At 68.1% G+C, this 54,172-nt stretch carries 59 protein-coding genes (2 of these 59 cut by a window edge); 28 read left to right on the top strand and 31 right to left on the bottom strand.

The window, feature by feature from the left end; genetic code table 11:
- Both ACFOMD_RS00825 and ACFOMD_RS00820 read right to left on the bottom strand, forming a co-directional pair.
- Positions 1 to 210, bottom strand: partial view of a nitroreductase gene (locus ACFOMD_RS00825; protein WP_380855340.1) — the 5' end (the start) only. Its footprint begins 468 nt before the window's first position; the window shows 210 of its 678 coding nt (coding positions 1-210); its start codon is at positions 208 to 210; its stop codon lies off the left edge, out of view.
- Between the two features lie 83 nt (positions 211 to 293).
- Positions 294 to 947: a glutathione S-transferase family protein gene (locus ACFOMD_RS00820; protein ID WP_380855338.1), complete on the bottom strand. Its 654-nt coding sequence runs from the start codon at positions 945 to 947 to the stop codon at positions 294 to 296.
- A 108-nt stretch (positions 948 to 1,055) separates the two neighbouring features.
- Between ACFOMD_RS00820 and ACFOMD_RS00815 the strand changes: the two genes are divergently transcribed.
- On the top strand, positions 1,056 to 1,616 hold the full coding sequence (locus tag ACFOMD_RS00815) for a peptidase S14 (protein WP_380855336.1): 561 nt from the start codon (positions 1,056 to 1,058) through the stop codon (positions 1,614 to 1,616).
- 388 nt (positions 1,617 to 2,004) lie between these two features.
- Here ACFOMD_RS00815 and ACFOMD_RS00810 read toward each other — a convergent pair whose 3' ends face one another.
- Both ACFOMD_RS00810 and ACFOMD_RS00805 read right to left on the bottom strand, forming a co-directional pair.
- Positions 2,005 to 2,154, bottom strand: coding sequence for a hypothetical protein (locus tag ACFOMD_RS00810; protein ID WP_380855334.1), 150 nt, complete (start codon positions 2,152 to 2,154; stop codon positions 2,005 to 2,007).
- Positions 2,151 to 2,324, bottom strand: a complete 174-nt coding sequence (locus ACFOMD_RS00805; protein ID WP_380855331.1) for a hypothetical protein — start codon at positions 2,322 to 2,324, stop codon at positions 2,151 to 2,153. Before ACFOMD_RS00805 ends, ACFOMD_RS00810 begins: the two co-directional genes overlap by 4 nt.
- A gap of 255 nt (positions 2,325 to 2,579) precedes the next feature.
- Between ACFOMD_RS00805 and ACFOMD_RS00800 the strand changes: the two genes are divergently transcribed.
- The 7 genes from ACFOMD_RS00800 (at position 2,580) to ACFOMD_RS00770 (ending at position 7,417) form a co-directional block, all read left to right on the top strand.
- Complete coding sequence (locus ACFOMD_RS00800) at positions 2,580 to 2,786, top strand: hypothetical protein (protein WP_380855328.1); 207 nt, start codon at positions 2,580 to 2,582, stop codon at positions 2,784 to 2,786.
- 164 nt (positions 2,787 to 2,950) lie between these two features.
- Positions 2,951 to 4,114 (top strand): PepSY-associated TM helix domain-containing protein, encoded by a 1,164-nt coding sequence (locus tag ACFOMD_RS00795; protein ID WP_380855325.1) that lies wholly within the window; start codon positions 2,951 to 2,953, stop codon positions 4,112 to 4,114.
- Complete coding sequence (locus tag ACFOMD_RS00790; protein WP_380855322.1) at positions 4,111 to 4,293, top strand: hypothetical protein; 183 nt, start codon at positions 4,111 to 4,113, stop codon at positions 4,291 to 4,293. The genes ACFOMD_RS00795 and ACFOMD_RS00790 overlap by 4 nt, the downstream gene beginning before the upstream one ends.
- A gap of 35 nt (positions 4,294 to 4,328) precedes the next feature.
- Entirely contained in the window at positions 4,329 to 6,527 is a 2,199-nt protein-coding gene (locus ACFOMD_RS00785; protein WP_380855319.1) for a TonB-dependent receptor, read from the top strand.
- A gap of 196 nt (positions 6,528 to 6,723) precedes the next feature.
- Complete coding sequence (locus ACFOMD_RS00780; RefSeq protein WP_380855317.1) at positions 6,724 to 6,930, top strand: cold-shock protein; 207 nt, start codon at positions 6,724 to 6,726, stop codon at positions 6,928 to 6,930.
- Between the two features lie 109 nt (positions 6,931 to 7,039).
- Positions 7,040 to 7,171 carry a DUF6481 family protein gene (locus ACFOMD_RS00775; RefSeq protein ID WP_380855314.1) on the top strand — a complete coding sequence of 44 codons (132 nt, stop codon included), beginning with the start codon at positions 7,040 to 7,042 and terminating at the stop codon, positions 7,169 to 7,171.
- 48 nt (positions 7,172 to 7,219) lie between these two features.
- The gene (locus ACFOMD_RS00770) at positions 7,220 to 7,417 is read left to right on the top strand and encodes a hypothetical protein (RefSeq protein ID WP_380855311.1); all 198 of its coding nucleotides are present in this window, start codon (positions 7,220 to 7,222) and stop codon (positions 7,415 to 7,417) included.
- Between the two features lie 9 nt (positions 7,418 to 7,426).
- On the opposite strand, the gene ACFOMD_RS00765 is transcribed toward ACFOMD_RS00770, so the two are convergent.
- Entirely contained in the window at positions 7,427 to 8,149 is a 723-nt protein-coding gene (locus ACFOMD_RS00765; protein ID WP_380855308.1) for an isocitrate lyase/PEP mutase family protein, read from the bottom strand.
- Positions 8,150 to 8,298: 149 nt separating this feature from the next.
- On the opposite strand from ACFOMD_RS00765, the gene ACFOMD_RS00760 reads away from it, so the two are divergent.
- Together ACFOMD_RS00760 and ACFOMD_RS00755 are read left to right on the top strand one after the other, a co-directional pair.
- Positions 8,299 to 8,961: a dihydrofolate reductase family protein gene (locus ACFOMD_RS00760; RefSeq protein ID WP_380855305.1), complete on the top strand. Its 663-nt coding sequence runs from the start codon at positions 8,299 to 8,301 to the stop codon at positions 8,959 to 8,961.
- A complete protein-coding gene (locus ACFOMD_RS00755) occupies positions 8,958 to 9,695 on the top strand; it encodes a hypothetical protein (protein WP_380855302.1) in 738 nt (245 codons plus the stop codon). The genes ACFOMD_RS00760 and ACFOMD_RS00755 overlap by 4 nt, the downstream gene beginning before the upstream one ends.
- Here ACFOMD_RS00755 and ACFOMD_RS00750 read toward each other — a convergent pair.
- The 7 genes from ACFOMD_RS00750 to ACFOMD_RS00720 form a co-directional block, all read right to left on the bottom strand.
- Positions 9,685 to 10,788: a calcium:proton antiporter gene (locus tag ACFOMD_RS00750; protein WP_380855299.1), complete on the bottom strand. Its 1,104-nt coding sequence runs from the start codon at positions 10,786 to 10,788 to the stop codon at positions 9,685 to 9,687. The two genes, ACFOMD_RS00755 and ACFOMD_RS00750, sit on opposite strands and share 11 nt — an antisense overlap.
- Before the next feature lie 58 nt (positions 10,789 to 10,846).
- Entirely contained in the window at positions 10,847 to 11,062 is a 216-nt protein-coding gene (locus ACFOMD_RS00745; RefSeq protein ID WP_380855296.1) for a hypothetical protein, read from the bottom strand.
- Between the two features lie 92 nt (positions 11,063 to 11,154).
- Positions 11,155 to 11,568 (bottom strand): globin family protein, encoded by a 414-nt coding sequence (locus tag ACFOMD_RS00740; protein ID WP_380855293.1) that lies wholly within the window; start codon positions 11,566 to 11,568, stop codon positions 11,155 to 11,157.
- 28 nt (positions 11,569 to 11,596) lie between these two features.
- On the bottom strand, positions 11,597 to 13,105 hold the full coding sequence (locus ACFOMD_RS00735) for a methyl-accepting chemotaxis protein (RefSeq protein ID WP_380855290.1): 1,509 nt from the start codon (positions 13,103 to 13,105) through the stop codon (positions 11,597 to 11,599).
- Positions 13,102 to 13,407, bottom strand: a complete 306-nt coding sequence (locus ACFOMD_RS00730) for a hypothetical protein (protein ID WP_380855287.1) — start codon at positions 13,405 to 13,407, stop codon at positions 13,102 to 13,104. Before ACFOMD_RS00730 ends, ACFOMD_RS00735 begins: the two co-directional genes overlap by 4 nt.
- 108 nt (positions 13,408 to 13,515) lie before the next feature.
- A complete protein-coding gene (locus ACFOMD_RS00725) occupies positions 13,516 to 14,448 on the bottom strand; it encodes a LamG domain-containing protein (protein ID WP_380855284.1) in 933 nt (310 codons plus the stop codon).
- Positions 14,445 to 16,430 carry an amidohydrolase family protein gene (locus tag ACFOMD_RS00720; RefSeq protein ID WP_380855281.1) on the bottom strand — a complete coding sequence of 662 codons (1,986 nt, stop codon included), beginning with the start codon at positions 16,428 to 16,430 and terminating at the stop codon, positions 14,445 to 14,447. Before ACFOMD_RS00720 ends, ACFOMD_RS00725 begins: the two co-directional genes overlap by 4 nt.
- Positions 16,431 to 16,550: 120 nt before the next feature.
- On the opposite strand from ACFOMD_RS00720, the gene ACFOMD_RS00715 reads away from it, so the two are divergent.
- From ACFOMD_RS00715 to ACFOMD_RS00695, 5 genes are all read left to right on the top strand, one after another.
- Positions 16,551 to 17,396, top strand: coding sequence for a LytTR family DNA-binding domain-containing protein (locus ACFOMD_RS00715; protein WP_380855278.1), 846 nt, complete (start codon positions 16,551 to 16,553; stop codon positions 17,394 to 17,396).
- Between the two features lie 15 nt (positions 17,397 to 17,411).
- A complete protein-coding gene (locus tag ACFOMD_RS00710) occupies positions 17,412 to 17,972 on the top strand; it encodes a peroxiredoxin (protein WP_380855275.1) in 561 nt (186 codons plus the stop codon).
- A gap of 76 nt (positions 17,973 to 18,048) precedes the next feature.
- Entirely contained in the window at positions 18,049 to 19,527 is a 1,479-nt protein-coding gene (locus ACFOMD_RS00705) for a hypothetical protein (RefSeq protein WP_380855272.1), read from the top strand.
- 74 nt (positions 19,528 to 19,601) lie between these two features.
- Entirely contained in the window at positions 19,602 to 21,122 is a 1,521-nt protein-coding gene (locus tag ACFOMD_RS00700; RefSeq protein WP_380855269.1) for a hypothetical protein, read from the top strand.
- Positions 21,123 to 21,201: 79 nt separating this feature from the next.
- Positions 21,202 to 23,208, top strand: a complete 2,007-nt coding sequence (locus tag ACFOMD_RS00695) for a hypothetical protein (protein WP_380855266.1) — start codon at positions 21,202 to 21,204, stop codon at positions 23,206 to 23,208.
- On the opposite strand, the gene wrbA is transcribed toward ACFOMD_RS00695, so the two are convergent.
- Both wrbA and ACFOMD_RS00685 read right to left on the bottom strand, forming a co-directional pair.
- Entirely contained in the window at positions 23,205 to 23,816 is a 612-nt protein-coding gene (gene wrbA, locus ACFOMD_RS00690) for an NAD(P)H:quinone oxidoreductase (protein ID WP_380855263.1), read from the bottom strand. The two genes, ACFOMD_RS00695 and wrbA, sit on opposite strands and share 4 nt — an antisense overlap.
- 101 nt (positions 23,817 to 23,917) lie before the next feature.
- Complete coding sequence (locus ACFOMD_RS00685; RefSeq protein WP_380855260.1) at positions 23,918 to 24,082, bottom strand: hypothetical protein; 165 nt, start codon at positions 24,080 to 24,082, stop codon at positions 23,918 to 23,920.
- Between the two features lie 281 nt (positions 24,083 to 24,363).
- On the opposite strand from ACFOMD_RS00685, the gene mscL reads away from it, so the two are divergent.
- The 3 genes from mscL to ACFOMD_RS00670 all read left to right on the top strand — a co-directional run bounded on the left by mscL (position 24,364) and on the right by ACFOMD_RS00670 (position 25,725).
- Entirely contained in the window at positions 24,364 to 24,801 is a 438-nt protein-coding gene (gene mscL, locus ACFOMD_RS00680; RefSeq protein ID WP_380855257.1) for a large conductance mechanosensitive channel protein MscL, read from the top strand.
- A 22-nt stretch (positions 24,802 to 24,823) separates the two neighbouring features.
- A complete protein-coding gene (gene arfB, locus ACFOMD_RS00675) occupies positions 24,824 to 25,243 on the top strand; it encodes an alternative ribosome rescue aminoacyl-tRNA hydrolase ArfB (protein WP_380855254.1) in 420 nt (139 codons plus the stop codon).
- Positions 25,244 to 25,308: 65 nt separating this feature from the next.
- Positions 25,309 to 25,725 carry a hypothetical protein gene (locus tag ACFOMD_RS00670; protein ID WP_380855251.1) on the top strand — a complete coding sequence of 139 codons (417 nt, stop codon included), beginning with the start codon at positions 25,309 to 25,311 and terminating at the stop codon, positions 25,723 to 25,725.
- Positions 25,726 to 25,969: 244 nt separating this feature from the next.
- On the opposite strand, the gene ACFOMD_RS00665 is transcribed toward ACFOMD_RS00670, so the two are convergent.
- Positions 25,970 to 26,470: a GNAT family N-acetyltransferase gene (locus ACFOMD_RS00665; RefSeq protein WP_380855248.1), complete on the bottom strand. Its 501-nt coding sequence runs from the start codon at positions 26,468 to 26,470 to the stop codon at positions 25,970 to 25,972.
- Between the two features lie 73 nt (positions 26,471 to 26,543).
- On the opposite strand from ACFOMD_RS00665, the gene ACFOMD_RS00660 reads away from it, so the two are divergent.
- Positions 26,544 to 28,001 (top strand): serine hydrolase domain-containing protein, encoded by a 1,458-nt coding sequence (locus ACFOMD_RS00660; protein WP_380855245.1) that lies wholly within the window; start codon positions 26,544 to 26,546, stop codon positions 27,999 to 28,001.
- Here ACFOMD_RS00660 and ACFOMD_RS00655 read toward each other — a convergent pair.
- Positions 27,998 to 28,633: a glutathione S-transferase family protein gene (locus tag ACFOMD_RS00655; RefSeq protein ID WP_380855242.1), complete on the bottom strand. Its 636-nt coding sequence runs from the start codon at positions 28,631 to 28,633 to the stop codon at positions 27,998 to 28,000. The two genes, ACFOMD_RS00660 and ACFOMD_RS00655, sit on opposite strands and share 4 nt — an antisense overlap.
- 118 nt (positions 28,634 to 28,751) lie before the next feature.
- Between ACFOMD_RS00655 and ACFOMD_RS00650 the strand changes: the two genes are divergently transcribed.
- The 4 genes from ACFOMD_RS00650 (at position 28,752) to ACFOMD_RS00635 (ending at position 32,070) form a co-directional block, all read left to right on the top strand.
- Positions 28,752 to 29,219 (top strand): DUF1203 domain-containing protein, encoded by a 468-nt coding sequence (locus ACFOMD_RS00650; RefSeq protein WP_380855239.1) that lies wholly within the window; start codon positions 28,752 to 28,754, stop codon positions 29,217 to 29,219.
- A 79-nt stretch (positions 29,220 to 29,298) separates the two neighbouring features.
- Positions 29,299 to 29,694 (top strand): NIPSNAP family protein, encoded by a 396-nt coding sequence (locus ACFOMD_RS00645; protein ID WP_380855236.1) that lies wholly within the window; start codon positions 29,299 to 29,301, stop codon positions 29,692 to 29,694.
- Between the two features lie 95 nt (positions 29,695 to 29,789).
- The gene (locus tag ACFOMD_RS00640; protein ID WP_380855233.1) at positions 29,790 to 31,136 is read left to right on the top strand and encodes a M20/M25/M40 family metallo-hydrolase; all 1,347 of its coding nucleotides are present in this window, start codon (positions 29,790 to 29,792) and stop codon (positions 31,134 to 31,136) included.
- 37 nt (positions 31,137 to 31,173) lie between these two features.
- Positions 31,174 to 32,070, top strand: a complete 897-nt coding sequence (locus tag ACFOMD_RS00635; RefSeq protein WP_380855230.1) for a diacylglycerol/lipid kinase family protein — start codon at positions 31,174 to 31,176, stop codon at positions 32,068 to 32,070.
- Here ACFOMD_RS00635 and ACFOMD_RS00630 read toward each other — a convergent pair.
- The 10 genes from ACFOMD_RS00630 to ACFOMD_RS00585 all read right to left on the bottom strand — a co-directional run bounded on the left by ACFOMD_RS00630 (position 32,067) and on the right by ACFOMD_RS00585 (position 44,695).
- Positions 32,067 to 33,077: a DUF4402 domain-containing protein gene (locus ACFOMD_RS00630; RefSeq protein WP_380855227.1), complete on the bottom strand. Its 1,011-nt coding sequence runs from the start codon at positions 33,075 to 33,077 to the stop codon at positions 32,067 to 32,069. The genes ACFOMD_RS00635 and ACFOMD_RS00630 overlap by 4 nt on opposite strands.
- Positions 33,078 to 33,185: 108 nt before the next feature.
- Positions 33,186 to 33,998, bottom strand: a complete 813-nt coding sequence (locus tag ACFOMD_RS00625) for a LytR/AlgR family response regulator transcription factor (RefSeq protein WP_380855224.1) — start codon at positions 33,996 to 33,998, stop codon at positions 33,186 to 33,188.
- A 33-nt stretch (positions 33,999 to 34,031) separates the two neighbouring features.
- Positions 34,032 to 34,325 carry a hypothetical protein gene (locus tag ACFOMD_RS00620; RefSeq protein WP_380855221.1) on the bottom strand — a complete coding sequence of 98 codons (294 nt, stop codon included), beginning with the start codon at positions 34,323 to 34,325 and terminating at the stop codon, positions 34,032 to 34,034.
- 226 nt (positions 34,326 to 34,551) lie between these two features.
- Positions 34,552 to 36,555, bottom strand: coding sequence for an ATP-binding protein (locus tag ACFOMD_RS00615; RefSeq protein WP_380855218.1), 2,004 nt, complete (start codon positions 36,553 to 36,555; stop codon positions 34,552 to 34,554).
- Entirely contained in the window at positions 36,552 to 38,006 is a 1,455-nt protein-coding gene (locus tag ACFOMD_RS00610) for an ATPase domain-containing protein (protein ID WP_380856684.1), read from the bottom strand. Before ACFOMD_RS00610 ends, ACFOMD_RS00615 begins: the two co-directional genes overlap by 4 nt.
- A 235-nt stretch (positions 38,007 to 38,241) precedes the next feature.
- On the bottom strand, positions 38,242 to 38,721 hold the full coding sequence (locus ACFOMD_RS00605) for a glutathione peroxidase (RefSeq protein WP_380855215.1): 480 nt from the start codon (positions 38,719 to 38,721) through the stop codon (positions 38,242 to 38,244).
- Between the two features lie 203 nt (positions 38,722 to 38,924).
- Entirely contained in the window at positions 38,925 to 40,529 is a 1,605-nt protein-coding gene (locus ACFOMD_RS00600) for a L,D-transpeptidase family protein (protein ID WP_380855212.1), read from the bottom strand.
- Positions 40,530 to 40,566: 37 nt separating this feature from the next.
- Entirely contained in the window at positions 40,567 to 40,845 is a 279-nt protein-coding gene (locus tag ACFOMD_RS00595; protein WP_380855209.1) for a hypothetical protein, read from the bottom strand.
- Between the two features lie 159 nt (positions 40,846 to 41,004).
- On the bottom strand, positions 41,005 to 42,231 hold the full coding sequence (locus ACFOMD_RS00590) for an FAD-dependent oxidoreductase (RefSeq protein WP_380855206.1): 1,227 nt from the start codon (positions 42,229 to 42,231) through the stop codon (positions 41,005 to 41,007).
- Between the two features lie 64 nt (positions 42,232 to 42,295).
- A complete protein-coding gene (locus tag ACFOMD_RS00585; protein WP_380855203.1) occupies positions 42,296 to 44,695 on the bottom strand; it encodes a TonB-dependent receptor in 2,400 nt (799 codons plus the stop codon).
- 227 nt (positions 44,696 to 44,922) lie between these two features.
- Between ACFOMD_RS00585 and ACFOMD_RS00580 the strand changes: the two genes are divergently transcribed.
- The 4 genes from ACFOMD_RS00580 (at position 44,923) to ACFOMD_RS00565 (ending at position 48,078) form a co-directional block, all read left to right on the top strand.
- Positions 44,923 to 45,600, top strand: a complete 678-nt coding sequence (locus ACFOMD_RS00580) for a GNAT family N-acetyltransferase (protein ID WP_380855200.1) — start codon at positions 44,923 to 44,925, stop codon at positions 45,598 to 45,600.
- Positions 45,601 to 45,670: 70 nt separating this feature from the next.
- Complete coding sequence (locus tag ACFOMD_RS00575; RefSeq protein WP_380855197.1) at positions 45,671 to 47,005, top strand: sensor histidine kinase; 1,335 nt, start codon at positions 45,671 to 45,673, stop codon at positions 47,003 to 47,005.
- Positions 47,002 to 47,628 (top strand): LuxR C-terminal-related transcriptional regulator, encoded by a 627-nt coding sequence (locus ACFOMD_RS00570; protein ID WP_380855194.1) that lies wholly within the window; start codon positions 47,002 to 47,004, stop codon positions 47,626 to 47,628. The genes ACFOMD_RS00575 and ACFOMD_RS00570 overlap by 4 nt, the downstream gene beginning before the upstream one ends.
- A gap of 18 nt (positions 47,629 to 47,646) precedes the next feature.
- Positions 47,647 to 48,078, top strand: a complete 432-nt coding sequence (locus tag ACFOMD_RS00565; protein WP_380855191.1) for an abscisic acid-deficient protein Aba4 family protein — start codon at positions 47,647 to 47,649, stop codon at positions 48,076 to 48,078.
- A gap of 123 nt (positions 48,079 to 48,201) precedes the next feature.
- Here ACFOMD_RS00565 and ACFOMD_RS00560 read toward each other — a convergent pair whose 3' ends face one another.
- The 5 genes from ACFOMD_RS00560 to ACFOMD_RS00540 form a co-directional block, all read right to left on the bottom strand.
- The gene (locus ACFOMD_RS00560; protein ID WP_380855188.1) at positions 48,202 to 49,137 is read right to left on the bottom strand and encodes an iron-containing redox enzyme family protein; all 936 of its coding nucleotides are present in this window, start codon (positions 49,135 to 49,137) and stop codon (positions 48,202 to 48,204) included.
- Positions 49,138 to 49,358: 221 nt separating this feature from the next.
- Positions 49,359 to 50,033, bottom strand: coding sequence for a TPM domain-containing protein (locus tag ACFOMD_RS00555; protein ID WP_380855185.1), 675 nt, complete (start codon positions 50,031 to 50,033; stop codon positions 49,359 to 49,361).
- Between the two features lies 1 nt (position 50,034).
- Positions 50,035 to 50,796: a TPM domain-containing protein gene (locus ACFOMD_RS00550; RefSeq protein WP_380855182.1), complete on the bottom strand. Its 762-nt coding sequence runs from the start codon at positions 50,794 to 50,796 to the stop codon at positions 50,035 to 50,037.
- A 173-nt stretch (positions 50,797 to 50,969) separates the two neighbouring features.
- Positions 50,970 to 51,554, bottom strand: a complete 585-nt coding sequence (locus tag ACFOMD_RS00545; protein WP_380855179.1) for a LemA family protein — start codon at positions 51,552 to 51,554, stop codon at positions 50,970 to 50,972.
- A 288-nt stretch (positions 51,555 to 51,842) separates the two neighbouring features.
- Positions 51,843 to 53,582 (bottom strand): N-acyl-D-amino-acid deacylase family protein, encoded by a 1,740-nt coding sequence (locus tag ACFOMD_RS00540; protein ID WP_380855176.1) that lies wholly within the window; start codon positions 53,580 to 53,582, stop codon positions 51,843 to 51,845.
- Positions 53,583 to 53,686: 104 nt separating this feature from the next.
- Between ACFOMD_RS00540 and ACFOMD_RS00535 the strand changes: the two genes are divergently transcribed.
- Positions 53,687 to 54,172, top strand: partial view of a parallel beta-helix domain-containing protein gene (locus ACFOMD_RS00535; protein ID WP_380855173.1) — the beginning only. The gene runs 735 nt beyond the window's last position; only the first 486 of its 1,221 coding nucleotides appear in the window; the start codon lies at positions 53,687 to 53,689; its stop codon lies off the right edge, out of view.

The following is a 54,172-nucleotide window of genomic DNA, read 5'->3' as shown; positions in this document are numbered from 1 at the left end:
CACGCCGGCGAGGTTGCGCTCGGTGTTGCCCGCGCGGATGCGGTCGAGCACCTCGCCGGTGACCACGGTGAAATTCCACGGCTGCGTGTTCATCGAGGAGGGCGCGCGCGTCGCCAGCGCCAGGATTTCCTCGATCAGCGCGCGCGGCACGGGCTTTTGCTGATAGCCCCGGATGCTGCGCCGCCCGAGCACCACGTCGTCATAGTCCATCCGGAACCCCTCTCGATTGTCGAGGAGGACTGGACAGGCTGCGCGCCCCGCGGCCAACAGCGAAATTCGGGAGGGTCGGGTGGTCAGGCCTCCGCCTGCGCCGCCTCGAACACCGCATATTGCGCGGCGAACGCCCGCCGGTACGCCGGCCGCGCCTCGGCGCGCGCCACATAGGCCGCGAGGTTGGGGAATTCCTCGACGAGATTGTCGCCGTCCAATCGCCGGAGCACCATCACCAGCATGATGTCGCCGGCGCTGAAGTCGCCGTCGATCCAGTCGGCGTCGCCGAGCCGCCGCGACAGCTCGCCCAGCCGCTTGCGGATCGGCGGCACCAACGACGCCCGCCGCTCCGCCGCCCACGGCTTGCCCTGATCGGTGAACTGCGCCTGCTCATACTCGACGATCGGCGGTTCGACCGTGTTCACCGCCGCGAACATCCACATGATCGCCCGCGCGCGGGCATTGGGCTCCGCCGGCAACAGTCCGTCCCGCGTTTCGGCGATGTGCAGGATAATCGCGCCGGATTCGAACAGCGTCAGGTCGCCCTCCTCATAGGTGGGGATCTGCCCGAACGGATGAAGCACCAGATGCGCCGGCTCCTTCATCTCGGCGAAGGTAACGAGCCGCACGTCATAGGCCTGCCCCGCCTCCTCCAGCGCCCAGCGCACCCGCATGTCGCGGGCAAGGCCCTGGCCCTGATCGGGGGACGCCTTGAAGGCAGTGATGGTGGGCTTCATCGGGGGCTTTCCTAAATCCATGTAAGTGCCCTGTTTCGCCGAATGCAAAACGCCGCACAACTACGCCGAAGGTAGGAACCATCGGGGGCCTTCGGCGTCCTGTGAGCCATGACCCTGCCCGCCAGCGCCTTCCGCTTCCCGCCGATCCTGCTCGCCGGCGCGGTCGACTATGCCATGTATGTGAATTTCCGCGGCCAGTTGATCAACGCGCCGAAGGAGGGACTTGTCGTCGTAGAATTGTCGACCCTCGGCGGCGATCCGGAAGTTGCGCGGATGATGGGCGAGGACATCCGCTTCCACAGCGAGCATTCGCCCGAGCGCCGCTTCGTCTTCCTCGGCAAGGCAGCGATCTATTCGGCGGGTACCACCTTCATGTCGTTCTTCGCGAAGGAGAACCGCTACTTGACGCGTGGCACCCGCCTGATGATCCACGAGCGGCGGCTGACCAGGACCGTCCACATCGACGGCCCGCTTACCAGCTGCACCGCCGGGCTGCAGGCGACGATCAACGAGATCGAAAGCTCGATCGCGATCCAGAACGAGGGCTTCGCCAATCTTATCGCCGGTTCGCGCGTGACGATGGACGAGGTGCTGATGCGCGCCCCGACCAACTGGTATCTCGAGGCGAGCGAGGCGCGGGCAAGGGGGCTGATCGAGGGGATTATCTGAAGCGGGGCGGCGATCGGACTGCGCCACCTCCAGTCCCGCCATATCGTCTCCGCCATATCGTCGCGTCACCTCCGGTCCCGGATGCCGGCGCGTAACCTTCAATACCCGTCATACCGGCGAAAGCCGGTATGACGATGGTGAGGAAGCGAGGGGGAGGGCGCCTTAGGCACCACGGGTTCATCCGGCGCCGCGTCCCCGGCCGCCGCTACCCGATCCCACAGCACGTCACCACCGATCGCCCACCCACGCGCGAACCACCCGATCGCCGTCTCCAGATGATCGGCCCGCAGCCCGTCGCTCGGCGCATCGAATGCCTTGCGCAGCTCTTCCTGCCCCGATGCGCGCAATGGTCGCTCGAGAGCCCGGTGGACGCCAGCATGGCGGCCTCCTAGCTGTGCGTATCTTGCTCGCGGTCGCCGGCAGCGTCTTTCGATCCGCCCGGCGTGTCGGACTTCACTTTGCTTGCCGCCGGATCGGTCTCGGTCGACCCCGGCTTCAGCCGATCGTTCTCGCTCGGCCCGGTGCCCTTGCCGGTCACCGCCCGTACCCCTGATCCAGATACTGCTCGACCCGCTCGCGGCTGTAGCCGGCGGCAAGCAGTGCCTTCGCCATCCGGTCACGCGTTACCGCCGCGCTCCGCTCCGTCTGCCGCTCGTCAAAGCTGCCGAAGGAGGTTGCGGCCGATGGCCGGACGGTTTCGTCTCGCATGTGAACGCTCCACCAAGGCTAGCCCGGCGCTCACGTCCGAGGCGTTGCGAGAGCATGCAACGCGCCCGGTTGGCGCCTTGCCTGAACAACCGTTCATGAAAGGCGGAGTTCCGGGCCGCCCACTCGGTTCGGCGCAACTAACCTACTTTAGTCGCAAGGCTTTCGGACTAAGCCACCGCTGCGCCGGGCACGCCGCCAGAGGAACCGCTCCCACCCCCGCTCGTTGGCCAAGTCCCCGCAGAATGGGAGCCGATCATGCGCGACCAGACCCGCGAAAAGCCGACCTCGGCCGACAAGAACGAAACTCCGCACCGCGACCCCGCCGGCCGCGCCCGCCCCAACTTCGACGGCCCGGACCCGCGGGCGGAGGGGGTGGAGAAGCCACGCGATGTGGAGGAGCGGCCGTTTGTGGGGAGCGTTAGGCCCGGGGATTATCCGGAGGGGGAGCGGGCGAAGGGGTAGGGCGCGGCTCTTCACAGGTTGCTCTTGCTTGCTAAACGCAAGAGGGCGCAGCCCTGCTGGCCCCGCCCACTCCGCAAACTGGACACCCAGCCGCACTTGCGTAACGACCGGCCCGGCTCTATCCGCTTCTGATAATCAGTCGCAGCTAGAGTCCCGCCCGCGTCATGACCCAGCCTTCCGTCCGTGCCTGGTATCTCGTCCACAAATGGACGAGCCTCATCTGCACAGCGTTCCTGCTGATGCTGTGCCTCACCGGGCTGCCGCTGATCTTCCATGACGAGATCGACCAGCTGACCGGCGACGCGGGACAGGCGCCGAACGGGATTGCCTCGTCGGGGACCGATCCGCGGCTGCTGCCGCTCGATACCATTCTCGGCAAGGCGCTCGCCGCGCGGCCGGGCGAGGTGCCGGTGTTCATGGCGTTCGACAATGATCGCTCGCAGATGACGGTCACGACCGCGCCGGCGCCGGACTCGCCCGGCAATTTGATGACCATTCAGCTGTGGGACCGGCTGACCGGCGAGCCGACCGGGCAGGTCGACGAGAGCGGGGTGATGCATTTCATCCTCGAAATGCACATCGACATGTTCCTCGGGCTGCCGGGGATGCTGTTCCTCGGGGCGATGGGCTTTCTGTTCGTCATCGCGATCGTCTCGGGCGTGGTTCTCTACGCGCCGTTCATGCGCAAGCTTGCCTTCGGCACGTTGCGCGTTTCGCGCAGCACGCGGCTGAAGTGGCTCGACTATCACAACCTCCTCGGCATCGTGGCGGTGGCATGGATGGCGGTGGTCGGCCTGACCGGCGTGATCAACGCGCTGGCGACGCCGATCATGCAGCTGTGGCAGCAGACCGAGCTCGCCGAGATGACGCGCGCCTATGACGGGCAGGGGGCGCTCGACCCCGCGAAGTACGGCTCGATCGACAAGGCGATGGCCGAGGCGCGGCAGAAGCTGCCGGGCAATAACCCGCAGTTCATCGCCTTTCCCGGCGGCACCTACAGCAGCAAGCATCATTATGCCGTGTTCTTTCAGGGCGACACGCCGCTGACCGAGCGGCTGCTCACCCCGGCGCTGATCGACGCCGAGACGGGCGCCTTCACCGATGCGCGGCCGATGCCCTGGTACAATCAGGCGCTGTCGCTGTCGCAGCCGCTGCACTTCGGCGACTATGGCGGGCTGCCGCTCAAGATCCTGTGGGCGCTGCTCACCATCTTCACGATCATCGTGCTCGGCAGCGGGATCCACCTGTGGCTCGGCAAGCGCAAGTCGCCGCTCGACGCCCGCGTCCGCGAGGTCGAGACCGGCGGGCAAATGGTCCCGGCCGAATGAAGCGCCCCTCCCAATCAGCCGGCGCGATCTTCGCCGTGCCGCTCCTTGTCGGCCTGCTGAGCCTCGTCGGCCTCGTCGCCGCGCTCACCGGCGACGGGCTGCGCAACGCTTTGTCGTGGGTGACGCTCGGGGTGCCGGTGGCCGCCGTCTTCTGGGCGATGCGCGCCCGCCGCTCCTGACAAATCAAGTTCGTACCGAGAAGGAAATACCCGACGTGACCGACCGTTTTCGTACCGCGCTCCGCCTGACCGCCGCCGCCACCGTGCTGGCGCTCGCGGCGCCTTCGTTCGCGCAGGAAGCGGCTCCTTCGGATGACGAAGAGATCATCGTCAGCGCGCAGCGCCGCAACCAGACCGGGCTGGCACGTGCCGGCAGCGTCGGCGCGCTCGGCGACAAGCGGGCGGAGGACGTCCCCTTCTCGATCAAGAGCTATAACGAAGCGCTGATCCTCAATCAGCAGCCGCAGACGCTGGGTCAGGTGCTGGAGAACGACCCGGGCATCCGCACGACGGTCGGCTTCGGCATTGCGGGTGAGCTGTTCGTCATCCGCGGCTTCGCGCTGGCCGGCGACGACGTCGGGTTCGGCGGGCTCTACGGGATCGCGCCCCGCCAGCTGGTGGCGCCGGAGCTCCTCGATTCAGTGCAAGTGCTGAACGGCGCCAGCGCGTTCCTGAACGGTGCCGCGCCTGGCGGCAGCGGCATCGGCGGCAGCGTCAACATCCTGCCCAAGCGCGCCGGCGCGCAGCCGGTCGGTCGCGCCACGGTCGGCTACACGGCGGACGGGCATGTCGGCGGCAGCTTCGACCTTGGCCGGCGCTTCGGCGACGACGATCGCTGGGGCTTCCGCGTCAACGGCGCGGCGCGGGGCGGCGACGTCTCGATCGACGATGAATTCCGCAGCTCCTACGTGCTCGGCGGCGCGCTCGACTATAACAGCGGCCCGCTGCGGATGTCGCTCGACCTCGCCTATCAGCGGGTGAAGGTGCGCCACATGCGCCCGAAACTGGTCCTTGGTGCCGCCGTGACCGCGATCCCCGAGGTTCCCGACACCGAGGTCAACTATGGCCAGCCCTGGCAGTATACGACGCTTCGCGACGTGTTCGGGCAGGCGCGGATCGAATATGATCTCGCCGACGATGTGATGGCCTATGCCGCGTTTGGCGCGCGCGACGGGTCGGAGCGGGGCTTCTACCAGACCATCACCCTGACCAACCTCGCCACCGGCGCCGCCACGGCGAGTGGCTCGTTCATCCCGCGCACCGATAACAACGAGGCGGCGACCGCCGGCCTGCGCGCCAAGCTGGGCAGCGGCTGGATGACGCACGAGATCAATGTCGGCGGCAACGCCAACTGGTTCGTCAATCGCAACGCGTTCGAATTCTATGCCGCGTCGCCGACCTTGACGAACATCTACGCGCCGATCGATGTGCCCCGGCCGTCGACGGTGACGTTCATCGGCGGCGATCTGAACGATCCGTTCCCGATCGGTCGCACCCGCCTGATGAGCGCGTTCCTGTCGGACACGATCGGGCTGTGGGACGATCGGGTGCTGGCCACGCTCGGGTTGCGGCACCAGGAAATCAAGACGATCGCCTACTCCAACGCCACGGGTCTGCGCACCGGCGGCTACAGCGAAAACGCGGTGACGCCGGTCTTCGGCCTCGTCGTCAAGCCGAGCGAGGGCGTCTCGCTTTACGCCAACCGTATCGAGGGTCTGGTGGCGGGCGGCACCGCGCCGGCGACCGGCGCCAATCCGTCGGGCGGCGCGGCGCTGCCCGTGAGCAACGCCGGCGAAGTGCTGCCGCCCTATGAATCGACGCAGTATGAGCTGGGCGGCAAGCTCAACCTCGGCGGCGTCACCGCCAGCCTCGCCTGGTTCCAGATCGATCGCGATCTCGCGATCCTCGAACTTGACCCCGATGCCGCCGGCCGCCTGCGCTTCGGGCCGTTCGGCACGCAGCGGAACAGCGGCCTTGAGTTCAGTCTCGAGGCGGAGCCGGTGGAAGGGCTGCGCCTGATCGGCGGCGCGTCGATCATCGATGCCAAGCTGCGCAAGACGCAGAATGGCGTGAACCAGGGCAATGATGCGATCGGCGTTCCCGAATATCTGATCAACGCGAACGTCGAATGGGACCTGCCGTTCGCGCCCGCGCTCACGCTGACCGGTCGGGTCGTCAATACCGGGCAGCAGGCGGCGAACCTGACCAACACGCTGCGGCTGCCGTCCTGGACCCGCTTCGACGTCGGCGCGCGCTACGTCCTGGCGGCGGGCGACAAGCCCGTCACGTTGCGCTTCAACATCGATAATGTGGCGAACAAGCGATACTGGGCCTCCGCGTTCGATACGTTCCGCCCCGACCTGCAGCAGGGCGCCCCGCGCACCTTCAAGCTGTCGGCATCGGTCGACTTCTAAGCCGTTGAAAAGGCGGCGGACGCCCGCGCGTCCGCCGCCTTTCCTTGTATAATCGGGCCAAAGCGCCCATATTGGCCGCGCTGACGTTGCCTGCGACGGATTGCGGCGCGCTTCGCACCACATTCTCTTCCCTGCTTCTAGGCCCCCGGTGTCGGCGTTCGACATCGGGAACGCTCATTTCCGAAGGGGAATAGATATGACCACCGGTACCGTGAAATTCTTCAACGCCCAGAAGGGCTATGGCTTCATCACCCCGGACGGCGGCAACAAGGATGTGTTCGTTCACATCTCGGCCGTCGAGCGCGCGGGTCTCGCCACGCTCAACGATGGCCAGAAGGTCAGCTTCGAGCTCGAGAACGATCGCCAGGGCCGCCAGTCGGCGGTGAACCTGCAGGCCGAGTAATCGACCTGTCGGCGCCGGCCTTTTCGGGCTGGCGTTGAACCGAAGCGGCCGTCCTGCGCTTATGCTGTAGGGCGGCCGCTTTCCTTCGCAGCCTGATGATGAGGCGAGCATGAAGAATTACGGCAACAGCTTCAGCGATCGCCGCGACCGCGCCGCCAAGGCGCGCGAGGCGCTGCTGGAAAAGCTCGTGAAGAAGCCGGCGCAGCCTGCCGCGAAGGAAGCCCCGAAGACCGCCGAGTAAGACCGGTCGCGCATCCGCGCTGCCGAACATGATCCCAGGAGAAGCACCATGGCCGAACCGAGCTCCACCGTTTGCCGCGAGCAGGCCAGCATCTGGGAAACCCGCGCTGCCGAGACCAACCTGCCGCAGCAGCGCCAGTCCTTCCTCGGCTCCGCCGCCGCCTGGACCGCGCGCGCCGAGCAGATCGAGCGTAGCGCGGCGCTCCGCGAAGCGCGCGCCAAGCCGGTCGAAGTCGCCGCCGAATAGCCGCTCCCGTCAGGCGAACGCCGCCCGCGCGTCGGCCTCCAACTGCTGCATCGCCTTCAGATAGGGGAAGGGGCCGTGGCTTAGCCGCGCCACGCCGAGCTTCGCCAAGTCCGCGGGGGCCGGTGAGGCGGGGGTCATCATCAGATTGACCGGCAGCGGCGATCGCGCCGTCAGGTCGGCGATCAGCGCCGGGTCGGCGAGGCCGGGGACGAACAGACCATTGGCACCCGCCGCCGCATAGGCCTGCGCGCGATCGAGCGCCGTCTCGACCAGCGCGGCATTATGCGGCGCGTCGCCGAAAAACACATCGGTGCGCGCGTTGATGAAGAAGTCGGTGCCCGCCGCCTGCCGCGCCGCGCGCAGCCGCTCGACCTGCGCTTCGACGCTCCGCAGCGTCTTGTCGCCCAGGCTGTCCTCGAGATTGCAGCCGACCGCGCCGGCCTCAGCCGCCGCTGCCACCGTCCCGGCGACATCGTCATAGCCGCGTTCCAGATCAATCGTCACCGGCAGCGCGACCGCCGCGACGATGCGGCGAAGGTTGGCAATGGCAAGCTCCAGCGGCAGGCTCTCGCCGTCGCCCTCGCCATGCGCCGCCGCCACCGACCAGCTTCCCGTCGCGATCGCCTTGGCACCCGCCTTGGCGATGGCCTGCGCGGAGCCGGCGTCCCACGCATTGTAGAGAATGATCGGCGTGCCCGGGACGTGGAGGGCGCGGAAGGTGGCGGCGGTCATGGCTGGCTCCTGATCTGGCTGGCGGCGTTGTATCGTGCGAGCGATGGGCATTCTGGCGGAAAACGGGCCAGGTCATCACTTACCGCCGAGGTAGTTGTCGCGTGTCGGAGGGCGCCGCTACCACCGGCCCGAAGAACAGGGAGATCGCTATGCGTAAAGTCGTGGTCGGTGCGTTCGTCAGCCTCGATGGCGTGATGCAGGGGCCGGGCGGGCCGGACGAGGACCGCAGCAAGGGCTTCGACCTCGGCGGCTGGCTGGTGCCGCATTTCGACGAGAGCGTCGGCCGGTCGATGGACGGGCTGTTCGATCGCGCCTTCGACCTGCTGCTCGGGCGCAAGACCTACGAGATTTTCGCGGCGCACTGGCCGCATGTCGGCGAAGGCGACCCGGTCGGCGATCTGTTCGACCGCATCACCAAATATGTCGCGACGCGGGATGCCGGTTTCGCGCTCGACTGGCGGAACAGCGAAAGCCTCGCCCCCGACGCCGTCGCGGCGGTGAAGAAGCTGAAGGCTGGCGACGGTCCCGATCTATTGACGCAAGGATCGACGGAATTGCTGCACGCGCTGTTCGCCGCCGATCTGGTCGACGAGATGTTCCTACTGACCTTCCCGGTGGTTCTTGGCGAGGGCAAGAAACTGTTCGGCGATGGTGCTGCCCCGCGCACCTTCACGCTCGACAGCTCGAAGGTGTCGGACAGCGGCGTCGTCATCAGCCGCTACCTGCGCGCCGGTGCGGTCACCAGCGGTAGCTTTGCGCTCGATGAGCCCACGCCCGCCGAGGTGGAGCGGCGCGCCGGAATCGACAGTTGATCGGGTACCTGCTGCCGCTGTTGCCGCTCGCCGGCCTGTTGCTGGCCGCCGCGGCGCCGGCACCTACCGTTCGCGTCGTGGCCGAAGATGGCCGCACGGTCACCGATTGTGCATCAGCCGAGGAGCTGCGCGCCCATGCTGAACGTGCCGCGTCCGAAATCGCGGCGCTGGTTGGTGGCAGTGCCACGAAAACGGTGCGGCTGGTGATCGATCCGTCGCGGCGTGTCCCCTACACCGAAGACCCCGTCGCCGACGGCAGCATTACCATTCGTCTGCCTGCCGCCCGGCTGGATCCGGCGAACGTCGCCGGATCACGCCTGGCGCTTCACCATGAGCTGACCCACGCCATTGCGCCGGGCGCACCGGGAATGGACCGGCTGCTCGTTGAAGGACTAGCCGTATGGGTCGAGGACCGTATCGGCATTGCCAACTATCCTGACTTCGAGCTGACCCCGGCGGCGGCCACCCGCCAGCTCGAGGCAGAGCTCGGTCTCAGCATTCCGCTCGCCGAAAGCGAACGCGCGCGGATGGAACGGCCGTTCGGTGACGAGCGACGGCTCGCCTATGCGCAGCAGGGCGCGTTCGCCGGCTGGCTGATCGAGCGCTTCGGGCTCCCGCGCTTCCTCGCCTTCTACCGGAAGGGTGGCGATTGGCGGGAAGGTTTCGGCGCCTCGCTCGACGAGCTCGAACGGGAATGGCGGAAGGCGCTGGCCGCGGTGCCGCTTAAGGGCTGAACACCAGCACGAGGAACACGAAGAACAGCGACAGGTGGACGGTGCCTTCGAGCATCGTCGTCCGGCCGCTGGAGAAGGTCAGCGTGTTGAGGATCAGCGTCACCGCCAGCAGCACCATGTTGGCGCCCGACAGGCCGAGCACCACCGGCTGATCGGTGAGCAGGCCGATCAGCAGCACGGCGGGCACCGTCAGCCCCAGTGTCGAGGCCGCCGCGCCGAGGCAGAGGTTGATCGCGCGGGTGAGCTGATTGGCGGCGACCGCCTTCAATGCGGAGATGCCCTCCGGCGTGAACACGATCATCGCGATGATGATACCGCCGAGCGCCGCCGGCGCGCCCAGCGCCTCGATGCCGAAGTCGAGCAGCACCGCGAGGCTTTTGGCCAGCAGCACGATCGGCAGGATGTTGGCGACCAGGATGAGGATGCGAAAACCCGTCGACCCCGGCGCAGGCGCGTGGTGCGGGATGGCGACGCCCGCTTCCTCGTCCTTCTTGCCGGCGATGGGCAGGAAGAAGCCCTGGTGCCGCCCGGTCTGCAGCCACAGGAAGCTCGCATAGAGCCCGATGGTGAACAGCGAGAAGAACCCCGCCTGCATTAAGGACAGCGTGCCGACCGAGGTGGAGGTGGTGAAGTTGGGCAGCACCAGCGCGATCACCGCCAGCGGGATGATCACGGCGAGATAGGCGCTGGCCCCCTGCAGATTATAGGTCTGCTGGTGGAAGCGGAGGCCGCCGACCAGCAGGCAGATGCCGACGACGCCGTTGAGCACGATCATCAGCACCGCGAACATCGTGTCGCGGCCCAATGTGGGCACGTCCTTGGCGGAGAGCATCACCGCCGAGATCAGCGCCACCTCGATGATGACGATGGAGAGGGTGAGGACGAGCGTGCCGAGCGGTTCGCCCAATCGTTCCGCCACTTCCTCCGCCTCATGCACCACCCCGAACGCCGACCAGAAGATCACCCCGAGCAGCCAGACGAACAGGAAGACGGTCATCAGCGATCCGGTGCCGACGTAGTCGGTCGGGTCGATGAGGAACTGCATGGCGGCGACGGTCGCCCAGGCAGCGACGAGACGAAGATGTGCGGTCATTCGCCTTTCTTAACGGGCCAATCCGACAAGGCCTACCCGTCAGCGGCCGAAGAATGCCCTAGCGCCGCTTTGCCTTGGCGTCGTCGGTCGCCCACATCTGCGCGGCGCGGCTGCGGCGCATCAGTTCGATGGCGGCCTCTGCGTCCTGCATGCGGTCGAAGGCTTCGGGGCTGGTGCAGAGCGTCCGGCTGGCGGACTCGCTGTAGCTCCAGCGAAAAGAACCTTTCTCGTCGAGAAAGATCAGGAACGATGGATAGATGCGCTTTCCCGCCACGCGGATTCCCCCCCATTCAGCGACCGCGTTCCTAGGGCGGCCTTGTCATTTGACTGCAAAAATACGCGCGTGCGGGCGGCGCGCAAGGGGGATCAGGCGGCGCGGCGATAGCCGGGGTGCATCGCGACGGACAGCAGCGCATAAGCGGCCGTCCATGCCTCTTCGATCGCTGGCGTGAAGCCGGTGCCGAGACCCTGCCGCAAGGTCCAGATCAGCGCCTCGCCGACCGGCGCATAGTCGGCGGCGGTGACGCCATATTCCTCGTGCCGCGCCCCGAGGTCGGCAGCCATCGGCCCGATGATCTCCAGCTTGTCGAGGTCGGCGACGATGGTGGCGAGGGTCAGCATCAGCTTGCGGCGCTGCTCGGTGATGTCATCGGCGAACATCCGCCGATAGTCGGGGCGCAGCTCGAACAGCCGGCCGTAGAACAAGGTCGAGGCCTGCTCGGCGATCGGCATCACCTTGGCGAAGCTCGCCTTCACGAGGTCGATCTGCTGCGGTGTCATCCCCGTCTCCCCGCGAAGTATGGCTTGTTCAGGCCGCGCGCAGGCGGGCGATGAAGTCGTCGGCGGCGGCGCGAAGCTGCTTCGCCTCGGTGGTTAGCGTGTCGGCCGACTGCTGGACCTGCGTCGACAGCGCGCCCGCCGCGCGCGCGGCGGTGGCGACGCGGCCGATGCGGTTGCGCATCTGCTCGGTGCCGCCGGCGGCGACCTCGGCATGGCGGCCGATCGCGTCGGTGGCGGTCTGCTGTTCGCTGACCGCGGCGGCGATGGCGCCGGCGATCTCGCTGACCCCGTTCACCTTGGCGGCAACCTCGCTCATTGCCTGCGCGGCGGCGGCGACGCGCTGCTGAACTCCGCCGACGAGGCCGGCGATGTCGGAGGTGGCGCGGCCGGTCTGCGCCGCGAGGTTCTTCACCTCGCTGGCGACGACGGCGAAGCCGCGGCCCGCCTCGCCGGCGCGCGCCGCCTCGATGGTGGCGTTCAAGGCAAGGAGGTTGGTCTGCTCGGCAATCGACTGGATCAGCTCGACGATCTCGCCGATGCTGCTCGCCTGCGCGGCGAGCGCCTGCACCGCGGCATCGCTTTCGACCGATCGCTCGCCGACCTCGGCGGTCAGCAAGGCCTGGCGGTCGACACGGCTGGCGATCTCGGCGATCGAGCAGGCGAGCTGATCGGCGGCGACGGCGACGGTGTCGACGCCCTCGCTCGCCGCCTGCGCGCCATTTGCCACTTCGCTCGCCTGGCGGCTGGTGTCGGCGGCGATATCGGCCAGGCCGCGCGCCGATCCGCTCAGCTCGCCGGCAGCCGAGGTCACGCCCTCGAGCACGGCGGTCAGCGACGCGTCGAAGCGTTCGGCGAGGTCGAGCATCTCGGCGCGGCGGCTCTCGGCCTCCCGGCGGGTGCTCGCTTCCTGCTCGGCGCGTGCGACCTGCAACTGCGCCAGCGCCTCGACGGCCTCGCCGCGCGCCTCCTGCGCCTCGGCGGCCTTCGCCTCGCTGTCCTGCTGCGCGGCGTCATGCCGGGCGACGAAGCGGGCAAGCGTCTCGGCGAGCCAGACGAGCAGCGCCGCCTGCGTGATCAGGATGACGGCATGCAGCAGCACGCGCGCGATGTTGCTGGCGCTGCTGAACACCCAGTCGGGGGCCAGGAAGTTGAGGGCGAGATGGTGGACGGCGACGACCAGCGTGCCGGCGATGATCGCGCGGCGATCGCAGAGCAGCGACACCGCGGCAAGCATCGCGAAGAAATACATGTGCAGGTCCATCTGCCAGGGGTGGCCCCGGAACAGGAAGACCAGCAGCGCCGGATGCACCAGCGCGGCGAGCGCCAGCGCGATGCGCGCTCGTCCGTCGAGCTGCCCGCGCCACACGGCGAGCGTCGGCGCCAGGTTGATGGCGAGGCCGGCAGCGACCGCGACTGCCCAGTCGGGGTTGCCAAGCACCACGCCTGCGGCGCCTTCAACCGCGATGTTCAGCCACAGCAGGAGCAGGATCAGCCGGGCGCTGCCGCGGCGGAGGTCGTTCAGCGCATCGTCGGTCATGCGACCTCTCCACAGGATACGGCCGAGGCGGCGATGGCGACGGCGCCGTGGCGCAACAGATGGGGGAGGAGGGTGGCGCGGTCGCCCGTCACCACCAGCGTTCCGGGCAGCAGCCCGTCGCCGATCAGCCTGCCGCCGCCCGAGAAAGCGGCGGTGGCGGAGCCGGTCACCGGCACCACCAGCATCGGGCCGTTGGCCGGCGGCAGCATCGCCAAAGCGACGGCACCGGCGGTGACGGCAAGCTGCAGCGCAAGGATCCCGTGCGACCGCGGACGCGCGGATCGCTGGCAGGTGTCAGCCATTCAGACGCCTTCTTCCCCAAAGCGCGGCGCCCGCTAAGGCCGCTCGGTGAATCATTGGGTTAGGCTTAGGCTTGAGGTGGTTATCGGGTCGTTAACGCCGATTTGGAGTTATTTCCGCTGGACTGTGGACCAGTTTTCGGCGCCCATCCGGTGCAGCGTGATCGCGACCCCGGAGCCGCGGCTGTCTTTCGCCACCTCACCACGTCCCTCGTCGAAGCCGAAATGGGCAAGCAGCCCCGTCTCGCGCGTTGTCCGCCCGGCCGCGCGCGTGGCGATCTCCTGCGGCGTCAACGCCCGGCCCCAGAAGCCGAGATCGTCGAGCAGCCCCTTATAATCCTCATATTGGGTGAGCGCGTAGTTCCACGCGGTCATCACCTCGGACCCCAGGGCCCAGCCGCCCAGCTCGACGGGATCGCGCGGGTGCGAAAGCTTTGACCAGAGGCGGCTCATGTCGGTGCGCGTCGCGATCTCGGTGGCGGCGACGCGCTTGCCGTCGATCCACAATTCGAGCGTCGCCCCGGCGGGCTCGCGCCACCGCCGCACCGCCACGACATGATGCCATTTGCCGTCGAGGAGGCTGGGCGTCCCCTCCGCCGGCCACGCCTGAACTGCATGGACCATGCCCTTCGGCATGCCGTCCTTGCCGTCGGCGAACATCCAGCGCAGCCGGCCGCCGCCATAGAATTGCAGCGAGAAAGTGCCTTCACGCGTGTCGCCGGCGCCGAAGCCCTCCGGCCGCGTATGCCCGTCGAGCAGCCAGTTGCCGCTCAGCCACCAGCCGTCCGACGAATAGGGTTCGGGGTCGGCCTCCGACCAGTTCTTCAGCTGGTTGTAGCCGGCGCGCCAGACCGGGCCGACCGGATAGCGCTCGTCGGGCTTCACCCACATCTCGAGACTGAACTCGCCGACGCCGAACCCCGCCGGCACCGCGGGGATGTCGGCGAAGTCATAGGCCGTCGGCTTGCTCTCGACGAAGCGAAGCGAGGTCGCGGCCGCCGGTGACGCGGCGAGCAGCGCGGCAGCGAGCAGCACGTGCTTCACGGCGCGACGCCGATCTCGGCGTAGAGCTTCTTCGGGTCGAACAGCACGCCGTCCTTGATGACCAGCGTGGCCTTGCGCAGATCGGCGATGTTTTTGTCGGGCGCGCCGTCGACCAGCAGCAGGTCGGCGAGCTTGCCCGCGTCGACCGAGCCCAGTTCCTTCGCCTTGCCCGCCACCGTCGCCGCGCCGAGCGTCGCGATATAGAGCACGTCGGTGCGCGGGATGCCCGCCTGCTCATAGAGTTCGAGCTCGCGCAGCAAGGTGAAGCCCGGCATCGCGTCGGTGCCCGGCACCAGCGTCACACCGCCGTCGTGCAGTGTCTTCAGCAGCCCCTGCATGGTCTTGTAGGATTTGGCGTTGCGCGCGACCTCCGCATCGCCGCGCGCAAGGCCGGCGCCGACCGAGTTGCGGCGCACCACCGGCGGCAGCCGGTCGATGATCTTCGCCAGCGGCGGATTGGGCGTGCCCGGCTTGCCGAGCAGGTTCGCCTCATAGAGCGTGAAGGTCGGGTCGATCACCGTCTTCTTCGCTTTCAGGAATTTCACGAAGTCCTGCACCGGCGCCGACGCCGGGTCGATCTCGTGCGCATGCTCGGCGATGGCGGTGATGCGGGTGATGCCGTTGGTCTTGGCGTTGATCTCCGGCGACATGAAGTTGAGCGCGGAGAAATTGAGGTGCTGCACCTCGTCATACCCGTCGCCGACCGCCTGCCGCATCGTCATGCCCGCCGGGACATGGCCCGAAAGACGCATTCCGCGTTTGTGCGCCTCTTCGGCGGCGACCTTCACCAGCTCGGGCTTCAGCGAGGAATAGAGCTTGATCTGCGGGTGGCCGCGCTTCGCGTAATAATCGATGTACGCGCGCAGCTCATCGGGGGTCTCCGCATACATCTTGAACGGGCCGGCGAGCGGGCCGGGGCCGTCGATGAAGCCGGCGGCGACGACGCGCGGGCCGATCAGTTCCAGGCTGTCGAAGTTGGCGGTGCGCGGCGCGAGCTCGTCGGGGTTGTTGCCCATATCGCGCACGCCGGTGACGCCCGACGCGAGGTGCAGCAGGCCGTCGGCGTCGTCATTGAGGTGGACGTGCATGTCCCAGAGGCCGGGCAGCAAGGTCTTGCCGGTGCCGTCGATCTGCGTCGCGCCGGCGGGCACCGTCGAGGCGGCGGTGGCGGCGACCATCGCGATCCTGTTGCCTTCGATCAGCACCGTCATGCCGGGCTGCACCGTCTTGGTCTTCGCGTCGAACAGCGACACGTTGGTGATGGCGACCGGGCCGGTCGGCCGGGTCATCAGCTTCGGCGCGTCCTTCTTGGCGGCCTCGGCGAGCAGGTCGCGCTGCAGCTTGGTCAGCTCCTTCGCCTGCGGCTCAAGGCCCTTCTTCACCGTGGCGAACCAGTCGTCGCCCTCGAACACCAGCTCATTCTGCTTGTCGAGCCACAGCACCGACGGGCTGAAACCGAGGCCGTGGATGGCGTAGAGCGTTGCCGGCACTTGCTCGCTGCCGATGGTCAGCACCTTTTCGGTCAGCACCGACAGCCGCGCCTCGCCGGCGGGCAGCAGCTTCAAGGTACGGCCCGGCGCTTTCAGCAGCGCGCGGGCGAGGATGGCGGCATGTTCGGGCGTGCCCTGGCTCGGCAGATAGAAGGCATTCGAGGCGACGCTGCCGCTGTCGTTGGCGGCCTTCCAGCTGGCGGTGCCGCCCTTGCGCTCGAAGCGCTCGGCGACGGGCAGCTTGTAATAGTTCACGCCATCGACGGAGAGCGCCTGGTAATTGCCGTCCGGCCCGACGACGACGCGCGACTTCACGTCCGGCCCCCGGCCGCGATCGACGAAGCTGTAGGCGATGTCGCGCCCGCCATTGCTCTCGGTGACGGTCATCCCGCCTTTCAGCTCGCCCGAGGTCAGCACGACATAGTCGGCCGCGCTCGCCGCGCCCGCCACTATCACCAGCGCTGCGACACCGCCGCGCATCCAGCTCTTCATCGCCATCGCCAATTTCGTCCCCGTAAAGCCTGTGCCAAGATCGCGCGCACCCAAGCGGCTGCGGCCATGCGTGGGCAACCTATATCGACGAGCGGTCGGTGCAAATCGGCGGGAGGTAAAATGGCAGCGACTTTTTCCGGTTTGCGCGGGCGCACGTTCCGGCTGGATCTCGACCGGCGGGATCGCGAACTGCTGCTGCTCGTCGCGCTCGGCCTGTGGGGCGTGACCTTCGCGCTGCTCAACCTTGGCCTCTTCTCGCCGGCGATGGAATTTCCGGTCGAACGCGCGCTGCGCCGCGTCGTCACCTGCGGCGCGGGCGTTGCCATCTGCCTCGCGATGGTGCCGCTGCTCCAGCACGCGATGCAACGGCCACTTGCCCAGCGGCTGCTGATCGCGCTTGCCATCTCCGCCGCCGCCTGGGCGCTGCACCTCGGCGTGCGGCTGGCGGTGTTTCACCTCTACGATCCGCTGTGGGGGCCGCTCAGCCTCGACGTGGTCGGCGAGGCGCTGAAGGGGGGCGGCTGGATGTTCCCGGTGTGGGCGTCGCTCTGCCTGCTGATCCTCACTGAGGCGCGCACCCGCGTCGCCGTCGCGACCTCAGCCGAGCCGCCGGCGATCTGGGCGCAGCAGGGCAGCCGCCGCGTCCGCGTCGCCGTCGACGATCTGCTGATGGTCGCGGCCGAGCGCGACTATGTCCGCCTGCACACGCGGCGGCATCATTATCTGGTGCGCGGCACCCTGAAGGAATTCGCCGCCACTCTGCCCGCGGGGAGCTTCATGCAGGTCCACCGCTCCGCCATTGTCCGCCTCGATGCGATCGAGGCGATGGAGCGCGCCGGGTCGGTGTGGCGGCTGCGGCTCGGCGGCGATCTCGACACGCTGATTAGCCGCACCAAGAGCCGCGATGTCCGCGCCGCCCTCGCGGCACAACCGGCGCGGCAAGGCGTTAGCGGGCTGAGTTTCTAAAACCGGGAGGCAATCATGTCGGAAGCCAATCACAAGTTCGTCGGCCGTCAGGTCCCCGACGTCACCTTCAAGACCCGCGTTCGCGACGAGAGTGTCGGCGGCGACAACCCGTTCCGCTGGCAGGATCTGACCAGTGATGAGTTGTTCGGTGGCAAGCGCGTCGTCGTCTTCTCGCTGCCCGGCGCCTTCACCCCGACCTGCTCCAACGAGCAGTGCCCGGCCTATGAGCGCTACTATGACGAGTTCAAATCGCTCGGCGTCGACGATGTCGTCTGCCTGGCGGTCAACGACGCCTTCGTCATGTACCAGTGGAAGCAGAAGCTCGGCACCAGCCGCATCCACTTCGTCCCGGATGGCTCGGGCAAGTTCACCCGCGCGATGGACATGATGGTCAACAAGGACCACCTCGGCTTCGGCGAGCGCAGCTGGCGCTACTCGATGGTCGTCAACGACGGCGAGATCGAGGCGTTCTTCGAGGAGCCGGGCAAGAACGACACCGGCACCGACAGCGACCCCTATGAGGTGTCGGACCCCGAGACGCTGCTCGGCTGGCTGCGCGAGCATCCGTCGAAATAGCGCCTGCGCTGCCGTTGCCGACTCCCGCCGCCCGCGCCAAGATCGCGGCGAGCGGGAGGGCGCGGCAATGGCGTGGATGGCAAGATTGATCGCAATCGCGCTGACGGCGGCGGCGCCGCCGGCCGTTGCCGAGACGACCGCACAGGTGATCGAACGCGCCGCCGAGCTGATGCGGGCGCGGCGCCATTCGGAGGCGCTGACCCTCATCGACGCCGAGCTGCCGAAGCGGATGGGCGACGTCGAGCGCGGCAAGCTCCTCTACCAGCGCGGCTGGATCCAGAGCCTGGCCGGACGGCATGAGGCGGCGCTTGCGACGCTTGCGCGAGCGCGCAGCCTCGTCGCCGAGACGCCCGAGCGGATGCTGACCCGCGCGCGCGCTGAGCGCCGTGCCGATCGTCCCGCCGCTGCCGCCCGCACCATTCTCAATCTGCGCGAGCTGTTCCCCTTCGAAATTGCGAAGCTCGACGAAGATTGGCTGTACGCGCTCGATCGGGACCTGACGGATCGACGGAATGCCGACATCCGGTTCGCGCTGGTGTCGATGCTGACGGCTCGCGGCTATACCGGCGGCCGCGCGGTGCCGGGCGCCGCGAGTTGGGTGTTGCGCGACACCGTCCTCGGACTGGTCAGGCGCAAGCGGCTGGCCGAGGCGCGCGCACTGCTACCGCGCGCGACCGATGCCGGCATCGTCGTCGGCATGATGGTCGACCGGCAATATGAGCCGATCTGGCCTGACCTCGAAGCGATGGCCGGCATCGGCGCCGTCAAGGCGTTCGCCGCCGAGAATGCGGCGATGGCGGCCGCGCACGCGGCGGCGCCGAACGACATCGAGATCACGACCGCCTATCTGCTGACGCTTGCCACCTTGGGGAAGGAGGCGGAGGCGCTGGCGATTTCGGCGCCACTCGTGGCCGACATGGCGAAGGTCGAGGCACAGGGCGAGGACGCCTTCTGGCTGGTCGATCGCCACGCCGCCCTGCTGGGCGCGACCGGCCGCGTGGACGAGGGCGAGGTGCTGCTCGGGCGCCTGCTGACCATCAACTTCTCGAAGCACCGCGAGCTGATCAGCATGGCGATCAACCGTACCGCGCTCCTCAACAACTATGACCGTCCGGCCCAAGCGATCGTTGCGGCCAACTGGGTCGGCGCGAAGGATGCGAGCGCCGGCACCGAATATGCCTGGCAGCTGGTGCGGGCGGCGCTGAGCTGTGCGCATGCCACGCTCGGCGAGCCTGCCAAGGCGACCGCGATGCTCGACGAGATCATGAAGCGACCGAGCGAGGGCTATGCCGCCGCAACGCGGGCGCTGTTGTGCAACGACCGGCTGGACGGCGCGGAGAAGGTCATCCTTGAACGGCTGGCAGCGCCCGAACACCGTACCGCGATGCTGGTCGCATTGCAGAATTACGGGCCCGGCCGCTTCGGCAAGGCGCGTACCGAATGGGATCGGCGACTCTACGCCGTGCGCGACCGCCCCGCCGTTCGCGCCGCCATCGAGCGCCATGGGCGCATCCTGTCCTTCGCCGCGCCGCGAACTTATTGGGGCGGCTTCTAGCCGGCTGACGTTCGTCGAAATAGCGCAAGCCCGGCCATTGCGGCGGGGCAGGCTTGCCGCCACACTCGGCGGCGATGAGGAAGTTTCTCCCCCGCCTGCTCGCCGCAGCGCTGCTCGCCGCCGCCGTTCCCGCCGTCGCGCAAACGGCGGAGGATGTGGCGCGGCTCGACGCGGTGAAGGCGCTCGCCGAACGCGCGAGCGGGCTGGCGGCGCAAGGGCAGCTCGAACCGGCGCTGGCGTTGATCGACGAAGGGCTGGCGGTGCGGCCCGAACCGGGGCGCGAACGCGGCGGGCTGCTTTACATGCAGGCGCTGCTGCTGTCCGACCTGCGGCGGCCCGCCGAGGCGGTGACCGCGATCGATGCGGCGGCGGCGATGCTGCCCGATCGGCCCGAGCTCCGGCTGATGCAGGCGCAGGTTCAGTTGCGCGCCGGCCAGGCCGAGGCGGCGAGCCGAACCGTCGTCTACATGGCCGATGCCTTCCCCGCCGGCCTCACCAAGATCGACGAGCCCTGGCTGTCGCAACTGCTGCGCGAACTCGAAGGCCCGGCGAAGGAGGAGCTTCGCTTCGACCTGCTGATGGCGCTGTCGTCGCGCGGCTATGCCGGTCGCGGCACGCCGGGGGCGGCGGACTGGATGTATGACGATGCCATCCTCGGCCTGCTGAAGCGCGACCGCCTCGACGAGGCGAAGGCGATGGCGGCGAAGTTCGTCGATTCAAGCGCGCTGGTGCGCATGCTGGTCGATCGCCGCTATGCAAAGCTGTGGCCGGCGATCGAGGCGAAGGCGGGACCGCGCGCGGCGAAAGCCATCGCCGCCGAGGTCGCCGCGGTCGAGGCCGCCTATCGCGCCAAGCCGCAGGATTATGAAACCGTCGCCGCCTATCTCGCGGCGCTGCGCGGCGTCGGGCGCGTGGGGGAGGCGGTCACTGTCTCGACGCCGTTCGCCGCCGACATGGCGAAGGTCGAGGCCGGGGGCGAGGACGCCTTCTGGGTGATCAACGAACATGCCTATGCGCTCGCCGCCGCCGGCCGGGTGGATGAGGCCGATGCGGCGTTCGCGAAGCTGCTGGCGATGGACCTTGCGAAGAACCCGGCGCTGATCACCATGGCGATCAACCGCGGCTCGCTGCTCACCAGCTACGGCCGCCCTGCCGCGGCGCTGGCGGTCGCCGAATGGGTGACCGCGAAGGGCGATCGCGCGACGACGGGCTTTGGCCTGATGTGGGTGGCGGCGACCCGCGCCTGCGCGCTGAAGGCGCTCGACGATCCGGGCGCCACGGCCGCGCTCGGAATGCTCACCGCCGACCCGAAGATCAACTATCCCGCCGCGACGATGGCGCTGCTCTGCGCCGACCGGCTCGACGAGGCGGAGAAGCTGGTGCTCGCCCGCCTCGAGGACCCGGCCCGGCGCGGCGGCATGCTGCTCGCCTTCCAGGATTTCGAGCAGGACGCCCCCGGCGGCGCCACCTTCCGCGCCGCGCTGGCGGCGAAGCTGCTGGCGATCCGCGACCGGCCGGCGGTGCGCAAGGCCATCGCCCGCCACGGCCGCATCCTGCCGATCGCTGCGCGCCAGACGACGTGGGGTGGGTTCTAAGCCACGCCACAGGCGTTTTCCGGGGTTGCGGACACTCCCCTCGACCGTCAGATTTCGTGGCGGGGATAGAGGGGTTCTCATGCGCATTGTCACTGCTGCTGCCGCCGCGCTGCTGCTCGCCGCGCCGGCCGGCGCCGCCACCTTGCAGGAAGATTTCAACGCCGCGCAGGCGCTGCTCGAGAAGGGTGACGCCGTAAATGCGGCGAACGCCTTCCGCAGCTTGCTGCGACGCATGCCGAACGCGGCGGCCGACCCGTCGAACCGCACGGTCGCGGTCATCCGTTCGGGCCTTGGTCAGGCGCTGCTGCTCACCGGCAATACGCGCGCGGCGCTCACCGTCTTCGATCAGGCGCTGCCGGCGATGCCTGACCAAACGCCCGACGACCGGCGCGCGCTCGCCAGTGTCTGGCAATATGTCGGCCGCATCCACGAGGTTGAGATCGACACCGCCAAGGCACGCGCGGCGCTGCAACGGTCGCTGGCGCTGAAGGCCTTCCCGGCGGACCATGACGTCACGCTGATCACCCAGGTCGCGCTCGCCCGTGTCACGATGTTCGACGATCCGGTGCTGGCCGCGCGCACGCTCGATGAAGCGCTGCCGGCACTCCACGCGTCGCTGTCGAGCAAGAGCACCAGCCCGCGGCGCGACATCCTTGGCGAAGTCTATGCACTGCGCGGGCGGGTCGAACTCAACCGCGGCGCGTTCGGGCCGGCGCGCGACTGGTATCAGAAGGCGCTGGATCTCGCCGGCGGCCTGTCGCGCCGAATCTCGGTCGCCGATACGCGTATCCGCAGCGACATGGCGATCGTCCATCATCTGCTCGGCAAGAATGCCGACGTGCCGCGCTATCTTGCCTATACCGGGGCGGCACGCGGCAAGGCGGAAGACATCGGCTATGGCGCCGACACGCCGCTGCCCGCCTGCGGTGCGCTCACCGGCATTCAGCCCGACGACATGGCCATCGTTGAATTCGGCATCGGTGCCGATGGCCGCGTCGTCGGCGTCCAACCGGTGTACGCGACGCGCCCGGCCGTCGCCGACGAGTTCGCGCGTGCCGTGTCGCGCTGGTCGTGGCGCGCCGATGCCGCCGCCGCGCTCGACCCGTTCTGGCGGGCGGCAGTTCGCATCGAACTTCGCTGCAGCAACGCCGGCAGCGCGCCGAAGCTCGTTGAATCGCTGCGCCCGACCGTCGGCGAATGGCTGAAGGCCCGGCAGGCGGACTTCAACGTGACGGGGTCGGATGCCGAGGCATTGCCGCTGCTGCGCCGCGAACTCGATGCGCGGGTCGCCAAATATGGCGAGAATTCACCGCAAGCCTTCGCCATCCTCCAGGCGCTCACCGAAAATGCGGCGGTGGGTGACGATCGCCTGGCCCTGCTGCGCCGCGCCGCTGCCTCGGCGGAAGCGATCGGCGCGCCCGCCGCCATCCAGGTCAGGGTGCAGGTGCCGCTGGCGAAATGGGCCGCTGCCGATGGCTCGCTCGGCAGCATGCGCGGCGCGGCGCGGCCGGCGTTGATCGCGCTGATCGCCCGGCTCGATTCCGCCGGGCCCGAGGCAGCTCCCGCCGCCGCCTTTGCGCGGATGGAACTGGCCCGCACCTACGAGCGCAGCCGCGCGAAGTCGGCGGATGAGCTGTACCGGCAGGTCGTGGCGATGCCGCCGACCTCGCTTCCCGACGGTCACCCGATCCGCCAGACGGCGCTGTTGCAGCTGGCGAGCAATGCCGCCGCCGCCAAGCGCGACGACGAGGCGGCACAATTGGCGCAGGCGACCGGCCTGACGCCCGAGCAATGCGCGCTGGCCGACGTGAGGCCGGTGCGCGCCGGCGGGCGGATCAGCACCGCGGATTTCCCGATGCCGGCGCTCAACTGGGGCCTCAACGGCTTCGTCGAGGTCAGCTACGATATCGGCACCGACGGTCGTCCCGTGAATGCGCGCACCGTGATGGCCTATCCGCCCTTCGCGTTCAGCGAGGCGACGCCCGCCGCCGTCGAGAAGCTGCGCTTTCAGCCCTTCGCAGCGGTCGGCAGCAAGCTCGGCTGCGTCGACCGCCTGCAGCGCATGCGCTTCTTCGGGAGCCCCTAGCCGCGGCCCTTCTTCAGCGCGGCGGCGATCTCGGCGGTGTGGCGGCCCTGGAAGCGGGCCCCCTCGAGTTCGTTCTCGCTCGGCTGGCGCGAGCCGTCGCTCTTTGCCAGCGTCGTCGCGCCATAGGGAGAGCCGCCGGTGATCTCGTCCATGCGCATCTGCCCCTGGAAGCTGTAGGGCAGGCCGACGACGACGAGGCCGAGGTGGAACAGCACCGTCTGCGTCGAGGTGAGCGTCGTTTCCTGCCCGCCATGCTGCGTCGCGGTCGATGCGAAGACGCCGCCGACCTTGCCGTTCAGGGCACCCTTGGCCCAGAGGCCGCCGGTCTGGTCGAGGAAATTCTTCATCTGCGCCGCCATGTTGCCATAGCGGGTCGGCGTGCCGATGATGATCGCGTCATAGTCGGGCAGTTCGTCGACAGTGGCTACGGCTGCCTTCTGGTCGGTCTTGTAGTGCGATTTCTTCGCCAGCTCCTCGGACACCAGCTCGGGCACCCGCTTCATCACCGCCTCGACGCCGTCGACCTGCCGCGCGCCTTCGGCGACGGCCTCCGCCATCTGCTCGATGTGGCCGTAGCTGGAATAATAGAGGACGAGGACTTTGGTCATGGGGCGCTCCTGCGGCTTGAGTTGGCCGCATAAGGCCGGAGCCGGCCTGCGCTTTCAACCATCCCTAGGTATGCCGCCGATCCGCCGTGCGGGTGACGCGATCAGAAGAGGCGCGCGAACCCCATCCGCGCGAACAGCGAGCGCTTCGCCAGCCACGGCATATATTGCAGCTGGTTGGCCCGCTCGGCGAACGGCCGGCGTGGCACATGCGGCTCATACCAGGCGCCCTGGCGGGCCCACAGACTCGTATCGAACGGGCGGCTCATGGCAGGCGATGCTATCGGCTGCGCAGGCGTCCGCCAGAGGCCTTGCGGCAAGCCGAACCACGGCTCGTCGCAGGAAGTTGCTGCGTTGCGGCAGGGACACAATCCGGCCCCCGATCCCCACATCCGTCATTCCGGCAAAAGCCGGAATCCAGCTCGAGCGCCGGTCTGGATTCCGGCTTTCGCCGGAATGACGGGCTGGGGATGGCGCGGCATCATCGCTTGCCATCGGCCATCAGCCGTGGCTCACTTCGCCCCGGAGCGAAGCCAAAGGGAGGGACGCCATGCTCAACGAATTCCGGGCCTTCATCGCGCGCGGCAACGTGCTCGATCTCGCGGTCGCCGTGATCATCGGCGCGGCGTTCGGCAAGATCGTCAGCTCCTTGACCGACGATCTGATCATGCCGGTGGTCGGCTGGCTGTTCGGCGGCTTCGACTTCTCCAGCTATTTCGTCCGCCTCGGCGCCGTGCCGGAAGGCTATGCCGGCTCGCTCACCAACTATGCCGAGCTGAAGGCGGCGGGCGTGCCGCTGTTCGGCTATGGCCAGTTCATCACCGTCGCGGTCAATTTCGTCATCCTCGCCTTCATCATCTTCCTGCTCGTCCGCATCGCCAGCAAGGCGATCCGCAAGGAAGCCGAGGCGCCCGCCGCCCCGGCGCCGACGCCCGAGGACGTCCTCCTCCTCCGCGAAATCCGCGACGCGCTGAAGGCGCGCGGCTGAACCACACCAGCGGGCGTCGAAGATGATCGAAGTGACGCCCGCGCTGTGGCTCGACGAGAGCGAGCTTGAGTTCCGCGCCGCCCGCGCCTCGGGGCCGGGCGGGCAGCACGTCAACAAGTCGGAAACCGCCGTTGAGCTGCGCTTCGACGTGCGCCGCTCGCCGTCCTTGCCCAACGACGTCGCCAACCGCCTGATGCGCCTCGCCGGCAGCCGGATGACCGCCGAGGGCGTGCTGGTCATCTTCGCCCAAAGCCACCGCAGCAGCCTCGCCAACCGCGAGGACGCCACCGAGCGGCTGATCGAACTGATCGTGAAGGCGACGGAGAAGCCCAAACCACGCAAGAAGACCAAACCGACAAAGGCGTCGAAGGAACGGCGGCTGGAGGGGAAGGCGAAGCGATCGGGGGTGAAGTCGGGGCGGGGGAAGGTGTCGTTTGATTGAGGCCAACGCCCGCTTGCCAGGAACCCGACATTGAGCCCTCTTTGCCGCTGACATAGTATCGGCTGGTGGAGAACGGACCCGCCCGCGCCGAATTTTGGAAGGAGTTCATATCCACAAGGTGTGAGTACCCTGCGCAATCGCTCCTCCGCGATCAGCTCGATCACGCCGAACTCACGGAGTTCTGTGATTGCGGGTGCAATAGCTTCAGGCTGCGCGTCGATCCGGTTCACGCAAAGCCGCTGTTGCCGCCGAAGGCTGACCCCAAAATGGGAGGACACGGCGCCATCTACACGGCTGACTTCCATATGCCCGATGACAAGGCCCTGGAGATAATCATCTTCGCTGATGATCGTGGGCACTTGTATTTTGTCGAGATCGACTGTTGTGCGAACAGTTACCCCATCCCAGAAGATATAGTTGTTGCAGAGCGGCCGTTCGCAACGTGGGCTGCAGAGGGTGTTTTTCGCGAACCGTCAGGTTAGGTGAGTTTGCACGGTAGGGTCTCGCCGCATATCTGGCGGCCAGCCATCGCAGGGCCGACCGTCCGTCCTTGCGACCATCAGTGAGTTCGCCAACTGTATTGCATTGGCAATACAGTTGGCGCCACTTTCGCCACGTTAGTTGCCGTCGCAACGAACGCCGTCGACACCCGCCTGCCGCCGCGACTTCGGCGCGTTCCTTGATGCCGGCATGAAGCGCTACCCGACCCTGCCGGCAGTTTCGTCGCTACAGCCTTTTTATGACGCGAACGGTCTCAGGTTGGAAACCAGCCTGCTTGTAGAATCGGAATGCGTGCTCGTTACTGGCGAACACGTCGAGCGCCAGCCGGCTAAAGCCCATTTCCCTGGCCCACCGTTCCGCCTCCCGCACGAGTGAGGTTGCGACGCCATGACCTTCAAATTCATGCGCAACCGCCAGGAGCGCGATATAGCCGCAGCGCTCCCCGAGCACGTCGTCAGACCCTTCGCGGACATTGATGTAGCCGATCCTGTTGTCGGCCTCATCGACGGCGAGGAAAGTTGCGCTCTTTGCGGTCTCTGCTGCCCAGGCTGTCGCCGTGAACGCCTGCTGGAAAGCCTTCACCTCGCTGGCGCTATGGGTCGGCGCTTCGATCACATCCGTAAGTCGCGGATTGAGGCTCTCCATAAACCGGCGATCTTGTTCGTCGCGTTCTGGTCGAATTGAAAAGCGCACCAGTGTTTCCCGAGCTGTGACGCTTTTCACCATAGCGCCGGCTGCCAGCCAGAAGGAAGCGGAAGGGATAGTTGCGAGCGCCGACGCATCCCGCTAACTGTATTGTATGAACAATACACTCGCTGCCGCTTTCGCCGCGCTGATCGCGATCGCAACCCCCGCGGTCGCCGCCGACGACGCCGCCTTCCGCCGCGATTTCGGCGCGTTTCTCAACGCCGGGATGAAGCGCTACCCGACCCTCCCGGCGGTGGCTGTTGCCGTCGTCCGCCACGACGCGCCGATCATCGTCACCGCGCGCGGTATGGCGGATCGCACGATGGGCCGGGCGGCCGGGGCGGACACCCGCTTCTACATCGCCTCCTCAACCAAGAGCTTCGTCGCGCTGGCGCTGGTGCGGCTGGCGAAGAAGGGAGCGATCGATCTCGACTCGACCTTGGCCGAGCTGGCGCCTGACATCGCGTTCGCGACCGGCGTTCAGGCGGACAAGGTCACGCTCCGCCACCTGCTCTCCCACAGCCACGGGCTCAGCGGCGATGCGCTGCAATTCCGGCTCGCCTACAGCGGCGCGTGGGACGAGGCGACCTTGTGGCGGCTGCTCGGCGGGCTCACCCCCAACGCCAAGGCGCCGTTGGGGAGCTTCGCCTATTCGAACCTCGGCTATAATGTCGCCGCGCTGCTGGTCGAGCGACGGCTGAAGCGGCCGTGGCAGGCGATCGTCGAGCAGGAGGTGATCGCGCCGCTGCGCCTGCGCGACACCGCCGCGCGCGGCCTCGCCAAGCCTGCCGACCGCGCGCTGCCCTATGACGGACTGACCCCGCTCTACCTGCGCAAGACCGACCGGACGATGCAGTCGGCGGGCGGCATGGAGTCGAGCGCGCGCGACATGGCGCGCTGGCTCTCCGCCAACCTCGCCGCCGAACGGGGCGGGAAGGGCGGGCTCGCCGCGGCCTTGCGCACCACCCATGCGCAGTTCGTGGCGACCAGCGACGACTTCGGCCCGTTCAACCGCACCGGCCACGGCTTCGGCTGGTATCGCGGGCCGTGGCATGGCGAGATTCTGCTGCACTCGTTCGGCGGCTTCGCGGGCTTCCGCGCCCACGCCTCCTTCCTGCCGACGCGCGACCTCGGCGTCGCGGCGCTCAGCAATGACGACGGCGCCGGCTACTGGCTCGTCGATATCGCGGCGGCCTATGCCTATGACTGGTATCGCGACGGTGCTGCCGCAGCGCAGGCGGCGGCGGAGACGCGGCTGAAGGCGCTCGACACGCGGCTGGCCGAAGCTGCCGCCAAGGTTAAGCCCGCCGCCGCGCCGCAATTCAGCCTCGCAGCCACCGCCTATGCCGGCCGCTTCTGCAACGCCGATTGGGGAACGGTCACCGTCACCGCGCGCACCACCGGCCTCGACCTGACGATGGGCGCGCTCCACGCGGCCGCGACCGGCGACGCGCCCGACACCGTCCGCGCCGAACTCATCCCCGGCCAGCGGCTGAAGTTCGCCTTCGCCGTCGAAAGCGAAAAGGTCGCCGCGCTCACCGCTCTCGGCTCGCGCTTCGCCCGCTGCTAACCGCGCGCGGCGTCCGCCGCTTCGAAGTGCGCGATCTGGTCGGCGTGCGCTTTCTTGAACGCCGGCCGGTCGGTGACGCGGGCGACATAGGCCTCGGTCGCCGGGCGGCTGCCAAAGGCGCGGACGTCGGGGACGCGCAGCACATCGGCCATCAACAGGTCGGCGACGGTGAAGCGGTCGGCGGCGAGCCAGTCGCGCGCTGCCAGTTCCTTTTCGAGCTGGTTGAGCCGCATTTCCACCCAGCCGGTCAGCTTGTTGTCCTTCTCGCCCGACATGCGCAGGAACCACCAGGGCACGGTGACCATCTCGATGCTGTTGAGCGCGGCGAGCAGCCACTGCGTCGTCGCCGTCTCGCCGGCGGCGTCGCGCGGCATCAGCGCCTCGCTCTTCTTCGCGAGATACAGCAGCCCCGCGCCGCTCTCGAAGGTCTCGACCGCACCGTCGGTCAGGAACGGCACCTGCCCGAACGGCTGCTGATCGAGATGGTTGGTGGCGCGGTCGTCGAAGGCGACGGTGCGCACCGTGTACGCCAACCCCGCCTCCTCGCAGGCCCAGCGCAGCCGCAGGTCGCGCACGAAGCCGCGCGGCCCTTCGGGCACCCAGTCGAGCGTCCAGATGGTGAGGTCGGTCATGCGCACTGCTCCCTTGAATTTCGCGGACCTTCGCGCTTTCCGAATTGCCCCGCAAGGACCGGAGCGTCGGGCCGCCGTCGCGCCGCTAGACCCGCCGAAACCCGATAGGAGTTTCGCCATGGCCTTCCGCATCCTCGGCCTCGACCCCGCGCCCTTCCGCCCGCTCTACGGCCTGTCTGACGCAGCGCTCGCCGAACGCGGCGTGCAGCGGATGGTGGCGAACGCGCCGCGCAGCTTCCCCGACCGCATCGAGCTGCGCGACCTCGAGATCGGCGAGACGGCGCTGCTGCTGAGCCATGAGCATCAGCCCGCCGCCAATGCGTTCCGCAGCCGCCACGCCATCTTCGTGCGCGAAGGCGCCGAGGCCGCCATCGAACTGACCGGCGTGGTGCCCGAAGTGATGCACCGCCGCATGCTCTCGCTGCGCGCCTTCGATGAGGCCGACTTCATGGTCGATGCCGATCTCGCCGAGGGCGATGCCATCGCGCCGCTGATCGACCGCCTGCTTGCCGACGGCCGTGTCGCCTATCTCCACGCGCACTATGCGCGGCGCGGCTGTTATGCGGCGCGTGTCGAGCGGGCTTAGCCGCCTGTCGAACGGGCGGTGGCCCGGCGCGCGGCTTCGCGTCAGGCTGCGCGCCGATCCGATGTCGAAGGATATGCCGATGCTTCGCCTGCTTGCCGCCCTTGCCCTGCTGCTGACCCCCATCGCCGCCACCGCGGCGCCGGTTCATCAGCTTCGCATCTACGAACTGAACCCGGCGAAGACCGAGGTTTTCCACACCCGCTTTCGCGATCAGGCGACGCGGATCATGGCGCGGCATGGCTTCCGCATCCTCGCGATGTGGGATGCGAAGGGCGAGGCGGGTCCGCAATTCGTCTATCTGCTCGAATGGCCCGACGAGGCGGCGATGAAGGCGGGGTGGGCGTCGTTCATGGCCGACAAGGAATGGTCGGACATCAAGGCGGCGACGCGCGAGCGGCACGGCGCGATCATGGGCGGGATCGACGAGAAGATCCTGCACCCGACGCCCTATTCGCCGGCGCTGACCTCGCGTTAAAGCGGCTGGCGTTGCGCGTTCGGCTCGATAAGGTGCGCCACGCACCTATCAGACGGGGGACGGACATGATTCTGCGCGGGCTGGCGCTTTCCTTGATGCTCACGACCGCCGCGGTGGCGCAGGAAGCGCCCGACGCGCGCAAGGCGGCGGAGCGGGCGCTGTTCAAGCAGATCGTCGAGATCCCGACCGTCGAGGGGCGCGGCAACATGCCGAAGCTCACCAAGCTTCTTACCGCCGAGTTCAGGAAGGCCGGCATCACCAACGTGGTGGTGAAGGATCATGACAATACCCAGACCTTGATCGCGCGCTGGCCGGCGGCGAAGCCGTCGGGGAAGAAACCGATCCTGCTGATGGCGCACATGGATGTCGTCGAGGCGAACCCGGCCGACTGGAAGAACGATCCGTTCGTGTTCCGCGAGGAGAAGGGCTGGTATCTCGGCCGCGGCGCCAGCGACAACAAGGCGGGGCTGACCGGTATCCTGCTCGCCCTCCAGAACCTCAGGAAATCGGGCTTCCAGCCGACGCGCGACATCATCGTGCTCTACACCGGCGACGAGGAAACCGCCGCGTTCGGCGCGCGCAAGGCGGCGACCGAGTGGCGCCCGCTGATCGAGGCCGAATATGCGCTCAACGGCGATGCCGGCGGTGGCAGCGTCTACAAGGACGGCCGCGTCGAAGGCTTCTTCATGCAGGTCGCCGAGAAGACCTATGCCGACTTCACCTTGACCGCCACCAACCGCGGCGGCCACAGCAGCGCGCCGCGCCCCGACAACGCCATCTATGCGCTCGCCGGCGCGATCAAGGGCGTCGAGGATTACCGCTTCCAGCCGATGATCAACGACGGCACCCGCGCCTTCTTCGGCCAGCTCGCCGAAAAGGACGGCGGCGCCTATGGCGAGCTGGTGAAGAAGTGGCTCGCCGATCCGCAGGACCGCGAAAGCGCCGACCTGCTCGAGGCGAACAACCCCGGCTACACCCGCACCCGCTGCGTCGCGACGATGATGCAGGGCGGCCATGCGCCGAACGCGCTGCCGCAGAAGGCGACCGCCAACGTCAACTGCCGCATCTTCCCGGGCGTGAAGATCGAGGATGTGCAGGCGCAGCTGCAGGCGATCGCCGGCCCCGACGTGAAGGTGACGTTCGCCGACGGTTCGCAGCCGTCGCCGCCGAGCCCGCTGCGTGAGGACGTGACCGAGGCCTATCGCGCCGCCGTCGCCACCCGCTTCAAGGACGCGCCGATCATTCCGATGATGTCGGCGGGCGCCACCGACGGTTCGTATTTCCGCAACGCCGGCATCCCGGTCTATGGCGTCGGTGGCCTGTGGGGCATCGTCGGCGAGAAGTCCGGCGCGCATGGCCTCGACGAGAAGGTCTGGGTCGAGGGCTTCCACGGCCAGGTGCCGATCTGGGAAGACATGCTGCGGCGTTTGGCCGGGTCGTAACCGGGGAACATCGCGCCGCTTGCGCCATTGGCTTGGCGTGAGTGGCGCGCCTTCAACCCTCCTGGTCCTGATCAACCGCGACAGCGGGCTGCCCGGCGCGGCGCCGGTCGAGCACCGGCTGCGCGAGTTGTTCGCCGCGGAGAGCCTCGATGCCGAACTGCGCGTCGTCGAGCGCGGCGAGGACATCGCCGAACTGGCGCGCGCCGCCGTCGGCCGCTACGCGGCGCTGGTCGTGGCGGGCGGCGACGGCAGCCTCAGCGCCGCCGCCGGCGCGCTCGCCGGGACCGACATGCCGCTCGGCATCCTGCCGCTCGGCACCTTCAATCATTTCGCGCGAGATCTTGGCCTGCCCATCGATCTGGAACGCGCGATCCGCGTGTTGGCGGCGGGGAAGCGGCGCCGCGTCGATGTCGGCGAGGTCAATGGGCGGGTGTTCGTCAACAACAGCTCGGTCGGCATCTACACAGACGTTGTCGAGGATCGCGACCGGCAGCGGCGCGGTACCGGCCGGCGCAAGACGGTTGCAGCGGCCATCGCCGGATTCCGCGCGCTTGCACGCTACCGGCGGCAGCGGCTGACGGTCAGCGTCGGCGGGCAGGTCTGGCGCAAGCGTACGTCGCTGCTGTTCGTCGGCAACAACAGCTATCGGCTGAGCTTCCCGAACCTCAGCGGCCGTACCCGGCTCGACGGCGGTGAGCTGTGCTTGTTCGCGGTCACCGGCCATGGCTGGCGGCTGGTGCGGCTGATGCTGCGCACGCTCCTTGGACATGCGGACGCCGACGCCGATTTCCAACGGGTCGAAGGGATCGATGGGCTCACCATCGACAGCGACGCGCCGTCGCTGGTCGTCGCGCTCGACGGCGAGGTGGCGACGCTGGCGACGCCGCTCACCTACCGCAGCCGGCCCACCGCGTTGACGGTGATCGCGCCCTAATTATACTGGACGGTGAGGTTGAAGGTGCCGGAATAGACTCCCGGCACCACCGCCGCCGGCATGGTGAACGAGCTGCCGACGAACAGGCCGATGCTCCCCGCCGACCCCTGCGTGCCGCTGAGCGTCAGCGTGCCGGTCGGCGAGCGGCTGAGGTTGGCTGTGATCGTGTTGGTGCCGTTGCTGTGGGTCAGCACATAGTTGCTGGGCAGGGTGACGGAGAGGGTGCGTCCGCCTTCACCGCTGATCGTGAACTCGGCGCGACGCGGGGCGGGCGAAGGCACCCCGGCGCCGTTGCCGCCAACGGTGCGTACGCCGGTCGAGGCGTTGAGCGCGACATTGCTGTTGCCCGAGGTCGGCCGCACCACCGTGCCATAATCGATGTCGGCGATCTTCGCGATCGAGGCGGCGCGGCGGACGGTGGCGATGGCGGTGCCGTTGGTGCCGGGCGACACCGGCGTCGCCGGATTTACCGAGACGCGGACGTTGAACGGCGCGGTGGCGGCGCCGCTAGCGATGCCGCTGTTGTCGCCCTGGACCGCCATGTCGGCGCCGACCCAGAAGGTGCGGTTGGTGTTGCGCGGGATCGGGTCGATCACGAAGTTGAGGATGTTCGCCGGCGTCGGCACCGACGAGATCGTCGCGGTTCCGGAAGCGACGTTGAAATTGGTGAGCGTGGCGAGGCGGCCGGTCGGCGATCCAGTGGCGGCGACGCGCACGCGGATGCTGGCGGCGTTGCATTCGGCGGCGGTGCCGGTGCAGCGGATGGTCACCTGCGCGCGACTGTTGCCGGTGGTGGTGCGCACGCCGTTGCCGCTGATCTTGGTGATGGCGCCGGTCGAGGCGGCGACCTGGAACAGCGTGTTGCCCATCGCGGCCGCCGCGACATTGCCCAACGCGGGGGTGTTGGCGCTGATCGTCTGGATGGCGATGGTCTGCGCGAACGTGGGCGCGCCGGTGATGAGCGCCGACGCGAAAGCGGCCGCATGGAAGCGGCGGCGCCACGGCATTGCCGTCGCGCGATGTCTGCGTGCCCCCGGCATGACCCCGTAAGGTTACGGGGTCGCAAGGACCGGCGCGTGGGCAATGCCACGAACGTCAGCAGGGCGTGACGGGCGTCAGTGAGCGGGCGGACGGCGCTTGGCTTCGTCGAGGATCGCCTGCCCGGCCTGCCGCCCGACCGGCACCTCGGCGCCCGACTGCAGCGCCGCGATCAGCGCGCCGTTGCGCTTGCGGCGAACCGAGGCGATGCGGTCTCGGCGGCAGAGCACCGAGCGGTGGATGCGCTCGAAACCGGCGGGGGCGAGGTCGACAGCAAGCTGCGACAGGCTGGTGCGGATCAGCCCGCCGCCGTCGCCGGCGTGGACGCGCGCATAGTTGCCCTCGGCCTCGATCCATTCGATGGCGTCGAGCGGCACGCGGGTCAGCTGCTGGTTGCTGTGGACCCATAGCGCGGCCTCGTCGGCGGATGGGGGCGACGGCGCGGCGGGCAGGGTGATAATCGTCGTTCCCCGCGTGGCGAGCGCGAGGTCGGCCATCACCCAGGCGAAGAAATAGCCGAGCCAGGTCAGCAGCCAGCGCGCTTCGTCGGCAAAGCGGTCATAGCCGTGGCCGACCACGCGGTCGAAGCCGATGCGCGCGGCGAGCAGGATCGCCACCCCGGCCAGCGACACGACCGCCGCGATGCCGAGGCGCTGCGCGAACGACCGCCAGGCATTGCCGCGCAGCAGGTAGAGCGCGCTCGCATAGACGGCAGCGCCCAAGGTCACCGCGAGCAGGCGCTTCGGGTGGATGATCTCGAACGGCCGGTCGGGAAGGAAAGCGCCGCGCAGGGTGAATACCGCCAGCGCGAACAGCCAGAACAGCGCCGTCATGGTGATGAGGCGCAACGGGGGCTCGGTCAGGTCGGCCGCTGGCGGGCTCGATCGCATGGGGAGTGAATAGCCCGTTGACGGGCCGCGGCGCTAGTCGTCGTCGCGGTCGGCGAGGCCGAACAGGCGGAGGATCGCGAACACCGCGACGGTCACCGGCACGACGATCATGCCATAGGCGATGATGTGCGCGGGGCGCGGCTCGATGCCGATCGACCGCACCATCGCCGCCACTTCGACGTCGAAGCTGACGGCAGCGAGAAAGCTCATCGCCAGCGCCACGCCGGCAAGTGCAAAGTTTACGGCGGTGAAATAGCGCGGCGACGGCACCGGCGCATCGGCGGCGTCATCCCATTCATAGCCATATTTCATGCGCTTGCGCGGCATCGATCTCTCCTGGCCCGCACCATATCCCCGAACGCGCATGGGAGGATGTGAACAAGTGTAAATTCGTACCGTGCGCGGCATCCGCCGGGCTGGACGACGCGTGCCACTCACCTTCGTCATTCCGGCGAAAGCCGGAATCCTGCCCAGAGAAAATGGCGCCAGCGAAGCTGGCAGTTTCTTGTCGCGCTGGATCCCGGCTTTCGCCGGGATGACGGCCACCTGTTGCTCAGCCGGTCGTCTCGAACAGCCGCGCCACCTCGCGGGTGAGGTCGCCGTGGCGGAAGGGCTTGGGCAGGCGCGGCAGGTCGGGTGCCTCGCCTTCGCCGAGGTCGGCATAGCCGGTGATCATCAGCACGGGCAGGCCGGGGCGCAGCGCCCGCGCCGCCTCGGCGACCGCGCTGCCGCGCATCTCGGGCATCAGATAGTCGGTGATGAGCAGATCGATCTCGGCGCCGCCGCGCAGCCGTTTGATCGCTGCGGCGCCCGAATCCTCTTCGATCACCGTGTGCCCCATCTCGCGCAGCATGTCGGCGGTGGCGGCGCGGACCAGCGGCTCGTCGTCGACCAGCAGGATCGACAGCGGTCGGATCGCCTGGATCATCTCGTCGGTCGGCTGCCAGGCGAAGGCGGCGGCCACATCGTTGGCGACGGGAAGGTAGAGATCGGCACGTGTGCCTTCGCCGGGCCGGCTGGTCAGCGTGAACGCACCGCCGAGCTGCGCGGCGAGGCCGTGCACCATCGACAGGCCGAGACCGGTGCCCTTGCCCAGTTCCTTCGTCGAATAGAAGGGCTCGACGGCGCGGCGCAGCGTTTCCTCGTCCATGCCCTCGCCGGTATCGACGACCGCCAGCCGAACATAATCGCCTTCGGGCAGGTCGGCGGGCAGCGTTTCCGGCCGGTCGATGCACAAAGTCAGCGTCCCGCCGCCCGGCATCGCGTCGCGGGCGTTGACGCAGAGGTTGAGTACCGCGAGCTCGAGCTGGTTCGGGTCGACGAGCGCGGGCGGCAGGCCGGGTTCGGCGACGATGTGCAGCTCGGTCATCGCGCCGACCGAACTGGCGACGAGGTCGCGCATTCCTTCGACGAGCGCGGCGAGATCGATGGCGCGCGTCTCCAGGGACTGCCGCCGCGCGAATCCGAGCAGCCGCTGTACCAGCGTCTTGGCGCGCTCCGCCGACTGCAGCGCGCCATCGACGAGGCGGGCGGTGCGCGGATCGTCGCCATGCTTGCGGCCGACGAGATCGAGCGCGCTGGTGATCGGGGTGAGCAGGTTGTTGAAGTCATGCGCGACGCCGCCGGTCAGCTGACCGAGCGTCTCGAGCTTCTGCGCCTCGTGGAGCTGCGCGCGGGCGCTCTCGCGCTCCTCGACCGCCGCGGTCACCCGGCGTTCGAGCGTGTCGTTCAGGTGGTGCAGCGCCTGTTCGGCGCGCCGCCGCTCGGTGATGTCCTGGAACAGCACTGCCACCTGCTTTCGGCTCGGCGGCTCGACGCGGAAAGCGGCGAGTTCGAGGAAGTGGCCGGTTTCGACCAGCTCGCGCTCGAAGCGCACCGGCGCGCCGGTCAGCAACACGTTCCGGTACATCTCGACCCAGCCGTCCGCTTCCTCACCGACCATTTCGCGCACCTTCTTGCCGACGACATCGGGGATGCCGGCGTGGCGCGTGTAGGCGGGGTTGGCCTCGACGTGGACATAATCGCTCAACGGGCCATGCGGGCCGTCGAAGAATTCGATAACGCAGAAGCCCTCGTCGAGGCTGTCGAACAGCCGGCGATAGCGCTCCTCGCTGTCGTGCAGCTCGGCGAGGCGGCTGCGCGCCTCATACTGCCGGCGCCGGCCGCGCAACGCCGATTTGCCGACGCTGACCAGCGTGGTCGGGTGAAAGGGGCGCTCGAGAAACGTGACGTTGCCCAGAACGTCGAGGTGGCGGCTCGCCGCCGGGTTGCGCTCAAGCCCGCCGCCGCGCGTCGTCAGCAGGATGAACGGCAGGTCGGACCATTCCTGCTGCTCGTCGATCCACCGGCTCAGCGGCTGCAGGTTGGCGGTGGCGATCGCCTCCTCGGTCACCACCGCGAAGGCGGCGCCCCGGTCGAGCTCGGCGATCAGCTCGGCCAGCGAGTCGCAAGCCAGTGCTTCGATGCCGGCTTCGACAAACATCGACGCGGCGATGGTCGCATCGCGCCCGCGCGGCGCCAGTACCAGCGCGCGCTCGGAGACCGTTGTCCGCTTCACGCGTCCTTGGGGTCGAGCAGGGCGCCCGCCCCGCCGACGAGCGTCGGCACGCCGCGCATCACGCCCTGGAAATTGGTCAGCGGCGCGCCGAGCGATACGCCGCGGCTGCCGAGCTGATATTCGCGAATGGTGTCTTCATGCGCGCCGGTGCGCTTTTTGATGATCGAGATGGCGCGCTTCATCCGGCCCAGTGCCTCGAAATAGCGCAGCAGGATGACGGTGTCGGCGAGATAGGTGATGTCGACCGGCGACTTCATGTCGCCGACGAGCCCGTGTTGCGCCACGGTCAGGAAGGTCGTAGCGCCCTGCCGGTTCAGATACTGCAGCAGCTCGTGCATGTGCAGGATGAGTGCCTGCTCACCGGGCATCGAGGCCTGATAGCCGTTGAGGCTGTCGATCACGATGGTCTGCGCGCCGTAAATCTCGACACATTCGCGGACGCGTTGCGAAAACTCGCCGGGAGTCAGCTCGGCGGCATCGATCTGCATCAGCGTGAGCCGCTTGCTGTCGATCATCGACTGGAGGTCGATGCCGAGCCCCTTTGCCCGCGAGATCAGCAGGCCGACCTCCTCGTCGAACACGAACATTGCCGTATGCTCGCCGCGCGCGACGGCGGTGGCGATGAAGGTGAGAGCGATGGTCGACTTGCCGGTGCCGGCCGGGCCGAGGATCAGGACGCTCGATCCGCGATCGACACCACCGCCCAGCAGTTTGTTGAATTCGTCGGAATCGGTGACCAGAACGCCGCGGCCGAACTCACGCTTGTGCTCGGCCGAAACGAGACGAGGATAAATCTCGATGCCGCCGGTGTGGATCCGGAAATCGTGATAGCCCCCGCGAAAGCGCCGGCCGCGATATTTGATGACACGCAGCCGCCGCCGCTCGGCGCCATATTCGGGTGCCAGTTCCTCCAGCCGGATGACGCCATGCGCGACGCTGTGGACCGTCTTGTCGTTGGTGTCGGTGGACAGGTCATCGAGCATCAGCACGGTGGTGTCGTGCTTGGCGAAGTAGTGCTTCAGTGCCAGCACCTGCCGCCGATAGCGCAGCGAGCTTTGTGCCAGCAGGCGAATTTCCGAGAGGCTGTCGAGCACGACGCGGTGCGGCTTCAGCCGTTCGAAAGCTTCGAACACCCGCTTGGTGGTCTCGCCGAGCTCTAGGTCGGACGAATAGAGCAGGCTCTGCTGCTGCTGGTCGTCGAGCAGGCTTTCGGGCGGCACCAGCTCGTAGATGTCGATCCCGTCGAGCGACCAGCCGTGCGAGGCGGCGCCATCGCGCAGTTCCTCCTCGGTTTCCGACAGCGTGATATAGAGGCAGCGCTCGCCGGCGGCGGCACCCGCCATCAGGAACTGCGTCGCGATGGTGGTCTTGCCGGTGCCGGGATTGCCCTCGACGAGAAACAGCCGGCCCTGCGCGAAGCCGCCGTTCAGGATGTCGTCGAGACCGGGTATATTGCTGACGACCGTGTCGGCGGCAGGTGGCGTCTGCGGCAAGCTCAATCCCTCCGTCGCCGTATGCGAGCACCGATGATTAGCATGGGTCGGCAGCGGCTTACCAGAATGACTCGCTGAGTTCGACCGAATCCAGCGGCGCCGGCGCGGCCGTGCCGACCGGAACAACGATTGTCATCTAACTGTGATCCACGCCGGCGGCTGCTCGATGCCGAACGCAGTGCGGGGGCCACCGTCAGAGCAGCTTCTTGATCGCGCCCTTCAGCTCTTCCGGCTTGGTGGTCGGCGCGTAGCGGTCGATGACCTTGCCGTTCCGGTCGATCAGGAATTTGGTGAAATTCCACTTGATCGACTCGCTGCCGAGCAGGCCGGGCGCCGCCTTCTTCAAGGTCTTGAACACCGGATGCGTGTCGGGGCCGTTCACGTCCACCTTGGCGAACATCGGGAAATCGACGCCGTAATTCTTCTGGCAGAAGGCGCCGATCTCTTCCTCGCTGCCGGGCTCCTGTGCGCCGAACTGGTTGCAGGGGAAGCCGAGGATGGTGAAGCCGTCGCCCTTGAACTCCTCATAGAGCGACTGGAGGCCTTCGTACTGGTAGGTGAAGCCGCACTTGCTCGCGGTGTTCACCACCAGCGTAACCTGCCCGGCATAGTCGGACAGTTGCTGTTCCTTGCCGTCGAGGCGTTCGGCGCTGAGGTCGTGAATTCCGGTCATGACGGTATCAGAACATGATTTCGCGGGCGGCGGAAGCGGGGGTGGCGCAACCCTATCACTAACCAGTGCCACCAACCTTGACCCACCCACGGCCGTCATCCCGGCGGAGGCCGGGATCCATGCAACGGCTGGTATGGATTCCGGCCTTCGCCGGAATGACGGATGTGGGTGGATGGCAGTGGTGGGCGGTCGCCGGATGGAGCCTACTTCAACCCCTGCGCCGTCTGCCCGCCACCGCTCGACGACAGCGACGCCATCAACGTCCCGTCGCGCTTGTACGGATCGGCGCGGAAGGCGAGGCCGCCGCCGGCTTTCGGCTCGACCGTCAGGTAGGTGATGTAGACCGGCACGCCCTTCGGCAGGTCGACACGCTCCTCGGCGCCCGCCTTGTCGGGGTCGGGCGCCTTGCCGTCGAACAGGAACCTGGCGAGGCGCGGCGCGTCGGCGAGGCGCACGCAGCCCGAGCTGAAGCGGCGCTGGTCGTTGGCGAACAGCAGCTTCTCCGGCGTGTCATGCAGATAGATGCCGTAGCGGTTGGGCAGCATGAACTTGATCTTGCCCATCATGTTGTGCGGTCCCGGCGTCTGGCGCATGCGCAGCTGCTGCTTGCCGCTCGCCACCGCCTTCCAGTCGACCTCGTCGGGCGAGAGCACGCGCGCATCGGCCTCCCAGCTGGACATCGCCTCCAGCCGGTCCTGCACAAGATACTTCTTGCCCATCGCCAGCACCCGCTCGGCGCGGATCTGCGCGAGGTCGGGCGGCAGATTCCAATAGGGGTTGAGCACCGCATGGCTGATGCGGCCGGCCATCGCCGGGGTCGGCATGTCGGGCTTGCCGACGATGACGTGCATCTGCTCGGCGACCTTGCCGTCCTCATAGGCGCGCAAGGTGGCGCCGGCGGTATCGACGACGAGGAAACGCCTGCCGGGATCGGCGGGGATGGCGCGCGCGCGTTCGAGATTGGCGCGGATCAGCCGCTCGAAGCGGCCCGGACCTTCGTTGAGCGCGGCGACGGTCTTCGGCCCCGCCGCGCCGTCGACCGGCAGGCCATGCGCCGACTGGAAGGCGCGCAGCTTGGCGGCAACGCTCTCGTCGAAGGTCGCCGGCGAGGCAGGCAGGCCCAGGCGCTCGCGCAGGCTCGCGACCCGCGCACCGGTCGCGCCGGCGCGCAGCATCGGGCCGGGCGCGACGCGCGTCGTCGGCAGGTCCGACCAAGTATCCCGATAGTCAGCGTAAGCGGCACGCAGCTCCTCATACACCGGGTTCATCCGGGTCGAGCTGGCGATATGCTTCGACAGCGTATCCGCCTTGCCGGCATTCCACAGCCACTGGCCAGGGGCATGCTTTTCGGGCGCGAGGCCGTCGTGGACATAGGCCATCTTCACGCCGTCGGCGGGGCGGTGGAGATCGGCGAGATAGCCGCCATAGGCACGGCTCAGCAGTGCTTCGGCGCGCGCCATCGCGGGGCCGTCGCCGCTTTCCGCAGCCGTCAGCGCGGCCTCGATCGCCGGCGCGCCATAGCGGTCGGGCGAAAGGCCGTCGTCGGCGGCGTTCTTCAGCCGGTCGGCGAAGCTCTTCGCATCGGCGGACGGCTTGCCGCCATCCATCCACAGCGGGCGCCAGTTCCGGCCGAGATAAAATTTCTGAAGGTCTCCGTCCCCCGATACCGCCGCCCTCAGGGCGGTTTCGAAAGCCGCTGCCGTGGCGCGCGTGGCGGCCGGTTCGGCGGCGGTGGCGCCCACCGGGGTTGCTGCGATGGTCGACAGCAAAACCCCGGCGAGGCTCCACAGGAGACCCGGCCGCCGCATGGCGGCCGGTTCCCTTGCGGTTGGCATGGCCCGGCTGTTAGCCGCGCTCGCCGGCCGTGACGGCTTCACCGGCACCCGTGGTCGGGGCCGCAACCGGCGCCGCCTTCGGCGTCACGTTGACCGTCGTGGTCGTCGAGGTGCCGTCTTCCGACGTCGTCGTGCGGGTGGTGCTCGACGGCGCCGCGCCCGGCGCGGCCGGGGTGACAACGAGGGTCGAGGCCGGGTCGCCGCTGACGTTGGCGGCGGTCTGCGCGACGGCAGCCGTACCCATCAGAAGCGTCGAAGTCGCGATGGCGATCACAAGCTTGTTGCTCATACTCTTTACTCCAAAAAGAAACTGCACTTGGGAGACTCGTTAAACAGAGAAAGCCCCTGATCTGTTCCGTGATCGTACCGACGCCGATCGCGCATTTCGGCGAATCGGGTGGCGCCGAAACGAATCTTCCAAGGATTCCAATATGGAGGCGGATTTAGCTTAGTGGACGCTGCGTGCCTGAACTTCGGCCTTTGTGGCGAGGCTGAAGCGCGGTTCGGCTGAATTGAGCGCCCCGAGCAACCGGTCGGCGGCATATTTCCCGACCATCGGCCCATGCTTGAAGCCATGGCCGGAGCCGGCGCCAACCAGCAGCAGGTTCGGGCGGGCGGGGTGAACGTCGATCAGCAGGTCGCCGTTGGAGCTGTTTTCATATTGGCAGACGCGCATCTCGTTCACCGGCGCATTCGCAAGGCCGGGGAAGCGCCGCGCCATGAACGCGCGCACGCGGATCAATCCATCCGCCGACGCCGTCCGGTCGCCCTCGTCCGGGTCGATCGGCGGGCCGTGCACGTCATGCGCGACCTTGAAGCCGCGGCCTTCGAGGTCGGGGAAGCCGTAATAGACGTCGTCGCCGTTGAAATCGGCCCAGCCGGGAAGTGCCGATGCCCCGAAGCGGCCGTCGCCGGCGGGCGGGCGGAAGAAGAACACCTCCTGCCGGGTCGGGAAGATGCGCTTGCCGAGCAGCGCCGGGAACAGCTTCGGCAGCCACGGCCCGCAGGCGAACACGAAGCGCGCCGCCGACAGCCGCTCGCCGGTGGTGGTGACGATCTCCGCCAGCGCGCCGCTGCCCTCCGCCGGCGGCGCGACCGCCGCCTGCCTGTAGGCACCGCCGGCCTTCACGAAGCGCGCGACCAGCGTCTCGACCGACCGCCGTGCCATCAGCGCCCCGAATCCGGGCTCGAGCAGCCCGATGCTGATGCCGGTGAAGTCGATCTGCGGCCAGCGCCGCTGCATCGCCGCGCCGTCCATCTCCTCGATCGGCAGGCCCAGCTCGCGGTTCACGCGCAGGCTGTCGCGGAAATAGGCGTCGGCTTTGGCTGCGAAGAACAGCACGCCGGTCTCATGAAAGATCGGCAGGCCGCTCGCTGCCGACAGCGATTTCCATTCGGGCAGCGAGTCCCGCGCCATCCGCGTGTAGACGGCGTCGGCGCCATAGCCCGCACGCGTCAGCCGCGACTCCCCGCCCGACGAGGCACGCGCATGCGCCGGCGCCCAGGCGTCGAGCAGCAGCACCTTCTCGCCGCGCCGCCGCAGCATCTCCGCCGTCCACGCCCCGAATACGCCGGCGCCGACGACGATGGTATCGGGGCGGTTTTGCGCCAGCGCCGGGGCGGCGAGCGTCGCCGCACCGGCGGCCAGCAGGGTACGACGGTCGAGCTTCGGCATGATCTTTCCCCCACGAAGAAAGGGCCGGCGTTGCGGCCGGCCCTTCCAGTCTAGCGCAACTCGGTCAGAACGCCTTGCGCAGGGTGATGCCGTAGGTACGCGGCGCGCCGACCTGGAAGCCGAGGCGGGCGCGGCCGCCGCGTTCGCGGTCGAAGGACAGCAGCGCGTTCTCGTCGAAGATGTTGTTGACGTAGGCGATGATGTCGAGGCCGTCCTGAAGCTCGACGCCCGCCGACAGGTTGACCAGTTGGTAGTCGGGCAGCTTCAGGTTGACGATCGTCGCCTGCGCGCCCGTGGCGCCGCCGAACGGCAGGCCCGAGACAAAGCTGCGCGGATTGCCTTCCTGGTCGCTCGGCTGCGTGTACCGGTTGCCGACATGCTGGAACGACGCCGAAATGAAGGCATCGCCGCCACCCATCATGTCGATGGGGGTGCTGTAGGTCGCGCTCGCCGACAGCTGGAACTTCGGCACCGACGGCAGCCGGTTGCCCTCGCGGATGCCGCCCAACACCGCCCCGGTGCCGTCGGCGACGGTCGAGTCGAACTCCGACTCGATCAGGCTGCCCGACAGCGCGAAGTCGAGGCCCTCCGCCGCATTGGCGTTGAGCTCGAACTCGATGCCCTTGGTGTGCGCCTTCGGCACGTTGAACACGACGCGCGACGAGCAGGAGCCGGCATCGAGGGTGACCTGGAGATTCTTGATGTCGGTGTAGAAGGCGGCGGCGCTGAAGCGCAGCGGGCCCGACGAGCCCTTCACGCCCGCCTCATAGTTCCACAGCGTCTCGTCGTCATAGCTCTGGTAGCCGCCGAAGATCGCGGCGTCCTGCGGGCTGCAGAGCGGCAGGTTGAGCGGATCGTTGACACCGCCCAACCGGAAGCCCTTCGACGCCTGCGCGTTGAAGGTGACATTGTCCGACGCCTCGTAGCTCAAGAGCACGCGCGGGGTGAAGCCGTCCGACTTGGTGCTGTCCTGCCGGTTGTCGCCATTGGCGAACAGGCCGCCGGAGACGAAGCGCCGGTCTTCCTTGAAGTCGTAATAGCGGCCGCCGGCGGTGACGGTGAACTGCTCGGTGACGTCGTAGCTCAGTTCGCCGAAGATCGCCTTCTGCTTGATGTCGTAGGGCAGGTCGGCGTTGTAGGGCGAGTTGGCCGGGAAGCCGTTCGCCACCGCCGCCGAGGTGCCGGCGCCGAGCGTGGCGTTGGTGAAGGCGTCATAGCCTGGGGTCGGCAGCCGCTGTGTGTAGTCGCGGTTGATGTCCGAATAGAAGCCGCCGATCAGCCACTGCAGCGGGCCGTCGTTATCCGAGGCGAGGCGCAGCTCCTGCGTGATCGTCTCGAGCGCGGTGGTATCGACGAGGTTCGACGGCAGCAGCACCGCGGCGGCCGGGAAGCCGAGATCGACCGACACCGATCCGGTCAGCGCGCTGGCGTCGCGGCTGGCGACGATGTCGCGGTCGATGTAGCTGGTCACCGAGGTGAGCGTCGCGCCGCCGAGGCCGACGCTCGCGGTCAGGTCGGCGAGCAGCGTCTCGTCCTTGAAGCTCTCGTCGAGCAGCAGATATTGCTCGCGCTCGCCGAAGGTCACCGCCGGGCGCGTGGTGGTGAAGGGGTTGGCGTAGAGGTTGAACACCTCCTGCCGGTTGTACCCGTCGGCTTCGATCTCCTGATAGACGATGCGCGGCGTGATGGTGACGTCGTCGGTCGGCATGAAAGAGAGGGCGAGGCGACCGCCGGTGCGGCTGCCCGAATTGACGTCCTTGTCGATGCCGCCGCCCTCGCGCCGCGCGTCGATGAAGCCGCCATATTCCGTGTGATAGCCGACAGCGCGCACCGCGGCCTTGTCGGACAGCGGCAGGTTGATCGCGCCCTTCAGATGGCCGCCGATGTCATTGCCGTCGACGAGGTTGAGGTTGCCCTCCAGCAGCCCTTCGACCGCGTCGGGGTTCGGCTGGTTGGTGATGTAGCGGATCGTGCCGCCGACCGAGCCCGAGCCGAACAGCGTTCCCTGCGGCCCGCGCAAGGTCTCGACGCGGTTCAGATCGAACAGGTCGAGGTCGGGGGTGAACAGCGACAGCGAGACGACGCTCTCGTCGAGGTAGACGCCGACCTGCTCCTTCACGCCGGGCTGGTCGCGGACGACCTGGCCGGCGGAGACGCCGCGCACCGACACCTGGCTCTGCCCCGGCCCGAGGTTCTGGATGCTCAAGCCCGCGACGTTGCGCGACAGATCCTCGAGCGTGGTCGCGCCCGACCGCTGGATGTCCTCCTGCGTCTGCGCGTTGATCGAAAACGGCACGTCCTGGATGTTCGACGCCCGTTTGGTCGCGGTGACGATGATCTCCTCGCCCGCCACATCTTCGTCTGCAGCGGTGCTGGTGGTCTGCGCACGAGCCGGCATCGCGGCGAGCGCGATCAGCGACGTGGTGGCGATGAGGGCAAGAGTCCGACGGCTGCGAACGGTCATAACGATACTCCCCAAGTCTTGTTATAATCCCGAAACGGTATCGGTGTTCGCGGAACGCACACAACCTAGGTGGGATGCGGTAGTGTGGCGAAAGCTGTTCACCTGTTGCGGGATTGTTACAGAGCTCGGTCCCTAATAGTCGAAGGCCGGGATCCATACCGGCCGACGGCTGGATCCCGGCCTTCGCCGGGATGACGAACGTGGGAGGGCAACTTAAGATTGAAGCCATGACGCACCCGCTCGATCGCCCCGTCTGGTCCACGCTCACCACCCGCCACGCAGCCCTCGCGGTCGGCGATGCGCGGGCGTGGCGGATCGATCCGACGGTCGGGCCGTTCGCCGCCGCGGCCGATGCCTCGCCGGAGAACCTTTCGGCGCTGGCCGCGCTGCTGCCGGCGGATGAGGAGTTCTGGCTGGTCGAGGGCGAGGCGCTGCCGCTGCCGCCGGGCGTCAGGGTCACCCGCGAAGCGGCGCTCGACCAGATGGTGGCGGAGGCCGTCGCGCCGCCGACTGCGACGTTCGAGATCATCCCCCTCGGCGATGCCGACGCGCCCGAGATGCTGGCGCTGGCGACGCTGACCCAGCCCGGCCCGTTCCGTGACCACACCCACCGCCTCGGCGGCTTCGTCGGGGTGAAGGAGGAGGGCCGGCTCGTCGCGATGGCGGGCCAGCGGATGAAGGTGCCGGGCTTCACCGAAGTGAGCGGCGTCTGCACCCATCCCGACCATCGCGGCCGGGGCTATGCGGCGCAGCTGATGCGCGCCGTCGGCGGCGCCATCGTGGCGCGCGGCGAGGCGGCGTTCCTGCACGTTTATCCGACGAACGAAGGCGCCATCGCGCTCTACAAGACGCTCGGCTTCCGCCGCCGGCGCGGCATGGACATGCAGATCGTCATGCGCGGCTGATACTTCCGCTTGTCGCAAGGGCCTCTGCCGTGGAGAATGGCAGGCGAGTAGGGCGGCGGGGTCGCAGCCGATGTCGGGTGGAGTCGGGCGGGAGGCGGCGTCGAGCCGGATCCTCGCCACCGAGATGCGCAATGAAACGCCGGGCAGCCTGATCGGCCTGCTCGGGCTGTCGGCCGTCACCACCTATATCCACTTCGCTTTCCGCCCCTATGTCGATCGCTTCACGCTCGACCTGTGGACCTTCGCGATGGCGGGATTCCTCACCGTCTGGTTGCTGGCGCTGATCATCGTCTGGCGGCGGCGGCCGAGCGACGAGGAGATGCTGCTGGTCTGGGCGCCGGGCGGCAAGATCACCACGACCTTTTGCAATATCGCCGTTGCGGCGAGCGTCTGGCTGCTCCTGCCGCATGCGCCCGACGGGCTGCGGCTGCTGATGATCGTGCTCTACCTCTGTTACCAGATCGTCCAGCTCTCGATCGCCACCGAGGGGACGCAGGTCGCATCGAGCGCGGTCATCATGGTGATGGGGTCGTTGGTCGTCTGGGTCGCGACCTCGGGCGAGCCCTGGTCGATCCCGCTCGCGCTGTTTCTGACGATGATCGGCGCGATGCTGCTGGGGGTTCGCCGCCTGATCCGCGCCAATGTCGTCGCGGCGGAGATGGCGAAACTGCGCAGCGAGGAGAGCGAGGTGCGCACCCGCGAGGCGCTGGCGGTGGTGGCGGCGGAGCGCGACGCGCGCACCCGCTTCATCCGCGCCGCCTCGCATGATCTCGCCCAGCCGCTGCAGGCGGCGCGGCTGTTCTTCGATCGCTACCGCGAGACCGGCGACGAGCGGCAGGCAGCGGGCGTCACCCGCGCTTTCGCCTCCACCTCGGCGCTGCTCGACGCGATGCTGACCCATCTGAAGCTCGAGGCCGGCGCGGTGAGCGCCGATCCGCAGCCACTCGACGCCGACCTGTTCATCGCGGCCCTCGCCTTCGACCAGAGCCCCGCCGCGGGCGAGGCCGGCATGCACCTGCGCACGCCGCGCAGCCGGCTCGCCGTCACCGCCGATCCGCACCTGCTGAAGCGCGCGCTCGACAATCTCGTCGCCAATGCGCTGCGCCATTCGAAGGGCGAAAGCGTGCTGGTCACCGCCCGCCGGGCCCGCGAAGGGCGCGTGCGCTTCTGGGTACTCGATGACGGTGAAGGGGTCGAAGCGGGCGTCGCGCCCCGGCTGTTCGAGGATTTTGCGCAAGGGTCGGGCAGCAGCGGCTTCGGGATCGGCCTCGCGTCGGTGGCGAAGCTCGCAGCGGCGATGGGCGGCAGCGCCGGTCATGACCCGCGCTGGCGGTCGGGCAGCGCTTTCTGGATCGAGCTCCCTGCCGCCGAAATGCCGGCCGGCGCGCTGAGCGTTGCGGCATGAGCCCTTCGCGCATCCTGATCTGCGACGACCATCCGATGGTCCGCCACTCGCTGACCGCCACCGTGACGCGGCTGTGGCCAGAGGCGGAGCTGCTCGAGGCGGGCGACTATCCGACCGCCTGGGCGCTCGCGGCCCGCGCGCCCGATCTGATCCTCGCCGACCTCGGCATGCCCGGTGCCATCGCGCTCGAAGGCGTGCGCGAGATGCTGGCGCGGGCGCCCGACGCGCGCTGCCTCGTCATTACCGGGTCGGATGAGGATGCCACCGCCGCGCAGCTCGCCGCAGTTGGCGTCGACGGGCTGGTGCGCAAGACCGCGACGACGGCGGTGATCGAGGCGGCGATGGCGCTGGTCGCCGGTGGTGGCCGCTACATGCCCGCGCACATCATGGCGGTGCCGGTCAGCCGCCCGGCGCCGGTCGTGCGCACCGAGGTGACGCTCACCGACCGGCAGCGCGAGGTGCTGCGGCTGATGGCGGAAGGGCAGACGAACAAGGATATCGGCCGCCAGCTCGGCATCGCGCCCGATACGGTGAAGACGCATGTGTCGCAGATTTTCGGGCTGCTCGGAGCGCTCAACCGCGCCGACGCCTGCATGAAGGGTAAGTCGCTCGGCGTAATCTGAAACCCTTGGGGAAGGGGAATGGGCCGCATGACGCTCGACCAATATTTCGTCGCCACCAACGTCGTGGCGGGCATCGGCTGGCTGATGCTGCTGGCGGCACCGCTCAACCGGCCGCTAATGGTGATGCTCGCGCGCACCGCCGGCGTGCTGCTGGCGGTGTCCTATGTGGTGCTGTTCGTGATGGCATGGCGCAGCGCCGAAGGCTTCGCGGCCACCTATTCGCTACCCGGCATCGCGGCCTTCTTCGACGTGCCGGGTTTCGTGCTCGTCGGCTGGATCCACTATCTGGCGTTCGACCTGTGGGTCGGCTCGTGGGAAGTGGAAGAGGCGGGCCGCTCGCGGCTGGCGCACTGGCTGGTCGTGCCGTGCCTGTTCTTTACCTATCTGCTCGGGCCGGTGGGGCTGCTGCTCTTCCTGCTGCTGCGCATGGTGGCAGCGAAGAAGCGGTAGGCTTCCTCCGCCACAGCCACACACCCAACCCGTCATACCGGCGAAAGCCGGTATCCAGTCGAACGCTGGTCTGGATACCGGCTTTCGCCGGTATGACGGCTGGTGGTTAGAGAGGGGCTTTCGCTACTCCGCCGCTTCCCTTTGCGGCTCGCCCCACAGATGGCTGCGGTAGCGCGCGAAGCAGCGGGCGCCGCACGACAGGCGCATCAGCGCGCCCTCGGCGATGTAGCGGGCGGCTTCCGGCCGCTCGCTGACCAGCGGCCACAGCACTTCGGCGTCCCACGCCTCGCTGTGTTTGATGTCGAGCACGGCGTGCAGGTCGAAATACAGCCGTTCCTTGTTGGAGAAGCCGAGGCGGCGCAGGCCCTTCGCCACCAGCGCGGTGCGCCCCGGCGCGGTCAGCTCGACGACGCCGAGCGCGCCGATCGAATGATAGGCGTAGCGGCGCGCCGTCGCGAAGGCGACCATGGTGTTGGCGAGCGCCAGGCTCTCCCACGCCGTTGCCTCAATGGTCGGGCGGATCTGCAAGGAGACGGCGAGGGCGTCGAGCAGCGGGCCGTGCATGCCCTTGATGTTGCCGCGGCCCATCTCGTCCCAATAATTGTTCGCCAGCTCCATCTTGGCGCGCGGCGGCATCTTGATCTGCGTCATCGCGACGAGATCGTCGAAGCCCGCTTCGCCGGCGACCTCCTGCGTGATGAACCATTTCATTTCATCGCGGCGTGCGTCTTCGGCGAGCCACGGGAACAGCGCGTCGCCCTGGCCGGGGCCGTTCGCCTTCAGGGCTTCGAACCATTCGACGAACTTGTCCGGATCGGTCGGCGCCTGCGCGGCCCAGTCGGCGACGGCGGCGCGCTCGCTCTCGATCCATTCGCCTTCGAGCCGGCGCATCTCCACCTCATGTGTCATGTCCGCCTGCCAGTCGGCATCCGGCGTCGCCACCGCGAGCCGGGCGCGGTTGAAGTAGGACAGGCGTCGGTGAAAGCCGGTCGGATCGGCCACATGGGCCGGAATGGCGCTCGCGCGGTTCGCGGCGCGGGGTGGAAAATCGTTATACATGGGCACCTTGCTCGACGTGGGGCTCGACGTTGGGGGTTCGGCGCGAACCTCATTATGCCGAGTCAACGGAGGGGGCGGCGTCAGGTTCCGACTCTGCGGCCATTGGTCCGGTGCCGAACCAAGTCACTGCAAACCCACATCGTCATTCCGGCGAAGGCCGGAATCCATTCCCACGGACGGTATGGATCCCGGCCTTCGCCGGGATGACGAATAGGGAGGCCCTAAAGCTCGATCAGCTTGTCGGGCAGCTCGTTGGGATTGTGCTCGCCCGGCGGGAAATGCTCGGCCAGAACCCCGCCGGCGATCTCGATCGCCTTGACGAAGCCGTCCGCCGCCTGACCCGATTTGATGCCCTCGACCAGCGCGAGGATGGTGTCGCCCCACAGCTCGGGCGCGACCTTGGCGTAGATGCCCTCGTCGGCGACCACCTCGGCGACATGGTCGGCGAGCGAGACGTAGAGGAGGACGCCGGTGCGCTCGCTGGTGACGTGCAGGCCCTTCGACAGGAACTGCTTCATCGCCTCGGCATGCACCCGGTCGCGGCGCAGCTTCTTCGGCGCCAGCCACAGGTTGAGCGGCGTGTACCAGGCGAGCGCCAGCGCCAGCACGAAAGTCAGCGATTCGATCGCCGCATAGGCCTCGATGGTGCGCAGCAGCTCGATCCTCGGCGCGTCCTGGTGCCAGCCGCCACCGGGGAACAGGTTGGCCGGATCGAGGCCGAGCCACACCGCCGCCAAGGGCAGTGCGATGGCGGCGAGCAGCGCGAAGGTCAATGCCACCACCGGGTAGCGCGGCACGTCGTCGGTAACGATCGCGAAGATTTCTCCGCAAGTCTTCGTCTCGGCCGCGCCGATCGCGGTGGAGATGCGGTCATGCTCGGTCTGGTTGAACATCATCTCACCAGCTCCCCGAGGCGCCGCCGCCCCCGAACGATCCACCACCGCCGCCGAAGCCGCCGCCACCGCCGCCCCAGCCGCCGCCACGCGACGAGCGGCTGTTCATCGCGGCACTGGCGACACCCCACAGCACCGCTTCCGCGACGCCGCTGCCCCGGCCGCGGCGATAACGCCGGCCGCGACGGCCAAAAAAGGCCGGGACCATCCAGAACAGGATGAACAGGATCCAGATGATCGAAGAGAAGTTGAAATGGCCGCTGCCGTTTGACGTGCGCCGGCTGGCGGCCGCTTCGGCGGCGGCGACGTTCGCCTGCGCTTCCTCGGGCGGCAATTGCAACTGCTCGATGATCGCGTCGGCGCCGGCGACTACGCCACCCGGCATGTCGCCCTCGCGGAAACGCGGGATGATGTTGCGCTGGATGATCACGCTCGACATCGCGTCGGTCAGGATCGGTTCGAGGCCATAGCCGACCTCGATGCGCACGCGGCGCTCGGTGGGCGCGACGATGAGGAGGGCACCATTGTCCTCCTCCTTCTGCCCGATGCCCCAGGTGCGGCCGAGCTGATAGCCATAGTCGGCGATGTCGAGCCCATCGAGATCGGGCACGGTTGCTACGACCAGCTGCCGCGTGGTCGAGGTCTCAAGCGCCGCCAGCTTGGCGTCGAGCGCCGCCTCGACATCGGGCGGGAGGATGTTCGCGCTGTCGACCACCCGGCCGGTGAGCTTGGGGAACTCAGGCGCGGCGAGGGCGGGCGTCGCCATGAAAGCGAACAGCAAAGCGAGGCACAGCACCACAACCCCTCGCCCGCTTGCGGGAGAGGGAGGGACCCAGCCGAAGGCTGGGAGGGTGAGGGTGTGCCGCCGCGCGGAAACTCGCGCTGCGCGCTCGACACCCTCATCCCAGCCTTCTCCCGCAAGCGGGAGAAGGAGCGGCATCAGAACTTCACCGCCGGCGCTTTGTCGGCGTTGGGGGTGGTGGCCTGGAAGGGGGTCAGCGGCTCGGCGCCGTGGATGACCTTCGCGCCGATGATACCGGGGAAGGTCCGTACTTCGGTATTATACTGGCGCACCGCCTCGTTATAATCGCGGATCGACACGTTGATGCGGTTCTCGGTGCCTTCGAGCTGCGACTGCAGCGCGAGGAAATTCTCCTGGCTGCGCAGGTCCGGATATTTCTCGACGGTCACGAGCAAGCGGCCGAGCGCGCCCGACAGATTGTTCTGCGCCGACTGGAATTCCTGAACCTTCGCCGGGTCGGACAGCTGCTCAGGCGTCACCTGCACCTGCGTGGCGCTGGCGCGCGCTTCGGTGACCTGCGTCAGCACCTCGCGCTCCTGCGTGGCGAAGCCGCGCACCGTCTCGACGAGGTTGGGGATGAGGTCGGCGCGGCGCTGGTAGGACGCCTGCACGTCGGCCCAGCGAGCCTTCGCCTCTTCCTCATAGGTCGGGATGCTGTTGATCCCGCAGCCGGACACGGTGAGCACGAGTGCCGCCGGAACGGCGTAGCGAAGAACGTTCATATCAACCCCTCGACAGATGGTTACGGACGCAAAATAAGAAGCGTCAGCCGATATGCAAGGGTAATACACCTCGGGCGGTCACGGCTTGGCACTGAAATGCGTCGGTTCGGCCTTTGGTTTCCATGTTGTTGTACCCCCGGGCCGTCATACCGGCGAAAGCCGGTATCCAGCTCCACGATCGGTCTGGATACCGGCTTTCGCCGGTATGACGGGTGTGGGTGTGGGTGTGAGTGTGAGTGTGGGTGTGGGTGTGGCGCGGGCGGCGCGCTCTACTCCGCAGTCGGCGTCTTACTCCGCCGCCTGCCGCAACGGCTCCGCTTGCGGGCCGCGGATCAGCTTGCCGGGTACCGCGCCGGTATGCTGCCCCTCGCGGAAGGTCACCACGCCCGACTTCACCGTCGCCACATAGCCCTCGGCCGTCTGCAGCAGGCGCCGCCCACCCGCCGGCAGGTCGTAGGCGATGTAGGGCTTGTTGAGCCGGAGCCGGTCGTAGTCGATGACGTTCACGTCGGCGATCAGCCCGGGGATGAGCCGGCCGCGGTCGTCGAGGCCGTACATCGCCGCAGTGTCCCACGTTTGCCGCTTCACCGCCAGCTCGACCGGGATGCGCTCGCCGCGCGATCGGTCGCGGGTCCAGTGGGTCAGCATGAAGGTCGGCGAGGCGGCGTCGCAGATGACGCCGCAATGCGCGCCGCCGTCGGACAGGCTCACCACCGTCGACGGGTGGTGCAGCAGCTCGCGGACATGGTCGAGGTGGCCGTCGGCATAGTTGAGGATCGGCAGGTAGATGAAGCCGCGGCCCTCGTCCGCCGTCATCAGGTCGTAGGCGACCTCCTCGGGGTTGCGGCCATACCGCTCGGCGATGCCGGCGACGCTGTCCTCGCGCGCCGGCTCATAATCCGGGTCGTCGCCGAGCGGATATTGCATCGCCCAGCCGTGCAGCAGGATGTCGGTGAGCCCGTTCTCGATCTCGGGCCGCTCGGCCGGGTCGGCGAGCAGCTGCGCCTTGAACGCCGGGTCCTTCAGCGCGGCGAGTTGCTCGGCCCACGGCTTCTCCGCGATCGCCTTCCAGCTGGCGCGGGTGATGAAGGGGTGGGCGGTGGTGCGCCAGTTCATCACGACGCCGGTGCCGCGCAGCGCGATCTGCGCCGTTACCTTCGCCCCTTCGGCATTGGCCGCATCGGTGCGCGCGAGCTGGTCGCGCCAGCCCTCATCGTCCAGCGGCGATTGCAGCAGCGCGAAGCTCACCGGCATGCCGGTCTGGATGGAGACGTCCTTCATCCAGGCGAATTCCTCGGCGCAAGGGTTGAGGTCCGACGCCATCTCGAACACGCCATGCCCGGCGCGCGCCAGCCCTTCGCCGATGCCGAGCAGCTCGTCGCGGTTGGCGTAGGTGCCCGGCACCACCTCGCCGTCGACCGCGCGGTGCAGCATGGTGCGGCTGGTCGAGAAGCCGAGCGCGCCGGCGTTGAGGCCTTCCTCGACGATTCGGGCCATCGCCGAAATGTCGGCGGGTGTCGCTTCCTCGTTCCGCGCGCCGCGCTCGCCCATCACATAGGCGCGCACCGCGCCGTGCGGGACATGGGTGCCGACGTCGACGGTGCGCGGCATTTTCTCCAGCGCGTCGAGATATTCGGGGAAACTCTCCCAGCCCCAGCTCATCCCTTCGGCGAGCGCGGTGCCGGGGATGTCCTCGACACCCTCCATCAGGCCGATCAGCCACTCATGCTTGTCCGGCGCGGCGGGCGCGAAGCCGACGCCGCAATTGCCCATGACGATCGAGGTGACGCCGTGCCACGACGAGGGCGCCAGCACCGGGTCCCAGGTCGCCTGCCCGTCATAATGGGTGTGGATGTCGACGAAGCCCGGCGTGACGAGGTGGCCGGTCGCGTCGATCTCCTCGCGCCCCTGCGCCGCCACCTTGCCGACCACCGTGATACGGCCGCCGTCGATCGCCACGTCGCCGACGAACGCCGGCCGTCCCGTTCCATCGACGATCGTTCCGCCGCGGATCACCATGTCATGCATTGCCGTCCCTCCCCAGGGTTGGTCGATTACCTACAGGAAACGCCTGCTTGGCAGGGCCGGTCAACTTGCCATTATAGGAGGCAAGAACCCTGGGGAGGATTCACATGACCAAAACGCTGCTCATCGCGGCGCTGCTCGCCGCATCGGCTACGCCGGCTCTGGCGAAGACCATCACCGTCAATGTTACGGGCGACGCCCGCGAGGCGATCCAGACGGCGCTGATCGAGGCCAAGCCCGGCGACGTGATCGAGCTGCCGGCGGGCACATTCGCGCTCGACGAAGGCCTGTCGCTCGATGTCGACAACGTCACCGTGAAAGGCGCGGGGACGGACAAGACCATCCTGTCGTTCAAGGGCCAGACCGGCGCGGGCGAGGGACTGCTCGTCACTTCCGACCGCGTGCTGCTCACTGGCTTCGCCGTCGAAGATTCGAAGGGCGACGGCATCAAGTCGAAGGGGTCGGATCGCATCACCTTCCACGATTTGCGCGTCGAATGGACCGGCGGGCCCAAAGCCACCAACGGCGCCTATGGCGTCTATCCGGTCAGCTCGACCAACGTGCTGGTCGACAAGGTCACGGTGCGCGGCGCC

It is taken from the genome of Sphingoaurantiacus capsulatus, from assembly GCF_042648405.1.
Classification (GTDB): Bacteria; Pseudomonadota; Alphaproteobacteria; order Sphingomonadales; family Sphingomonadaceae; genus Sphingoaurantiacus; species Sphingoaurantiacus capsulatus.
The sequence above is the reverse complement of the archived record's forward strand: the minus strand, read 5'-3'. Positions and strand labels throughout refer to the sequence as shown.

Coding starts and splice junctions, on each gene's coding strand:
- ACFOMD_RS00820 (WP_380855338.1), bottom strand. CDS start 947: ATGAAGCCCACCATCACTGCCTTCAAGGCGTCCCCCGATCAGGGCCAG.
- ACFOMD_RS00815 (WP_380855336.1), top strand. CDS start 1,056: ATGACCCTGCCCGCCAGCGCCTTCCGCTTCCCGCCGATCCTGCTCGCC.
- ACFOMD_RS00805 (WP_380855331.1), bottom strand. CDS start 2,324: ATGCGAGACGAAACCGTCCGGCCATCGGCCGCAACCTCCTTCGGCAGC.
- ACFOMD_RS00800 (WP_380855328.1), top strand. CDS start 2,580: ATGCGCGACCAGACCCGCGAAAAGCCGACCTCGGCCGACAAGAACGAA.
- ACFOMD_RS00795 (WP_380855325.1), top strand. CDS start 2,951: ATGACCCAGCCTTCCGTCCGTGCCTGGTATCTCGTCCACAAATGGACG.
- ACFOMD_RS00790 (WP_380855322.1), top strand. CDS start 4,111: ATGAAGCGCCCCTCCCAATCAGCCGGCGCGATCTTCGCCGTGCCGCTC.
- ACFOMD_RS00780 (WP_380855317.1), top strand. CDS start 6,724: ATGACCACCGGTACCGTGAAATTCTTCAACGCCCAGAAGGGCTATGGC.
- ACFOMD_RS00775 (WP_380855314.1), top strand. CDS start 7,040: ATGAAGAATTACGGCAACAGCTTCAGCGATCGCCGCGACCGCGCCGCC.
- ACFOMD_RS00770 (WP_380855311.1), top strand. CDS start 7,220: ATGGCCGAACCGAGCTCCACCGTTTGCCGCGAGCAGGCCAGCATCTGG.
- ACFOMD_RS00765 (WP_380855308.1), bottom strand. CDS start 8,149: ATGACCGCCGCCACCTTCCGCGCCCTCCACGTCCCGGGCACGCCGATC.
- ACFOMD_RS00760 (WP_380855305.1), top strand. CDS start 8,299: ATGCGTAAAGTCGTGGTCGGTGCGTTCGTCAGCCTCGATGGCGTGATG.
- ACFOMD_RS00750 (WP_380855299.1), bottom strand. CDS start 10,788: ATGACCGCACATCTTCGTCTCGTCGCTGCCTGGGCGACCGTCGCCGCC.
- ACFOMD_RS00740 (WP_380855293.1), bottom strand. CDS start 11,568: ATGACACCGCAGCAGATCGACCTCGTGAAGGCGAGCTTCGCCAAGGTG.
- ACFOMD_RS00735 (WP_380855290.1), bottom strand. CDS start 13,105: ATGACCGACGATGCGCTGAACGACCTCCGCCGCGGCAGCGCCCGGCTG.
- ACFOMD_RS00730 (WP_380855287.1), bottom strand. CDS start 13,407: ATGGCTGACACCTGCCAGCGATCCGCGCGTCCGCGGTCGCACGGGATC.
- ACFOMD_RS00720 (WP_380855281.1), bottom strand. CDS start 16,430: ATGAAGAGCTGGATGCGCGGCGGTGTCGCAGCGCTGGTGATAGTGGCG.
- ACFOMD_RS00715 (WP_380855278.1), top strand. CDS start 16,551: ATGGCAGCGACTTTTTCCGGTTTGCGCGGGCGCACGTTCCGGCTGGAT.
- ACFOMD_RS00710 (WP_380855275.1), top strand. CDS start 17,412: ATGTCGGAAGCCAATCACAAGTTCGTCGGCCGTCAGGTCCCCGACGTC.
- ACFOMD_RS00705 (WP_380855272.1), top strand. CDS start 18,049: ATGGCAAGATTGATCGCAATCGCGCTGACGGCGGCGGCGCCGCCGGCC.
- ACFOMD_RS00700 (WP_380855269.1), top strand. CDS start 19,602: ATGAGGAAGTTTCTCCCCCGCCTGCTCGCCGCAGCGCTGCTCGCCGCC.
- ACFOMD_RS00695 (WP_380855266.1), top strand. CDS start 21,202: ATGCGCATTGTCACTGCTGCTGCCGCCGCGCTGCTGCTCGCCGCGCCG.
- wrbA (WP_380855263.1), bottom strand. CDS start 23,816: ATGACCAAAGTCCTCGTCCTCTATTATTCCAGCTACGGCCACATCGAG.
- ACFOMD_RS00685 (WP_380855260.1), bottom strand. CDS start 24,082: ATGAGCCGCCCGTTCGATACGAGTCTGTGGGCCCGCCAGGGCGCCTGG.
- mscL (WP_380855257.1), top strand. CDS start 24,364: ATGCTCAACGAATTCCGGGCCTTCATCGCGCGCGGCAACGTGCTCGAT.
- arfB (WP_380855254.1), top strand. CDS start 24,824: ATGATCGAAGTGACGCCCGCGCTGTGGCTCGACGAGAGCGAGCTTGAG.
- ACFOMD_RS00665 (WP_380855248.1), bottom strand. CDS start 26,470: ATGGTGAAAAGCGTCACAGCTCGGGAAACACTGGTGCGCTTTTCAATT.
- ACFOMD_RS00660 (WP_380855245.1), top strand. CDS start 26,544: ATGAACAATACACTCGCTGCCGCTTTCGCCGCGCTGATCGCGATCGCA.
- ACFOMD_RS00655 (WP_380855242.1), bottom strand. CDS start 28,633: ATGACCGACCTCACCATCTGGACGCTCGACTGGGTGCCCGAAGGGCCG.
- ACFOMD_RS00650 (WP_380855239.1), top strand. CDS start 28,752: ATGGCCTTCCGCATCCTCGGCCTCGACCCCGCGCCCTTCCGCCCGCTC.
- ACFOMD_RS00645 (WP_380855236.1), top strand. CDS start 29,299: ATGCTTCGCCTGCTTGCCGCCCTTGCCCTGCTGCTGACCCCCATCGCC.
- ACFOMD_RS00640 (WP_380855233.1), top strand. CDS start 29,790: ATGCTCACGACCGCCGCGGTGGCGCAGGAAGCGCCCGACGCGCGCAAG.
- ACFOMD_RS00630 (WP_380855227.1), bottom strand. CDS start 33,077: ATGCCGTGGCGCCGCCGCTTCCATGCGGCCGCTTTCGCGTCGGCGCTC.
- ACFOMD_RS00625 (WP_380855224.1), bottom strand. CDS start 33,998: ATGCGATCGAGCCCGCCAGCGGCCGACCTGACCGAGCCCCCGTTGCGC.
- ACFOMD_RS00620 (WP_380855221.1), bottom strand. CDS start 34,325: ATGCCGCGCAAGCGCATGAAATATGGCTATGAATGGGATGACGCCGCC.
- ACFOMD_RS00605 (WP_380855215.1), bottom strand. CDS start 38,721: ATGACCGGAATTCACGACCTCAGCGCCGAACGCCTCGACGGCAAGGAA.
- ACFOMD_RS00600 (WP_380855212.1), bottom strand. CDS start 40,529: ATGCGGCGGCCGGGTCTCCTGTGGAGCCTCGCCGGGGTTTTGCTGTCG.
- ACFOMD_RS00595 (WP_380855209.1), bottom strand. CDS start 40,845: ATGAGCAACAAGCTTGTGATCGCCATCGCGACTTCGACGCTTCTGATG.
- ACFOMD_RS00590 (WP_380855206.1), bottom strand. CDS start 42,231: ATGCCGAAGCTCGACCGTCGTACCCTGCTGGCCGCCGGTGCGGCGACG.
- ACFOMD_RS00585 (WP_380855203.1), bottom strand. CDS start 44,695: ATGACCGTTCGCAGCCGTCGGACTCTTGCCCTCATCGCCACCACGTCG.
- ACFOMD_RS00580 (WP_380855200.1), top strand. CDS start 44,923: ATGACGCACCCGCTCGATCGCCCCGTCTGGTCCACGCTCACCACCCGC.
- ACFOMD_RS00575 (WP_380855197.1), top strand. CDS start 45,671: ATGTCGGGTGGAGTCGGGCGGGAGGCGGCGTCGAGCCGGATCCTCGCC.
- ACFOMD_RS00570 (WP_380855194.1), top strand. CDS start 47,002: ATGAGCCCTTCGCGCATCCTGATCTGCGACGACCATCCGATGGTCCGC.
- ACFOMD_RS00565 (WP_380855191.1), top strand. CDS start 47,647: ATGGGCCGCATGACGCTCGACCAATATTTCGTCGCCACCAACGTCGTG.
- ACFOMD_RS00560 (WP_380855188.1), bottom strand. CDS start 49,137: ATGTATAACGATTTTCCACCCCGCGCCGCGAACCGCGCGAGCGCCATT.
- ACFOMD_RS00555 (WP_380855185.1), bottom strand. CDS start 50,033: ATGATGTTCAACCAGACCGAGCATGACCGCATCTCCACCGCGATCGGC.
- ACFOMD_RS00550 (WP_380855182.1), bottom strand. CDS start 50,796: ATGGCGACGCCCGCCCTCGCCGCGCCTGAGTTCCCCAAGCTCACCGGC.
- ACFOMD_RS00545 (WP_380855179.1), bottom strand. CDS start 51,554: ATGAACGTTCTTCGCTACGCCGTTCCGGCGGCACTCGTGCTCACCGTG.
- ACFOMD_RS00540 (WP_380855176.1), bottom strand. CDS start 53,582: ATGCATGACATGGTGATCCGCGGCGGAACGATCGTCGATGGAACGGGA.